The 57,671-nt window shown below is 40.2% G+C and carries 42 protein-coding genes (2 of these 42 cut by a window edge); 20 read left to right on the top strand and 22 right to left on the bottom strand.

The features are described from left to right. The 3 genes from gatA to H6G08_RS05585 all read left to right on the top strand — a co-directional run. Positions 1-1,440 carry the 3' portion of an Asp-tRNA(Asn)/Glu-tRNA(Gln) amidotransferase subunit GatA gene (gatA, locus tag H6G08_RS05595; protein ID WP_190539478.1) on the top strand. 21 nt of this gene lie to the left of the window's left edge, so only the last 1,440 of its 1,461 coding nucleotides appear in the window; the start codon falls outside the window, past its left edge; the stop codon is at positions 1,438-1,440. A gap of 313 nt (positions 1,441-1,753) precedes the next feature. Then, positions 1,754-2,647, top strand: coding sequence for an alpha/beta hydrolase (locus H6G08_RS05590; protein ID WP_190539476.1), 894 nt, complete (start codon positions 1,754-1,756; stop codon positions 2,645-2,647). Positions 2,648-2,991: 344 nt separating this feature from the next. Then, positions 2,992-4,080: a helix-turn-helix domain-containing protein gene (locus H6G08_RS05585; RefSeq protein WP_190539474.1), complete on the top strand. Its 1,089-nt coding sequence runs from the start codon at positions 2,992-2,994 to the stop codon at positions 4,078-4,080. 431 nt (positions 4,081-4,511) lie between these two features. On the opposite strand, the gene H6G08_RS05580 is transcribed toward H6G08_RS05585, so the two are convergent. The 4 genes from H6G08_RS05580 to H6G08_RS05565 form a co-directional block, all read right to left on the bottom strand. Next, the gene (locus tag H6G08_RS05580) at positions 4,512-4,784 is read right to left on the bottom strand and encodes a hypothetical protein (RefSeq protein WP_190539472.1); all 273 of its coding nucleotides are present in this window, start codon (positions 4,782-4,784) and stop codon (positions 4,512-4,514) included. 419 nt (positions 4,785-5,203) lie between these two features. Next, positions 5,204-5,830 carry a PAP/fibrillin family protein gene (locus tag H6G08_RS05575; RefSeq protein ID WP_190539470.1) on the bottom strand — a complete coding sequence of 209 codons (627 nt, stop codon included), beginning with the start codon at positions 5,828-5,830 and terminating at the stop codon, positions 5,204-5,206. A 437-nt stretch (positions 5,831-6,267) separates the two neighbouring features. Beyond that, a complete protein-coding gene (locus tag H6G08_RS05570; RefSeq protein WP_190539468.1) occupies positions 6,268-10,698 on the bottom strand; it encodes a PAS domain S-box protein in 4,431 nt (1,476 codons plus the stop codon). Between the two features lie 114 nt (positions 10,699-10,812). Continuing rightward, positions 10,813-11,055 (bottom strand): helix-turn-helix domain-containing protein, encoded by a 243-nt coding sequence (locus H6G08_RS05565; RefSeq protein WP_190539466.1) that lies wholly within the window; start codon positions 11,053-11,055, stop codon positions 10,813-10,815. Between the two features lie 458 nt (positions 11,056-11,513). Between H6G08_RS05565 and H6G08_RS05560 the strand changes: the two genes are divergently transcribed. Then, on the top strand, positions 11,514-11,864 hold the full coding sequence (locus H6G08_RS05560) for a hypothetical protein (protein WP_190539464.1): 351 nt from the start codon (positions 11,514-11,516) through the stop codon (positions 11,862-11,864). 410 nt (positions 11,865-12,274) lie between these two features. Here the strand turns inward: H6G08_RS05560 and ilvA are convergent, their stop codons facing one another. Beyond that, positions 12,275-13,786, bottom strand: coding sequence for a threonine ammonia-lyase, biosynthetic (gene ilvA / locus H6G08_RS05555; RefSeq protein ID WP_190634784.1), 1,512 nt, complete (start codon positions 13,784-13,786; stop codon positions 12,275-12,277). Between the two features lie 953 nt (positions 13,787-14,739). Between ilvA and H6G08_RS37360 the strand changes: the two genes are divergently transcribed. From H6G08_RS37360 to H6G08_RS05545, 3 genes are all read left to right on the top strand, one after another. Further along, positions 14,740-15,291 (top strand): tetratricopeptide repeat protein, encoded by a 552-nt coding sequence (locus H6G08_RS37360; protein ID WP_242046078.1) that lies wholly within the window; start codon positions 14,740-14,742, stop codon positions 15,289-15,291. Between the two features lie 110 nt (positions 15,292-15,401). After that, entirely contained in the window at positions 15,402-16,310 is a 909-nt protein-coding gene (locus tag H6G08_RS37355; protein ID WP_313941293.1) for a CHAT domain-containing protein, read from the top strand. A gap of 269 nt (positions 16,311-16,579) precedes the next feature. Further along, positions 16,580-17,053, top strand: a complete 474-nt coding sequence (locus H6G08_RS05545; RefSeq protein ID WP_190539462.1) for a DUF4385 domain-containing protein — start codon at positions 16,580-16,582, stop codon at positions 17,051-17,053. A gap of 355 nt (positions 17,054-17,408) precedes the next feature. On the opposite strand, the gene H6G08_RS05540 is transcribed toward H6G08_RS05545, so the two are convergent. Further along, complete coding sequence (locus H6G08_RS05540) at positions 17,409-18,497, bottom strand: aromatic ring-hydroxylating dioxygenase subunit alpha (RefSeq protein ID WP_190539461.1); 1,089 nt, start codon at positions 18,495-18,497, stop codon at positions 17,409-17,411. A 559-nt stretch (positions 18,498-19,056) separates the two neighbouring features. Between H6G08_RS05540 and H6G08_RS05535 the strand changes: the two genes are divergently transcribed. Beyond that, positions 19,057-19,950, top strand: coding sequence for a phosphodiester glycosidase family protein (locus H6G08_RS05535; RefSeq protein WP_190539459.1), 894 nt, complete (start codon positions 19,057-19,059; stop codon positions 19,948-19,950). A 157-nt stretch (positions 19,951-20,107) separates the two neighbouring features. Continuing rightward, the gene (locus H6G08_RS05530; RefSeq protein WP_190539457.1) at positions 20,108-20,410 is read left to right on the top strand and encodes a hypothetical protein; all 303 of its coding nucleotides are present in this window, start codon (positions 20,108-20,110) and stop codon (positions 20,408-20,410) included. Positions 20,411-20,475: 65 nt separating this feature from the next. On the opposite strand, the gene H6G08_RS05525 is transcribed toward H6G08_RS05530, so the two are convergent. From H6G08_RS05525 to galE, 3 genes are all read right to left on the bottom strand, one after another. Then, the gene (locus tag H6G08_RS05525) at positions 20,476-22,023 is read right to left on the bottom strand and encodes a polysaccharide biosynthesis protein (RefSeq protein WP_190539455.1); all 1,548 of its coding nucleotides are present in this window, start codon (positions 22,021-22,023) and stop codon (positions 20,476-20,478) included. A gap of 110 nt (positions 22,024-22,133) precedes the next feature. Then, positions 22,134-26,405, bottom strand: coding sequence for a polysaccharide deacetylase (locus H6G08_RS05520; RefSeq protein WP_190539453.1), 4,272 nt, complete (start codon positions 26,403-26,405; stop codon positions 22,134-22,136). A gap of 292 nt (positions 26,406-26,697) precedes the next feature. Next, a complete protein-coding gene (gene galE / locus H6G08_RS05515) occupies positions 26,698-27,909 on the bottom strand; it encodes a UDP-glucose 4-epimerase GalE (RefSeq protein ID WP_190539452.1) in 1,212 nt (403 codons plus the stop codon). Between the two features lie 931 nt (positions 27,910-28,840). Here galE and H6G08_RS05510 point away from each other — a divergent pair. Then, positions 28,841-30,652 carry a hypothetical protein gene (locus H6G08_RS05510; RefSeq protein WP_190539450.1) on the top strand — a complete coding sequence of 604 codons (1,812 nt, stop codon included), beginning with the start codon at positions 28,841-28,843 and terminating at the stop codon, positions 30,650-30,652. A gap of 68 nt (positions 30,653-30,720) precedes the next feature. Here the strand turns inward: H6G08_RS05510 and H6G08_RS05505 are convergent, their stop codons facing one another. The 4 genes from H6G08_RS05505 to H6G08_RS05490 all read right to left on the bottom strand — a co-directional run bounded on the left by H6G08_RS05505 (position 30,721) and on the right by H6G08_RS05490 (position 37,693). Continuing rightward, entirely contained in the window at positions 30,721-31,512 is a 792-nt protein-coding gene (locus tag H6G08_RS05505; protein ID WP_190539448.1) for a spherulation-specific family 4 protein, read from the bottom strand. A 68-nt stretch (positions 31,513-31,580) separates the two neighbouring features. Then, on the bottom strand, positions 31,581-33,101 hold the full coding sequence (gene pelF / locus H6G08_RS05500; RefSeq protein ID WP_190539446.1) for a GT4 family glycosyltransferase PelF: 1,521 nt from the start codon (positions 33,099-33,101) through the stop codon (positions 31,581-31,583). A 5-nt stretch (positions 33,102-33,106) separates the two neighbouring features. Further along, the gene (locus H6G08_RS05495) at positions 33,107-34,927 is read right to left on the bottom strand and encodes a response regulator (RefSeq protein ID WP_190539444.1); all 1,821 of its coding nucleotides are present in this window, start codon (positions 34,925-34,927) and stop codon (positions 33,107-33,109) included. Positions 34,928-35,746: 819 nt separating this feature from the next. Then, on the bottom strand, positions 35,747-37,693 hold the full coding sequence (locus tag H6G08_RS05490) for a S9 family peptidase (RefSeq protein ID WP_190539443.1): 1,947 nt from the start codon (positions 37,691-37,693) through the stop codon (positions 35,747-35,749). A 248-nt stretch (positions 37,694-37,941) separates the two neighbouring features. On the opposite strand from H6G08_RS05490, the gene H6G08_RS05485 reads away from it, so the two are divergent. Both H6G08_RS05485 and H6G08_RS05480 read left to right on the top strand, forming a co-directional pair. Beyond that, positions 37,942-38,244, top strand: coding sequence for a hypothetical protein (locus H6G08_RS05485; RefSeq protein ID WP_190539441.1), 303 nt, complete (start codon positions 37,942-37,944; stop codon positions 38,242-38,244). A gap of 149 nt (positions 38,245-38,393) precedes the next feature. Then, positions 38,394-38,699 (top strand): hypothetical protein, encoded by a 306-nt coding sequence (locus H6G08_RS05480; RefSeq protein ID WP_242046077.1) that lies wholly within the window; start codon positions 38,394-38,396, stop codon positions 38,697-38,699. 14 nt (positions 38,700-38,713) lie between these two features. Here H6G08_RS05480 and H6G08_RS05475 read toward each other — a convergent pair whose 3' ends face one another. Further along, positions 38,714-39,982, bottom strand: coding sequence for a tetratricopeptide repeat protein (locus tag H6G08_RS05475; RefSeq protein WP_190539439.1), 1,269 nt, complete (start codon positions 39,980-39,982; stop codon positions 38,714-38,716). A gap of 176 nt (positions 39,983-40,158) precedes the next feature. Here H6G08_RS05475 and H6G08_RS05470 point away from each other — a divergent pair, with 176 nt between their 5' ends. Both H6G08_RS05470 and H6G08_RS05465 read left to right on the top strand, forming a co-directional pair. Further along, the gene (locus tag H6G08_RS05470; protein WP_190539437.1) at positions 40,159-41,307 is read left to right on the top strand and encodes a DUF711 family protein; all 1,149 of its coding nucleotides are present in this window, start codon (positions 40,159-40,161) and stop codon (positions 41,305-41,307) included. A gap of 45 nt (positions 41,308-41,352) precedes the next feature. After that, on the top strand, positions 41,353-41,553 hold the full coding sequence (locus tag H6G08_RS05465) for a hypothetical protein (RefSeq protein WP_190539435.1): 201 nt from the start codon (positions 41,353-41,355) through the stop codon (positions 41,551-41,553). Between the two features lie 355 nt (positions 41,554-41,908). On the opposite strand, the gene H6G08_RS05460 is transcribed toward H6G08_RS05465, so the two are convergent. Then, positions 41,909-42,577, bottom strand: a complete 669-nt coding sequence (locus H6G08_RS05460) for a 2OG-Fe dioxygenase family protein (RefSeq protein WP_190539432.1) — start codon at positions 42,575-42,577, stop codon at positions 41,909-41,911. A gap of 476 nt (positions 42,578-43,053) precedes the next feature. Beyond that, the gene (locus tag H6G08_RS05455; RefSeq protein ID WP_190539429.1) at positions 43,054-43,722 is read right to left on the bottom strand and encodes a 2OG-Fe dioxygenase family protein; all 669 of its coding nucleotides are present in this window, start codon (positions 43,720-43,722) and stop codon (positions 43,054-43,056) included. 225 nt (positions 43,723-43,947) lie between these two features. Between H6G08_RS05455 and sfsA the strand changes: the two genes are divergently transcribed. Further along, positions 43,948-44,673, top strand: a complete 726-nt coding sequence (gene sfsA, locus H6G08_RS05450) for a DNA/RNA nuclease SfsA (RefSeq protein WP_190539567.1) — start codon at positions 43,948-43,950, stop codon at positions 44,671-44,673. Positions 44,674-44,999: 326 nt separating this feature from the next. Here the strand turns inward: sfsA and H6G08_RS05445 are convergent, their stop codons facing one another. The 4 genes from H6G08_RS05445 to H6G08_RS05430 all read right to left on the bottom strand — a co-directional run bounded on the left by H6G08_RS05445 (position 45,000) and on the right by H6G08_RS05430 (position 50,846). Next, positions 45,000-46,544 carry a slipin family protein gene (locus H6G08_RS05445; protein WP_190539428.1) on the bottom strand — a complete coding sequence of 515 codons (1,545 nt, stop codon included), beginning with the start codon at positions 46,542-46,544 and terminating at the stop codon, positions 45,000-45,002. A 358-nt stretch (positions 46,545-46,902) separates the two neighbouring features. Next, positions 46,903-48,549 carry a DUF1565 domain-containing protein gene (locus tag H6G08_RS05440; protein WP_190539426.1) on the bottom strand — a complete coding sequence of 549 codons (1,647 nt, stop codon included), beginning with the start codon at positions 48,547-48,549 and terminating at the stop codon, positions 46,903-46,905. 458 nt (positions 48,550-49,007) lie between these two features. Next, a complete protein-coding gene (locus tag H6G08_RS05435) occupies positions 49,008-50,006 on the bottom strand; it encodes a glycosyltransferase (RefSeq protein WP_190539424.1) in 999 nt (332 codons plus the stop codon). Between the two features lie 132 nt (positions 50,007-50,138). Beyond that, on the bottom strand, positions 50,139-50,846 hold the full coding sequence (locus tag H6G08_RS05430) for a DUF6391 domain-containing protein (RefSeq protein ID WP_190539422.1): 708 nt from the start codon (positions 50,844-50,846) through the stop codon (positions 50,139-50,141). A gap of 139 nt (positions 50,847-50,985) precedes the next feature. Here H6G08_RS05430 and H6G08_RS05425 point away from each other — a divergent pair, with 139 nt between their 5' ends. Next, entirely contained in the window at positions 50,986-51,207 is a 222-nt protein-coding gene (locus tag H6G08_RS05425; RefSeq protein WP_190539420.1) for a hypothetical protein, read from the top strand. A 19-nt stretch (positions 51,208-51,226) separates the two neighbouring features. Here the strand turns inward: H6G08_RS05425 and pedR are convergent, their stop codons facing one another. Further along, positions 51,227-51,490 carry a photosynthetic electron transport-dependent transcriptional regulator PedR gene (gene pedR, locus H6G08_RS05420; protein ID WP_190539417.1) on the bottom strand — a complete coding sequence of 88 codons (264 nt, stop codon included), beginning with the start codon at positions 51,488-51,490 and terminating at the stop codon, positions 51,227-51,229. Between the two features lie 353 nt (positions 51,491-51,843). Here pedR and H6G08_RS05415 point away from each other — a divergent pair, with 353 nt between their 5' ends. From H6G08_RS05415 to H6G08_RS05405, 3 genes are all read left to right on the top strand, one after another. After that, positions 51,844-52,821 (top strand): carbohydrate kinase family protein, encoded by a 978-nt coding sequence (locus H6G08_RS05415; RefSeq protein ID WP_190539415.1) that lies wholly within the window; start codon positions 51,844-51,846, stop codon positions 52,819-52,821. A 111-nt stretch (positions 52,822-52,932) separates the two neighbouring features. After that, entirely contained in the window at positions 52,933-53,076 is a 144-nt protein-coding gene (locus H6G08_RS05410) for a hypothetical protein (protein ID WP_190539414.1), read from the top strand. 52 nt (positions 53,077-53,128) lie between these two features. Continuing rightward, positions 53,129-54,295 (top strand): glycosyl hydrolase family 18 protein, encoded by a 1,167-nt coding sequence (locus H6G08_RS05405; RefSeq protein WP_190539410.1) that lies wholly within the window; start codon positions 53,129-53,131, stop codon positions 54,293-54,295. Between the two features lie 30 nt (positions 54,296-54,325). Here H6G08_RS05405 and H6G08_RS05400 read toward each other — a convergent pair whose 3' ends face one another. Beyond that, a complete protein-coding gene (locus tag H6G08_RS05400; protein ID WP_190539409.1) occupies positions 54,326-54,466 on the bottom strand; it encodes a hypothetical protein in 141 nt (46 codons plus the stop codon). Between the two features lie 44 nt (positions 54,467-54,510). On the opposite strand from H6G08_RS05400, the gene H6G08_RS05395 reads away from it, so the two are divergent. Further along, positions 54,511-57,671: the 5' portion of a PAS domain S-box protein gene (locus tag H6G08_RS05395; protein ID WP_313941327.1), read on the top strand. Its footprint extends 754 nt past the window's final position; 3,161 of the gene's 3,915 nt are visible here — the first part of the coding sequence; its start codon is at positions 54,511-54,513; the stop codon falls past the right edge of the window.

Here is a 57,671-nt window from a genome sequence, read left to right as displayed (position 1 = left end):
CACGAACAATTAATTAAAAAAGAACGTTCTGCTGTTGAAATTACCCAAGAAGCTTTAGACCGCATCCAAGCTTTAGAACCGAAATTGCACAGTTTCTTGTGTGTAACTGCACAACAGGCGTTAGACCAGGCTCGTGCGGTGGATGCAAAAATCGCAGCTGGTGAAGAAATTGGACTGTTAGCAGGGATTCCTATCGGGATTAAAGACAATCTTTGTACTAAAGGTATTACCACTACCTGCGCTTCCCGGATTTTAGAAAATTTTGTACCGCCTTATGAATCAACAGTAACGCAAAAGCTGGCTGATGCTGGGGCGGTGATGGTGGGTAAAACCAACTTGGATGAGTTTGCTATGGGTAGTTCCACAGAAAACTCAGCTTACCAAGTGACAGCGAATCCTTGGGATTTATCGCGGGTTCCTGGCGGTTCTTCTGGCGGTTCGGCTGCGGCTGTGGCGGCTGATGAATGCGTTGTCGCCTTGGGTTCGGATACTGGTGGATCAATTCGCCAACCGGCTTCGTTTTGCGGTGTAGTTGGCTTAAAACCTACTTATGGCTTGGTTTCGCGTTATGGTTTGGTGGCTTACGCTTCTTCTTTGGATCAAATCGGGCCGTTTGGGCGGACAGTAGAAGATGCGGCGATATTATTAAGTGCGATCGCAGGTTACGATCCTAAAGACTCCACTAGCTTAAAAGTGGAAATTCCCGATTATGCTGCTACCTTAAAGCCAGACCTGAAAGCCAGAAAAAAAATCCGCATCGGAATTATCAAAGAAACCTTTGGTGAAGGCTTAGACTCGGTAGTAGAACAAGCAGTTACTAAAGCCATCGAACAATTACAACATTTGGGTGCAGAAATTCATGTAGTTTCCTGCGCTAACTTCCGCTACGGCTTACCTAGCTATTACATCATCGCCCCATCAGAAGCATCAGCTAACCTCGCTCGTTATGATGGTGTGAAGTATGGCTTACGGGTTCCTGAAGCTGATAATTTGCTGTCAATGTACACTCGTACCCGCGCTACAGGTTTTGGTTCCGAAGTCAAGCGGCGGATTATGATTGGCACTTATGCCTTGTCTGCTGGTTATTATGACGCTTACTATCTCAAGGCGCAAAAAGTCCGGACTTTAATTAAGCAAGACTTTGAAAAAGCTTTTGAACAAGTTGATGTCTTAGTTTGTCCTACCGCACCCACGACAGCATTTAAAGCCGGGGAAAAAACAACCGACCCCTTGAGCATGTATTTAACCGACTTAATGACAATTCCGGTTAACCTTGCCGGTTTACCAGGCTTAAGTGTACCCTGTGGATTTGACGAGCAAGGGCTACCTATTGGCTTACAGCTAATTGGTAAAGTATTGCGAGAAGACCAATTATTCCAAGTCGCTTATGCTTATGAGCAATCAACTAATTGGCACATTCGTCAACCAGAGATAGGATAATGATGGGCATTGGGCATTGGGCATTGGGCATTGGGCATTGGGCATTGGGCATTGGGCATTGGGCATTGGGCAGAGACGCGATGAATCGCGTCTGTACAATTCTTATCTGTTCCCCCTTGTCCTCCTTGTCCCCCTTGTCCTCCTTACAACACGGTTTACTTAAATAGGGAAGTGTTGTAAATTATTGTATATAATAGTACTAATAATTCAAGCTCATAAAGTTTTTCTGTTTGGGTTTATCCTAGCTGGGCAATTACCAGTTAGGATATTTTTTTATGTTTACAGATAGTAGTAATTTTACTTATTTAGGTGCATGAACATAGACAAGCTGCAACTACCATTAGATTTGTTATTCAAGGTGCTACTGTGTTTTGGGGTGATTGTTGCGATCGCATATTTTGCTCTATGTTTATTTCTGTTTATTCAACAAACTCGGTTTATCTTCTTTCCTTCTCCTACCCTAGAAAATACACCAGAGCTATTTAATATTACATATCAAGAAGTTTGGTTACCAGTGCCAGTGCGCTCAGGTAATGTAGAACATATCCACGGCTGGTGGATTGGAGATAAACACCCCCAAGGGAAAGTACTGTTGTATCTGCACGGTAACGGTATCAACATTGGTGCAAATCTTAACCATGCTTACCGATTTTATCAACTAGGATTTTCTGTACTTTTAATTGATTATCGGGGTTATGGGTTGAGTGGAGGCGGTTTTCCTAACGAAAACAGAGTCTATCAAGATGCGACTATAGCTTGGAATTACTTGGTACAGCAACTCAAGATAGCACCAAGAGACATTCTGATTTATGGACATTCCTTGGGGGGTGCTATAGCTATTGATTTAGCTGTCAAACAGCCACAAGCAGCAGGGTTAATAGTGGAAAGTTCTTTTACTTCCATTCGCGAAGTCATAGCCCATCGGAACATGTTCAGAATGTTCCCCGTCAATTTAATTCTGACACAGCGATTTGAATCAATTAAAAAAGTACCAAAGTTAAAAATACCAGTGTTATTTATACATGGTACAGAAGATTCAGTTGTACCGTCTTTCATGAGCCAAAAATTATATGCAGTTGCGCCCGAACCCAAAAACTTAATTTTGTTTCCTAGTGGCGGACATAACAATGTTGCAGATTTAGCTCGCGAGCAATATCTGCAATGGATAAATGATTTTATGCAACAAATTTACACACACCATAAATAAATTGAAAATGGGCATTGGGCATTGGGCATTGGGCATTGGATTAGGGACTAGAGGCTAGTGAATCGGATCTGAGAAGAAACATAATTAATAATGACTATTGACTGTTGACTGTTGACTATTGACTGTTGACTGTTGACTGTTGACTATTGACTGTTGACTATTGACTATTGACTGTTGACTATTGACTATTGACTGTTGACTATTGACTATTGACTATTGACTCTTAAGATAGATTTTCTCGTGAATAACTGACTAATAAAAATAATCCGGAACAGTTAGCAAATAAAAGAAGAAATTATACAGGTAGAACTACTATTTGCTCCAGTACTGGAAAGATTTAAATTATGACTATGGCACCTGTATATTTAGTCACTATTCCCGGCAATGCTCCTCTGGAAATTTCTCAAGAAGAATTGCGATCGCTCCTTGGTGAAATTGAAGCAAAACTGCATCGCAGTAAGGTTTATCGTCATGCTTTAGTCACCTTACAGCAGATGCTAGGTTCATCCGCAGAGCAAGCAAAAATTTTATTTAAAGCTGTCAGTAGAGAGGCTATTGGTTTAGCATTTCAACAATTTGCAACACATCATCAACAAGTTAAAAATATCAATCCCCAGATAGATGCTAATAGTGATTACCCTGGTAATCAAATAGCAGAATCTAGTAACTCATCAACAAATTTAACAAGTATAAATTCTCACGCTCAAGAACCTGTTAATCATACTAGTGAGAATAATTTACCATTACCAGCAGATACATCTATAGATTCAACCACAAAACCAACATCTAAATTGACAAAAACTACTTGGAAGCGGTGGTTAAATCATAATCAAAAAGCATCTAAAGTTGAAACAAACAAGCTAAGTGTAAATGAAGAGTATGAATTAAAATTGCGTCAAATTGGTCAACAATTTCAGCAAGCTAGAGAATTAAAAGGATGGTCTTTAATTGAACTTAAAGAACATACTCATGTACCCCTTCATCACATGGATGCATTAGAAAAAGGAAATATAGATTTATTACCAGCAGATGTTTTTGTCCGTGGTTTTATTAAAGTAATTGGTAATGTTTTAGGGCTAAATGGTACGGATTTAGCAGCGTCTTTACCCCAACCGGAAACAGTAAAATCACAAACAGCTTTACCGACTTGGTGTCAAGCACAAAAAGCTAGTGGTGGCTTTGGGATGGAACTTCGCCCCATGCATTTATATTTAGGTTATACGGCTTTTGTTGCTGGAGCCGTGGGAGGATTGTCTTTAGTATATCAACCAATAAACTCTGAGAAAACGCTGAATGTTGATGCAGATAATAAACCAGCTTCAACTTTACCCCAATCAACCCAGAATAAGAAAAGCACTGCTAAACCAGGAATTAAATCGACAAACACTAGCGTGATTGTAGGGCCAAATATTTCCCCACCAGAAGCGCTGTAGTAGCATGGCAAGGCTGAAATATTGCAATATAGCTGTAGGTTGGGCTTACCGTGTGTAAACCCAACATTTCCAGGGCTTTGTTGGGTTACCCTACGGGAAGCCCTTCGGGTGACGCTCCTTCTCCCAAGGGGAGACGCTACGCGAACGTCGCTACCGCTTCGCTAACGGCAGTTGCTACCCTTCGGGAACGCTTTCAGCGAACAAGTCGGGGAACCCGCCCAACGCACTGCCTCACCGCTCCGCGTCTACGTTCCTCAACCCAACCTACGCAGTTTATGATCTTTAGCGCTAACTAAACTGTATTGAATTATGAGCCTGTATTTTTTACTATTTTTTAATGTTTTTTGGTAATAAAATATGTAAACGATCGCACTTTTACAAATTGACAATAAAGGCGATCGCACTTTGATAGTCATACCTCTAATGGTAGACTATGACGCTTTTGGTTGATACCAAAGAATCAGTTGTAATTTTTCACAGTAAGCACCCCAATCACTGATTTCTTGCTCGTTTTCAGCTATCCAATCATAAATTTGTGCTGCTTTTGCTAAAGCTATTTTTTCGGAACGATAAAGTTTAGGGCTAGGACAAAAGGCTTTACCATTGATGTGTATAGCTGCAATGTGCCAATAGTCGCTACCTTCACCATCTGGGATAACTTCGATAAATCCATCACTGTAAGGTTCAATTATACCGATGTTCATCTGCCAATTAATTGCACTCCAAAAATATTTATCCTACAGTTGCAATTGCCTAGCTGCTATCCTACTCTTTAGTTAATTTAGTCAGCAGTCAAACAGGTAGCAAATTAGATAAAGTCTTTGGTAGCTGCACAGAATTGTCAGTAATTCTTTAGGTATAATTCTCAATGGCTAATTTTGTTCACTATGGACAAAAACTTATTAGCAAAAATAGTCTTTGTTGCAGATACAATCGCTAAAAAATGGTTTTATGATAATGAGCATCAATAATTAGCTATGACTAGAGTAATAATAGGAGCTTGATATGTTTAGCGCTCTAATCTTCTTTGTGGGTTACGCCGCTATTTCTACTTTCTTTATTTCTGCGGTTGAGTAACTAGATACAAACTTCCATATTTAATTGTGTATGAGATGAAGCGATTTTAGTTAAACATCGCTTCTTGGCGGCGAAATACAAATAAATTACCTGTTGCGCCTCTGCCAACTCTGATTTGTGAATCTAAGTAGGAAGTTGTCCACAGCGCTTCTTTTCGCATAGATTGCAGCACCGGAATTTTTAATGCTGGTAAACTCCAGTTGGAGATTCCTAAAAGCTTTGTGGCTTGTACGGAAAACGCCCCAAAACTTACCTTAGCATCCCTTTCTTCTCGATCCCATCTCCAGACGCCGTCAGCTTGCAAGCGCCATTCTCCCAGCAATGGGAGATCGAACTCAGCACAGTTGGCGGCGAAAATTTGATTGGTTTGGCTTGCAACTAATGTTTGCCAGACGCGCTTAATTTTAACTCTTGCGCCAATTCCTCTGAGGGATACTAGCCTGCGCGTGACTACTGTACCGCGAGAAGCATAAATTAATTCCCAGTCACCAGCTAGGGTGGAAAGACGATCTATGCTCAGTGGGCGATCGCATGGATTGATATTCTCTAATTGTTGCACGAGGCGATCGCATGTTTCATCTGTTGAGGGAAATATGCTTTGCTGTAAGCCTAACTCGCCAATGCGTTGCAGGAGTTCATTTTTTAAGCTCAATCTCGTTGCTTCTGCGTTCATATTTCTGATAAGTGCCTCTTATGAATGCTATTAGTCTTTAACTGTCAAGGCTAGTTGACACATCGTTACAATTTTGTTAATTTTGTTTACATAAGTTAATAAATAAAACAATACAGCAAAAAGTTATTGCTTTAGCTATTAGCGGAAATTTTTCATTTTGATTTCGGTATCGGTATCTCCCATCGTTATTTGGTTTTCTCCCCCTTTCCTCAGCAGTTAAGCTGAGGTTTTTTTTGGCTTTTAGGTTTTAGGGAACTCTAAAAAATAAATTATTCTGTTTAAGTTGTTGACGGTTGACTGTTGACTGTTGACGGTTGACGGTTGACGGTTGACTGTTGACTGTTGACTGTTGACTGTTGACTTTTGACTGTTGACTGTTGACTGTTGACTGTGAACACAGTTTTCTCCCCTGCCCCCTGCCCCCTTGCCAAAAATCTCTAGGTTGGCAATTTGGGAATTAACTGTGCGATCGCTTTAAGTAACAGCTGTGGCTCGATGGGTTTGGGGATATGTCGCTGAAAACCTGCGGCAATCGCTTGTTTTTGGTCGATTTCGCCAGCATAGGCAGTTAAGGCGATCGCGGGAATATTCCCTCCCTGTTCTGGTGGTAAGGCGCGAATTTGTTGCGCGAGCATATAACCATCGATTTGTGGCATTCCAATGTCACTAATTAAGATATCAGGTAGCGATCGCCTTAAAGCTGTCAAGGCTTCCACAGCAGAGGCAGCTGTATATACAGTGGCTCCAGCTTGTTGTAAGAGTGTAGCTACAAAGTCTCTGCTATCGGTATCATCATCTACTACTAAGACTTGAATGCCGCTCAAATCAATTGCTGTTTCCGATAAACGAGGATGTATATTTACAGTTGATTGGCTAGACATCAGGGGTAACCTGACTGTAAATGTCGCCCCCAAGTTTTCACCAGCACTGTCAGCTTCCACTGTACCGCCATGCAATTCTATTAAGTGACGGACGATGGCTAACCCTAAGCCTAATCCGCCAAATTTGCGGGTGGTTGCGCCATCTTCTTGACGAAAATAGTCAAATACATAAGGTAGAAATTCCGGACTGATGCCTTTACCGTTATCTTTGACTTGGATTTGGGCAAAATTATCTACCTGTTGCAAACATACTTCTACTTTCCCCTTTGGGGGGCTAAACTTAACGGCATTTGTGAGTAAATTCCAGATAATTTGTTGAATTCTGGCGGAATCGCCAGATACGGTACCAACATAATTATCTAGCTGGGTGTAAATTTGGATATCTTTGGCGGTGGCTGCTAAACGTACCGTTTCAATCGCGGCTTCAATAGTTGAGCCTAGATGAACGGGATGAATATTTAATACTAACTTGCCCCGTAAAATCCGCGATACATCCAACAGATCCTCAATTAGTTGGGCTTGTAATTTGGCATTGCGTTCGATTGTCGCTAAACCTTGGGCTGTTTTCTCTGGGGTGAATTTTTGAGTTTGCAGGAGTTTTGCCCAACCGAGAATCGGGTTGAGGGGCGATCGCAATTCGTGGGATAACACAGCTAAAAACTCGTCTTTTATGCGGTTAGCGGCTTGAGCTTCTTCCCGTGACGCATCGGCGGCGGCTCTGGCTCGCTGTTCGGCTGCATATAAGCGGGCGTTTTCCACAGCGATCGCGGCCATTTGCGCTAATTGCACTAAAATCGCTTCATCGTTATATGTAAACTCACCCTCACATTTATCTGATAGCTGAATTAAGCCGATATTTTGCCCATCGCGCCCTATCAAGGGAACCGCCAACCAACCCCGCAACGGCGGATGATTGTTTGCTTGATTACCGAATGCTTTCCATTGTGGGTGCGCTTCTAGTTCGGCTTGAGTTAAGCGCATCGGGCGATTAGTGCGGCACACATAGGCATAAATCCCCGATCCATTGGGTTGTTCATCATAATCTCGCCAAGCTGCATACTTATCTGAAAGGTAGATTGCATTGATTGACTGTTCCCAGTTTTGACCAACTATCATGCTGGTAACAGACTGGTGCGCACCAATAATTGCTGCTGCTTGGTTGTTAATTATTTGTAATAATTCTTCTACAGACAGGGCAGAATTGATTGCTAATGCGGCTTGATTCAATCCCTGTAATTGGTTGATATAGTGGCGTTCGCGAGCAATTAGGCGTTCTCGTTCTTGTTCAGCTTCGATGCGAGCAGTGATATCAATACTTAAACCATACCAAGCTTGAATTTGTCCATGAGCGTCGCGGCGTGGTAAAGCGCGAAAAGCGTGCCAGCGATATTTCCCATCATAACGACGATAGCGGACTTCACCTTCGTAGGTTTCGCCAGTTTTTTGACAGCGTTCCCAATAAGATAAAATTCGCACTGCATCCTCTGGGTGCATTGCGGTTGTCCAACCGTAGCCTACGGCTTGTGTCTGGGTTTGTCCAGTGAATTCATACCAGCGATCGTTAAAAAACAGATTTTCGCCATTGGGCGAACAAACCCAGACTAAAGCAGGTGCGGCGTTAGCAATGGTACGAAATTCTTCTTCACTCCGCCGCAGATTTTCTTCGGTGTGAGCGCGTTCGATTCTGTGCCAAATGCGCCCAGTCAGTTCTTGGATTAGCTCAATTTCGTCTGTGCGCCAGGATGAGCTTGGGTGACGCTGACAAATTAGGAGAAATGTTAGCTTTTTATCCCTAATATAAGGAGCAATTAGCTTTGAGCGTACTTGGTTGGTAACAACTTCCCCGGATTGGAGATTTTCTATCTGGCTGTTGCTCAAATCATCAGCTAACCTGTATTCTTTGGCTGCATCTTCCCCATAAATTACTCGCCCGCGATCGCCTGTTTCGTTTATTTCTAAGCATGTTAGCTGAGATAAATCGAAGTAAACAGCTATTTTATCGGTAATATTCGCTAATATATTATCTATATTTCCAGATCTAGCTAAATAGCGGCTGATTTCCGTCAAAAATTCCGCATTGCGTTCTCGCCGTTTGCGATCGCTAATTTCTAACAGCACGCCAATTGAGCGCACTGCATTGCCGTTTTGGTCGTAAGTAAAACTTCCCAAAGCCGTCATCCAGGCAATTTGCTGATTATCTGCCCGAATTAATCGGTATTCTGTACGGTAGAGCCTTTTTTCTTGTCGAGACTCCTGCCATTCTTGCAGCACTCGCTCTAAATCATCAGGATGAATGCGACTATACCACATAGCTTCAGTCGCTTCCCCGGTGGCTGTTGGTTCATAACCCAACATCTGAAAAAGTAATTCTGACCAAATAGCTTTTTCTGTCAGCAGATTAACATCCCATGTGCCAATTTGCGCCGATTCTATAGCCAATCTTAGCCTTTCTTCACTCTTGCGCAAGTCAATTTCGGCTTGCTTGAGTTCAGAAATATCAACTGCTGCACAGGTAATTCCCGGAAGCCTGTTTTCTGACTGGGGTAAAGGCTCTACTGTTAAATCGTAATAATAATTTTTCCCATCCTTGGTAATTTGAATTTCTTCCCGCGCACCGATACCAGTTTCTAAAACTCGCTGTTTAATTGCTGTTAACGCTTCTGCTTCTTTTGGCGCTAAGAAATCGCGATCGCATTTACCCAGCATTTCCTCTAGCTCGTACAGCACCGGGTTATAAATCCAAGTATATTTTAATTCTCTATCTTGGTTAAATATCGTAATTGGCGTATTTTGCAATGCTACGCGCAACCTTTCTTCAGCGTCCCGCAATGCTTGTTCTGTTTGTTTACGTTCGGTGATGTCATTAAAAAAAATTGCTACCCCATCTTCTAACTTCACCGTCATATTACGGAACCAACCGCAAATACCATCAGCATCATAGAATAATTCCAAATCCTGCGGTTCTCCAGTTTCTACCACGCCCACATAGTGGTTAAACAATTCGCTATTTAGGCGATTACCGGGAAGCACTTCTAGTAAACGGTTACCCAGGAGATATTCCACCGAATGTTGGAGAATCTCCGCCGCTTTGGGGTTAACATAAGTCCAAACAAAATCGACAATCGCTCCAGTTTCATCCCGCACTGCATCGAGAATCGTAAATGCATCTAAAGACAGTTCTTGGCTGATTCGCAGTCGTTCTTCGCTACGACGCAGTGCTGCTTCGATTTGCTTGCGCTCGGTGATATCATGAATCACAGCCACAGTACGCAGCCCTCGCCCTTGGGTATCGCGGATGACATTAGCAGTCGCCAACACCCAAACGATAGTACCATCTTTACGTATATAGCGTTTTTCTGAATGATAGTCGGGAGCTGCGCCAGATAAAAAGTCCATGGATCGTTGGCGATCGCGATCGCGATCTTCAGGATGATTGATATCATCAACAGTCATCCTCAGCAATTCTGACTCCGAGTAGCCTGTAATTTGAGAAAAAGCTGCATTTAACCGCAAAAATCGCCCGCTAACTATATCTACCTGCGCTATACCCACATGGGTGAGGTTAAAAATAGCGCTTAAATCTTCCTCATGTTCATCCTTAACTCGTGCTGCTCGTTGGCGATCGCGGCGTTCTTTACCTAATTGTAATGCCCTCTGCACAGCAGGCACTAACCGTTCTAAGCGTTGCTTGAGTACATAATCGGTTGCACCTTGTTGCAGCGCTGCGATCGCCAATTCTTCCCCCAAACTGCCAGAAATAAAGATAAATGGCACATCAGGACGTAAATTACAGGCAATTTCTAGGGCTGGCGATAATGCATAATCTGCCAAAATCAAGTCAAATTCATCAGCAGAAAGCGCTGTCTCAAAATCACTGTAACTTCCCACCCGCAGCAGTTGATAATCTAGATCGCTATGCACCAGCATTTCTTGAATGATAGTTGCATCCTGTAAATTGTCTGCGAGTAAAAGAAATCGCAGTGTCATGATTTTTCCTCCTGTGGGAATCGAGGTAACCAAAAGTAGAACTGTCTCAACCCATTAATAGGATTGATTTCAATATTTTCAGCAACCTTACTCTTCACCTCAGGGAGCACAATCTCAACTCCTCCCAGAGGAAAAATATTTAGCTAGTAAATCTTCACCGCGATCGCCCAAGGAATATAATACTGCTTCAATCTGTTTTAACGCTAATGGTAACGGCTTAGTTCTGCCATTTTCCCAACGATTCACACTATGAAACGAAACACCCAGTTTTGCTGCAAACTGGATTTGTGAAAGTTTCGTAAGCGCTCTAGTCTCGCGGATTAACTCGGCAATTTCGGTTTTGTCAATTGCACCCATAAATTTGGATACCTTTGATGACTATTTAATGGCTATAGCTGGTTGGACTATAGCATCTGCGATATTAATCTTTGAAATATATCATGTTCACTAGGTTTAATTACCTCTACCGAAAGATGCAGAAATCAGACTTGGCGACAATTTGCACCTGCATCGGCAGTTGACTTTGACATCTTAGGCTTGACTTATCTGGATAATTCCCCAGGAATCTTAAATAATTATTAAAGATAGGTGACAGTCATAATTTAATGTTTAAAACTCTTTATTAAGTCCACAATATAACGGCTAAAAAATTAGCACTCAAAGCCAGAGAGTGCTAATTTATGACTAAATTTTGACTTTGAGAATATCAGCAAAAATTATCATTTTTAGGGATGCCGAAATAGAAAAATTAAGACATAATTATTGCTATTAAAACCAAGTTTTCATATAATCGATTAATAATCGGGAGGACTGGAATGAAATATACTTTTGACATTGTAGGAGTATCTCCAGTTTTACATTTTTTTAATCAACAACAACAGAGCCAGAGACAATCTCAGCATCAAGGTATAGAATATTTAGGAAGCCATATTTGTACCTTAGATGCTTTTTTAGAATCTCTAGAAACAATCCCTGCAAAGTGGGGTTGGGAGCTAGACCGAGTCGTAGATACAGTAATTCAATTTTGGGTACATAACTCAGACAGCATTAACTATTGGAAAAGGCGCTTAACCGATGCCGGCAGAGATAACTTATTAGTAGCCAGAGTGGCAGATTTCACCGCCTTACAAGCCGAATTTGAATCCTTACTCAACAAGAATGAGTAATTTACCAAAGGCGGCGGGAAGCCTGCCCCTTCAAGGGGTAGCGAGGTTGCTCCCCCCGCCGCGTCATTGGTCAGTGGTCATTAGTCAGTGGTAAAGAAAAGAACTGACTACTGACGCGAAATCCTGCCCCTAGAAGGGGCAGGATGAGCTTAAAGCAAATTGCAAGTTGGTGAGGTACAGATAATTGTTAATTGTAGGGGCATTGGCACTGCTATGCCCCCAAAGCGCGTACCTCATTTATCTGATACCAATTTGAAAAATGATTGCGACAGATGTACAGCCCCAAACCCTTATTGTGTTTGGTTTCTTAATTTTGAATTTTGAATTTTGAATTTTGAATTGGTATGAAATATGCTGTACATTCCTCATCGCGACTTTAGTCCAGAATTTTCCCGGACAATTTGTGGTTTCTACCCCAAAAATAGCTTGTAGGCGGGATTCTGATTTTCATCCCAATACTGATAACCCAAGGTATCCAAAAATGCCTGCCACTCCGTCATCTCTTGCGGTGGAACCTGAATACCAACAACAATTTTTCCGTAATCTGCCCCATTATTGCGGTAGTGGAACATACTAATATTCCAGTTGGGACTCATGGAACCGACGAATTTCATTAATGCACCTGGGCGTTCGGGGAACTCAAAGCGGTAAAGTAATTCATGTTCTGCTAAAGGTGAATGTCCGCCTACCATGTGACGCAGATGTAATTTTGTCAGTTCGTCGTCGGTTAAGTCAAGAGTTTGAAAACCGCAGCCTTTAAAGGTTTCTCCCATCTTGACTGCATCAGCGCGGTTTTGAATTTGCAAACCAACAAAAATATGCGCTTCTTGGGCGCTAGCAATGCGATAGTTAAACTCAGTTAAATTGCGATCGCCAATACATTCACAAAACTTCCGCAGACTTCCTCTTTCTTCCGGGATGGTAACTGCAAATATCGCTTCCCGGCGTTCCCCAAGTTCGGCGCGTTCAGCCACAAACCGCAACCGGTCGAAGTTCATATTTGCACCGCAAGCCACAGCTACTAAAGTTTGTCCCTCAATTTGCTCCCGTTCTGCATAGGCTTTAGCAGCTGCGATCGCCAAAGCCCCCGCAGGTTCTAAAATAGATCGCGTATCTTCAAATACATCTTTAATCGCCGCGCAGGTATCATCAGTATCTACCAAAATGATTTCATCTACATATTGCTGACACAGGTGAAAGGTTTCCTCCCCCACTTCCCGCACCGCTACCCCATCCGCAAATAAACCCACCTGGGATAATCGTACCCGCTTTCCGGCTTTCAGCGATTGACTCATCGCGTCTGCATCCACCGGTTCCACACCAATTATCTTAATTTCTGGACGCAACCGCTTGACATAAGCCGCAATTCCTGCTATCAGTCCCCCACCACCAATGGCGACAAAAATCGCATGAATCGGTTGTTGATATTGGCGTAAAATTTCCATGCCAATTGTACCCTGACCGGCAATCACATCCGGGTCATCAAAGGGGTGAATAAACGTCAGTCCCTTTTCCGCTTCTAGTTGACGGGCATAAGCATAAGCATCATCATAGGTATTGCCATGTAATACCACATGTCCCCCCCGTGCTTTCACAGCATCTACTTTTACCTGGGGTGTAGTCACCGGCATAACAATAATCGCCTGAGTTCCCAAACGACTAGCAGATAAAGCCACACCTTGAGCATGATTTCCCGCCGATGCAGCAATCACACCTTGCTTTAATAAATCTGGTGGCAGATTTACCATCTTGTTATAAGCGCCACGCAGTTTAAAAGAAAATACCGATTGCATATCTTCCCGCTTCAGCAACAGCTTATTGTTCAGCCTGCGAGAAAGATTTGGAGCATATTCTAAAGGTGTTTCCTGGGCAACATCATATACACGGGCAGTGAGAATTTGAACCAGGTAGTCACAATACATGGGCGTTGGGGGGGTAGCAGATGCAGGATGGACAATAATTGTACGCTAAATTTGGGGCATTGGGCATTGGGCATTGGGCATTGGGCATGGGGCATTGGGCATCATACCAATTTGAAACAAAAAGGTGATAGACGGGTAGGGGCGGGGTTTCCCCGCCCTTGTACCGATTTCAATGTGACGTTATTGAATTTGGGTAGTCGTTTATTGATTCGGGGTAGTCGTTTATTGATTCGGGGTAGTCGTTTATTGAATTCGGGTAGTCGTTTATTGAATTCGGGTAGTCGTTCATTGAATTCGGGTAGTCGTTTATTGATTCGGGGTAGTCGTTTATTGATTCGGGGTAGTCGTTTATTGATTCGGGTTAGCTTAGGGGTTGAAACTGTAACCTAGATACTACCCAGATGTAGACAATTTTAGCGATCGCATCCCCTCACATTGGTGTCAACTTAAAGCGAAACCCTTGCCCAAACTCGATGAGCGAATTCCATCGTCTACCATCAAGATCCGCGTTACCCCACCCCAGTTTTGTCTAAAGCTAAAACTTCCCCGTAGCCTTGGCAAAGGGAGGGGTAAAAGCATGTGGCGTAAGAACCACATCTGTCGTAGGGGCACGGCATCAACAATCTTTTGGTACATACAAAATTTTACTGGTGCCGTGCCCCTACAGTGTGGTCTATTTACCAGAAAATAGCTGTAAGTTGACACCAATGATCCCCTCATCCCCCCGTCGCCGCGTCTCTCAAAACTGCATAACCCCTACCCTGCTCAGAACTATATAGCAATAAGCCATTAAATAACGCTGGTGTTGCGGCTAATTTTTCCCAAAATTTAGCCAAATTCACCAATGCTTTAGCTTATTCCTGCATCAAACAGCTTAACCTAATTACTTAACCCCCATACTTCCCCACCCAATCTTAATTTCATAATTCATCCTTCATAATTCATAATTCCCTATGCGTTTTCCTAACCTTGGTCTAAGTTTCCTCTCCCTAATTATCGCCACAGCTTCCACACCAATAACTTTCAGCCTTTGGGCGTCACCGGGAGAGTTACGAGTACTGGCGCAAACACCACAGGCGCGAAAGGCGGAAGCAGATAGATTGTTTAATCAAGGTCTTAAGCAATATCAAACCAGTCAATTGAAAGCAGCATTGCAGTCTTGGGAGCAAGCACTCTCTATCTACCGGGAAATTAAAGACCGTCAAGGTGAGGGTTGGGCACTGGGAAATCTCGGTCTTGCTTACAATTCATTCGGAGACTACCCCAAAGCAATTGATTACCATCAGCAAAGCTTAAAAATTGCACAAGAAATTAAAGACCGTCTAAGTGAGGGTAAATCACTGGGAAACATTGGTCGTGCTTACGATTCCTTGGGAGACCACCCCACAGCAATTGACTACTATCAACAAAGCCTAAAAATTGCACGCTATATTCAATTATTTATGATGAATTCACAGTTCAGGATAAACAAGAATGGAAAGAATCAGAACTCTACATTTGGGTAATAAAACCCACAAGTGAAGTTACTTTCCGTAAAGCAAATCTTAAATTTTTATGGCAAAAAGATAAGACAACCTTAGATGAATTAGTCACCAACAGCCGCGAGTCAATCGGTGTGAGAGGTCGGGGTATTTTTGAGTCCAGCTACAAACCCAATCCTAGCCTAGCAAAACAACGCTTTCAAAAGCTGCACGAAATACTAATTAATCCTATTGCTGACTTGCTACCAAAAAATCCTGATGAACGTGTCACATTTATACCGCAATCATCTTTATTCCTTGTTCCCTTCACCGCGTTACAAGATGAACAAGGTAAATATTTAATTGAAAAACACACTATCCTCACCGCTCCAGCAATTCAGGTATTAGATTTAACTCGCCAACAAAGACAAAGAGTTTCCGGTAATCAAGCGCTAGTTATGGGCAATCCTACCATGCCCAGCGTTGCCCCTAAAATTGGTGAAACACCACAACAATTAACTCCGTTACCAGGTGCGGAAAAAGAAGCTAAAGACATAGCGCAATTGTTAAATACCAAAGCCATCATAGGAAAAGACGCAACCAAAGCCGCATTTATTCAAAAATTACCCCAAGCGAGATTTATTCACCTTGCTACCCACGGCTTACTCGATGATTTTAAAGGTTTAGGTGTCCCCGGTGCTGTGGCTCTCGCCCCAGATGGTAAAGATAACGGCTTACTAACTGCAAATGAAATTTTAGATTTAAAAATTAACGCCGAATTAGTTGTTTTAAGTGCTTGCGATACCGCCCAAGGTAAACTTACAGGCGATGGTGTCATTGGCTTATCTCGCGCTTTAATTTCTGCCGGTGCGCCCAGTGTGATTGTTACATTATGGTCTATTCCCGATAGTCCTTCAGCATTATTAATGGGGGAATTTTACCGTCAGTTACAGAAAAATCCTGATAAAGCACAGGCGTTGCGTCAAGCGATGTTAGTCACGATGAAACAGCATCCAAATCCTAGTGCTTGGGCGGCGTTTACTTTAATTGGCGAAGCTAAGTAATTAAACTTTCCCTACAAAGATAGAAGATTAACTCTGTTTTGAAAGTTTATGATTCATCCTAAAAACAGACCAAATATCAAAAAGATATAAGCCCCTAATTTACAGCAGATTGCCAGTTAGTGAGGTAAAAATTATCTTTGATTGTAGGGGCACTGGCACCGCCATGCCCCGAAGCGCGTACCTTATTTACCTAAAATATGCTGTATTTATGAGGATTATTAATTTTGAATTTTGAATTTTGAATTTTGAATTCCCCGAAGGGGTTGACAATGGCTTTTGATTATTCTTTAGACTTCCCAAACATCAATTTTCGCCAGCATCCTGAACTTTATCGTGTAGGGAAAGGCGAACAAGGTGTACTTTTGGTAGAACCTTACAAATCAGAAATTCTGCCTTTTTGGCGATTCAAAAATCCCGATATTGCGCGAGAATCAAGCGAAAAAATCTATGATATTTTCCTTGCTTATTTAGAGCAAGATGATTTTATCGGTGCAGATATGGCACGTAAGTTTTTGCAAATGGGTTATACTCGCGCCCGCCGTTATGCTAATCATAAAAGCGGCAGAAAGTATAAAAAGACTGAGCCAGATAGCGCAGAGAAAAAAGAAATTCTTCCTTATGAAGTAGATCCCATTAAAGCCGAATCAGCAGCCATATTTAAAGTTAAGTGGATAGAAGCCAAGACAAACGAGAAATATCAAGCGCTTCTGGCTAAACATAAACAGATGTACGAACTAGATTAACAGGCTTTTTATTCTCTGTTAGCTAGCAGCAATGCCTAATCGTACAGTTAGTAAATTGATCATGTTATGTTGTTTGATGTGTAATTCTCTAGCAGAGGTAAGTTGAGCTTGTATTAGTGCGATCGCACTGAATTCTTTAGATACAATTAATCAGTGTCTATTTATACGATTTCCAGTTTTTAGAATAGTTATACTCATCTCTAGGTTCTACCTGGGAATTACGAAGTGGCTCTGCCACTTCTTTTTATTTAAATGTTAACGTAAAAAATTAATAACAACAAAATACGGCAGAGCTAGGGAAACAGGACAATTGTACAGACGCGATTCATCGCGTCTCTGACAAATGGCCAATGACTCAATCATTAAAATTATCCCGCCATTTATCCCTATTATCTCTGGTTTCTGTATCGCGGCTTGTTCTTGCTTGTTGCCAAGTTCCCCAAGATAAAGCTGGCTGTCTTTCTAAATGATTGATAAACTGCATAATAGCCTGATCTGTATTCACAGGCGTTCTAAAATCAAATTTAAGTTTCTCCAAAATCTTAGCGTCAACTTTGAGAAAATCTTGACTTAAAACCTTACCTAGCGACAACACAAGCCGATTATATAATTTACCTACCATTCCCTGACGTTTTTTCATCATCAATAGGGTATATCCTTCAGTCTTTCCTCCTGCAATTAAGCGTAGGGTAAACATGACATGCAGGTGCAGCGAATTAGGTATAAATGTTACCATGCTTGTGCTGCCATACCAATAACAAACACTATAATTCAGGTCATTCTTATAAAAAGGACGCATGAGTTTAGCTAAATAATTACCTTTTCTACCTTGTAGATTATTAGTAAAGGTAATAGCATATTGATTCAGTTCTTGTGGTTCAAAAATATTTTCTGCTGCTACTCTTTTAAGAGTATTAAAATATTGAGTATCTATGGCATTAATTATTACTGCATGGGGATGGCAGTTAGTCACAAACTGAGAAATAATCGTCACATCAAAATCTTGTGCTTCTAACTCTGGAATAAAAGGTAGAGGTTGTAGCGGGACTTCCCCAGTCCAAATCCAAATCATGCCATATTTTTCTGCAGTAGGCCAAGTTTTTAACTTCAGAGGAAGGGGTTCATCGAAACAGGGAATATCAACACAAAATCCTTCCCGATCAAATTTCCATTGATGGAAAGAACAACGCAATCCATTACCTTCAATTTTACCATCTGCTAAATGAGCGCCCATGTGGGGACAGTAGGCATCAAAAGTTACAGCTTTTCTATCTTTACCGCGATAAATTACTAAATCTCTACCTAATAAAGTAATAGCTTTTACTTCACCTACCCGCAGATTATTAGTAGGAATCGCCCAATACCAACCTTCTATAAAACGTTCTGGATTATTGAATGTTTTAGATTTACGATTTGAGCTAAGATTTTGTGAGTTAAAAGTCATTTTTATCTATTCGCGGACAGAGATGGGCTTGATTATATAGTTCCTATTCAGCCGTCCGAAAAATGTAATGAGAGTTACCCTTGATATTTAGTTCAAAAATAAATTATTTAACAATCTTTATTGACTTACTATTTTTTTACATCTCGCTTACGCTAATTATAAATTTGGACATGATGAAATCTTGATGGCAAGACTGTTTGCAAAATACATGAGAAAAATTTCAGAAAAACCTGTGTCGATTCTTTCTCAAAAATTTCGGTAAGGAAATATCAACAATCAACTACTCTACCCATTTGGCGATCAATTCATCAGAATTACGCAAGCATTACCGAAAATTACAGTAGCTACAATTATCCTTAACTATCAAAGTGCGATCGCCTTTATTGTAAATCTGTAAAAGTGCGATCGTTTACATATTTTATTACCAAAAAACATTAAAAAATAGTAAAAAATACAGGCTAATAATTCCCATTGAGAAAAATACTATCTCACCCTATCGGGAATTGGCACATTTGCCCGCGTAATATTTATTTAGTTAATTTTCAACTTAATTTAAGATATGACTACTCAAGTCAAAAAAATCTGGCTGCTGAGTCTTACACTAGTTAGTTTTGGGATGCCACTATTATTTAAGTTGCATTCCTCTATATCAAAAGTGCCAAATGTTGCACCTCCCCCACCAAAAACCATCAGCTACGAACAGCGTACCTTACCGCAAAGCGTAGTGCATATTCTTTCAATTCCGACTGATAGCCGATTTCTCATCACACCTGCAATCTCAGATAAAGTAGCAACTGTAGATGAATTTACCAAGCAGCATCGAGTCAAAGCAATCTTAAATGCAGGCTTTTTTGACCCTGTTAATCAAAAGTCTACATCCCATGTCATGATTTCTGGGCGTGTCGTAGCAAATCCCCAAGATAACCCCAGACTTATAAATAATCCCAACTTAAAACCTTATCTCAGCAAAATTTTCAATCGCACAGAATTCCGTCGCTATCTCTGCGGAGAAACCGTCATCTACGATATCACCCCCCACAATGAATCACCGTTAGCTGGCTGTCAAATAGTCGATGTTGTAGGTGGAGGCCCCAATCTTTTACCAGAACTCACCTCAGAACCAGAAGGGTTTGTTGACAAAGCCAATGGACGAGATGCAATTGATAGCAATCGACCTAGTTCAAGAACTGCGATCGGGATTACTGATGATGGTAATATTCTCCTAGTCATGGTAGCCCAAAAACCCAATGTCCGACTAGCAAAATCGGGAATGTCTTTACCAGAATTAGCAGCTTTTATGCAAACTCTTGGTGCTAAAAAAGCCATGAATTTAGATGGCGGTAGTTCATCTTCTCTTTACTACAACGGTAAAACTTTTTATGGCAAACTAAATCTGGTACGCAAACCCATCAAGCGCCAGGTAAAATCAGTTTTATTGGTACAAGAGAATTAATCATAAGCAACCCTTGGTCAATAATCAAGGAGAATCAAAAATCAGAACAATGGAATTAATGTTATTGGCATAACTTTACATAATATTCAACATTATTACTGATGTGAAAATAAATCCATATCTAGGAAGCTATATAAGGTAGATTTATGGCATATTTATGAAATTCAGAATTTTCTTGAAAGTCGTGTTAATTCCTAGTTTAGCTGTATTAAGCTGCTTAACTACAGCACATACAGCCCTAGCCGATTATTTAACTAGTCAAGGTTCTGGAGGTAATTATCGTTATGAATTATGGTCTAGTGATGATAACGGTAGTTACTACTTAAAAATTTGGTCAATAGAAGCTAGTACCAACAGTAAATCCTACATTACAACTCCAAGTTTTGACTCTAGTAGAGAGGCTCTAATTTATTTTGATTGTAATTATGCTGAGAAAAGTTTACCTGAATGTCCCCGCTAAAGATGATGCTATTCATTTGCTAATTTTAGATTCTAGATGAAAATATTTCTCTATTTGACCCCTACTTAATATCCAGCAAGGTAATATATATAATCCGGTTGCTTCATCACTTGCGAAACTTTATGAGTTGAACGCAACATAAACAAAATAGCAGCCGTGACTAAACCAATCACTGCACAATCGGGATTAATCAAATTTGCTAAAATGTAACCCAAAGTTAAATTAAGTACCAACGCAGGAATAATGCTTTTAACTACCATAGCTGCTTGATTCAGACTAAACAGCAATATTGAATTTAATAGTCCGATGACAAAAAATAAATAACCTAAGCAACCAAATAACGATTGTAAATTTGTTTGTAAACTCCAACTTTCTGGCTTTAGCAAAAGAAACGTAATAGTCACACAAAGACTAAAAAATATCACAGTTAAGCCCACAGTTAACCAGTAGCGATAAGACAATTGACGATAAAATTTAGCCAGCTTTGTTACATTTAAATTTTTGGAATTTTTAAACCAATAACTAATAAACCGATAACTTAAATATTCCACGAATGGAACCAACAAAAGAAAATTTATTAAAGCTAAATCCATAGCCTGTTGATAGTCAGCATGAATCGCAAAAACTAGCCCCGAAGCAGGATTTACAGCCCAACCTGCCACAATGCGATCGCCAAAAATAAAACTAAAATAAGCTATGCCATAAAAGAAGTAAGGAGCTAATAAATATACCAGCGCACTCAAGCGAGGTAAGGGAACTTTTGTTGCAGTAGTTTGACTTGCTTTCTTATCTTTACCAAACCCAAAACCAACTAAGCAGATTACTACTAATAAAGTCGCAAACATACTAATAATTTGGGCAGTTAATGCATCTAGATTAATCCAAACTCTTAACAATACAAATAATCCGCTTAACCCCAACATAATTATTGGCGTACACCAGCGTAATTGAATCCCCACGGCTGCTAATAGCATCCACAGTAAACTCAAAACTAAATAATATACAGCCGCCAAAATTAAATATTCATCAGCAAACTGACCTTGATAAAAACCAAACCACAGCCCCAATAAACCTACAATAATACTAGTAGCTGTACCTAAATAAATAATCGGCAAACAAACTCTTCTAGCTTGTATTGGTTCGCCCAATTTGAGATAAAATTCTCCCCTCCGGCTAATCATCTGGACAAATCCCCCACTAATAGTCAGACTAGCCATAGTTGCCAGAGTAATTAATGAAGCTAGTTCCGGTGGTAATAGGGGCGATTGATTATCTACATCAAGAGATTCTAACAGCAATATCAACAGCAAAGGTAAAGCAAAAACAAAACTTTGTGAGAATTGTTCAATGAAGATTTGCATCTCTTTCAACAAATTCCGCCAAAATTTTTTCTTCGGCTTGATGACTTTCGCTGCTAAAGAAAAGTTATGATTCTCATAAACATACTTACCCAACGATAAAGCATCACTAAAACCAAATTCCTGCTGAATAACTCTATCCGTATAACCTAATGATTCTATAATTGCCGTAACTTGCCAAAAATCAGCAGGTGCGGAGCTAACTTCTTCAATAGCGCTAACTAACTCAGATAATTTATCATCTTCTGCAATCATAATTTTGTATTTAAATCAAATCTAGATAACATCATTAGGGGCACAAAATTTTGTGCCCCTGAGATTATTTGTATCTCACCAATTGCCGCAAATTCAAGGCTAGAAATTTTTTAGCTCACATAAGTGAAACTGCTACTAGTGAGACTCAGACTATTATTTCCTTCAATAATTCCAATGAGTTCATCCTGTCCGCTAGTTCTTAAGTAAAGTGATCGATGGGAACCGAAGGAGAAATTAAATGACACACCAGTAAGTATATAGTTTGCGGCACTACCATAGAGTTGAATTCTATCCCCTTCAAAGGTACTGAAGTCTTCAATTAGCGCATAATCCCCTGTGCCAGAGGTAAAATTATTACCATCATTGTAGTAAGCCTTACTTCTATCACCCAATATAAATAAATCAGCTTGATCGTCACCATAGAAGGTATCAATCTCCCCTACTCCTGCCAAGGTATCGTTGGGGTTGACACCAATCAGAGTATCAATTCCTGAGTCACCATCTAATGTGTCATAACCTCTACCACCTGTGAGAGTATCGTTATTTGAGCCACCAGATAAATTGTCATTACCAGCATCTCCAAAAATCGCATCATCTCCAAAACTTCCCCAAACATAATCTGCACCATCGCCACCATAAACAACATCATTACCATCTTTAGGATCTATGGTGTCATTACCGCCAAATCCGTTAATGATATCTCTATTAAAAGTCCCTATAAGGAAGTTACCGAAAGAGTTGCCGTTAATCACATTGCCTACCGGATTAACAGTGACGCTAAATGTATCATCAACCGTTTTACCGCCAGATGTACCACGCACAGTCACTTGTGCAGTACCAAATTGATTGGGTAAATATTGCAAGGTTAAAGAATTACCTACAATTGAGGCATTCACCAAGGTGTTATTGCTGTTGGAGAGAATCGACTTAGTAATCGCCGCAACGTCGTTATCTATATCAGTAAAGACACTACCTAAATTGATAACTGTGTTAGCAGAACCTTGATTAACAACAACATCGGCAATTGGAGTACCCACAATCGGTGCATCATCTACAGGTGTTACATTGACTGTAAAGGTATCATCAACAGTTTTGCCATTCGATGTACCGGTAATAGTAATTGTCGCAGTCCCAAATTGGTTAGGTAGATAATCCAGAGTCAAATTATTGTTAGCAATGCTGGCATTAACTAAGCCACTATTACTATTAGCTTTAACTGTCTTGGTAATGCCAGTAGCAGCGTTATCAATATCTATGAAGACATTGCTGAGACTAATGACAGTATCTGCTGCATCCTCAAGAACACTGACATCAGCAATGGGGTTAGCAACAGTTGGTGGCGCATCCACAACTAATCTCACCCTACCAGTATGTTGGGCAAGACCGTTAAAAGTCATCTCGACAATCTCACCGTTACGAGTTGTACTGCTTGCACCTTCGGTTACTAGACTCAATGCACCGGGATTTTTGATATCTAAGACAACTTTACCTTCACCAAAGAATGAAAATTCTAAATCTGTACCATTACCAACAACTGAAGTTAATTCGGCACGCATTGGTAGGTCAATAATACGGGTTACATCATCTTGAGTTGTGCCCAAATTGATTGTAAATTTACCGCCATTACGTGGTAAAAATACCGTATCTTTATCGTAGGCATACCAACCATTGACACTTTTAATGGTTTGAGTGGGATCGATATTCAAACCAAAAGCGCCTACATCAGTAACTCCGGCAACAGTGGCAGTAATAGTATTTGCACTGGGATAATCAAGAGTTAATTGTGATTTCTCAAAAGTTCTGATGCGCTGGCTCAACTCCTCAGCCGTAATAAACTCTGTATTATCGTTGTATGCTCTGGCAATGAAATTAGTAAACATTGCCTGAGTGTAAGGCGAGCCTGAGTTATCCGTTGGATCTGTATCCCACACTGTTGGGCCATAATCATGCCATGGAAAATGGATGATGGCTTGGGCTGCGCGATTTGTTAAGCCAGTGTATTCTTTGAGCCATTCTGCTTCCGCTTGTTGTGGTGTTAACTGGCGAAACTGCACCAGCGAAAAATCAAAGGACATGTTCGGAGCAAGATAAACATAATCCTTATTCTCCGGAAACAAAAAGCCAAAAGCATTAGGATAACCTGCACCCACACTTGCATAACCACCAGAAACATAGGATAAGTATTTCTGAAGCTCTTTGGAAACTCCTATACCTTCTGGCGCTCCGGGAATCGCTGCACCTGTAACGGTAATTCCTAATTGTTGCTCAATGACTAATTGTGATTGGTTAAATTCAAACTCCAACTTGGTAGCATATTGTGCATTAGTAAGAGTGGGACTTACAGGAGCCGATGCATTATTTTCTTTATATGTACTCTGATTTGTGTCTTCTGGGTGAGTGTAAGAGTGGGTACCAATTTCGTTTTGTAGAGCCAGCATCCTGTCATAGTAAGGCTTGGAGACAGTCCAATCAGTAAATTGCCCATTGGCTGGATTGTTACCGACGTTAATGTAGTATGACCCTACAAAGTTATAGTCATTTTTCCATTGCTCTAGAATTGGCAGCAGTTTATCGTAAACTCCTGGAGTGTTTCCATTTGGATTCACATCATCAGCTTCTTGAGACTGATCCATGTCATTGCGAGAAATAAAAATACTCGCATCCCGACTCATATTTAAAGCGACTTTGGGTTTCTCATCCAGAACAGCCCATTGCAATGCTTTCCACAATAAATTGTTATCCGCCATGAATCCCGGAGTACTAAAGTGGACATTTCTGCCTCCGGTTTGTGTCGCTAGCACAGCATTGTCTTTCTGCCCATTTACCAGAAAATCTGCGAGAACTATGGGTGTTTTATTATCATTAGGGTCAACATCACCATAAGTGTCATAGGTAATGTTATTGTAATTGCGAATTACCTCATCCGGATTGTACCCTTGCATCACTGGATGAGTAGTAATTTCAGCGTTGAGAACACCATTAACCGGTGTGGTGCTACCACCAGTTCTTTTCAGATTCAACAACTGCTCCATCCGGGTATAGGAATTTCCGGGTAAAGCATTACCGTTTTCATCGTTAGTTAAGAAATTTCCGGCGGTAATTAGACCAATGTTATATTGATAAACTGCCTTTGTGAGTGTCTCTTGAATGGCATCTAGTTTCGCCAGGGGTACATTTGCAAAGTAGGGAAAGATTAGCGAATCATAATTGACAACTTTATTGATATCAGTTAAGTCATCCTCTGTGAGAATATCAAAGGGAATCCCTGCCTGCATCGCTTGGCTTTGCATCGACAAGAACAGTTGGTGATACGCTGTTTCGCTAAAAAATTGTTTCGCTGTAGTTGCTGAAAAAACTATACCTACTTTTTTACTCAGATCTGTTCTTGTTGGTAGATTTTGTCCCCCATATACTGTGTATTTTTGGGTAGCATAATCTCCCGGTATAAATGCCGTGTTATTAATATCCCCTAAAATATCAATTGCTTGTGGTACTGATGTTCCCAGATTCGATCCTGGTACGGCGAATTCAACTATTTTTTGATCGCTACTAAAGCCATAATCTAATGGTCTAATAGAATTTTCTCCGGCTGCTCCTGTGTAAAGATAGGGTAAGCCATCTGCTGCGAAGTTAACGTTATACTCTGCGCCCCCAGATGTACCAAATATTTGATAGCCTGTCGTAGAATTCCTATCTGTATTTAGCCATAATGTTGTGTTTGCACCTATCGCCAGGTTATCTGCCTTTAAGGCAAAAACATAGGCATCACCTGTATACTTCCCATAGATTTCAAATCCTTGTACTCCTGTTCCGGGAAGAAAATCTAATCTATCCTTTGCTGTCCAATCGCTGAGGTTACCATCGAGGGTAATATTACCGTAAGTTGTTGCTAGCTCTAATGTTCTGACTTCTCCATCGATCAAGACACTGGTTGTATCATTCTGACTTTTCAATGCTGCTAGTTGAGTTGGCGTTAACTCTTTACCTTGAACTACTGCTGAAAAAATTTCGCCTTCATCGCCCTGTGCATCTTGGCTATTTATTTGCGAGTCTATATAGTGTCCGAGTTCTTCTATTAATACATCCACACTTTCGGTAGAATCGTTTAACAGTGCTTTTGATAGATAAATTGTATTGTTGAAACTACCAAAAGCTCCTTTTCCTCCGTTTATTGCTGATGCCTCAACTATTTTAATGCTGGGTAAGCTGGAATAATTGATTATGTCTTTAATTACTTTCTGAGCTTTTGCTGGATTCCAATCTTTACCAAATGCTAAATTCATTTTTTGTGAATAATCAGCAGAGGTGAAGAATTCACTAATGTTACCGATTGCTCTTTTGAGCAGTTCTTCTAGCTTGATTAGTTGCAGGTCATTAGACATGTGATTTGCTTCTCCAAGAGGTAGATTTTTGAGAAAAATTTATGCTTGAAATTGATATGTGATTTCGGCAGAAATATGTCTGCATTTCGGCAGTAATTGACCACTTGAACTTAAGGAGTCGTGTAAAAATAAGTTGAACAATTTAATATTTGTAGTGCGGGCAAGATGCCCGCGCGAGCAAGATGCTCGCACTACTTATTTTTACTTAATGCCTAAGTGGAAATATGCAGTTATATCTGCCAAAATTTCCACAACTTTCTAGATTTACCGATTATTAACCAGGCTAGGCTATTTATACTTGCAGCCAAATTCCTTGTCTTCTCCAAGTTTGCTCTAGCAAAAATTTCTCTAGCATTTGTGCAGAAATAATAGATTTTTGTACTAGTATTTCTCCTAATTTTTGCTGAGTCAGGGCTTGCTCTTGTAATGCTTGTTCTAATTGAGTAGGTGAAATATTTTTGCTTTCTAGCAATAGCGCACCTAGCCGAAAATTTTCTTGGGCTAGCTGTTTTTCTAATGTAGCCAGAGCAATTAATTTTTTTTCCCAGTTTAAAGCTGTAGAGACAATGGTTGCTAAACTGTTATATTTGGGTTCCCAACCTAAGATATTGCGAATTTTATCAGAACTAGCAACCACACAAGCTGGATCGCCTGCACGCCGTTGGTGTTCAATTACAGGAAAGTCTACTCCAGAGATTTTCTGCACCATCTTTAAAACTTCTCGCACGCTATAGCCTTGGCCATAGCCACAGTTGAATATTTGACTCTCATTTCCTGCTTCTAGATAGCGCAATGCATCTACATGGGCTGTAGCTAAATCTTCTACATGGATGTAATCTCTAATTCCAGTTCCATCTGGGGTGGGAAAGTCGGTGCCAAAGATACTGACGGAGGGACGACGACCTAAAGCTGCATCACAAGCTACTTTAATTAAGTGTTCGGCTTTTTTTGCAGATTGACCTAATTTTCCGGTGGTATCTGCACCAGCGACGTTAAAGTAACGCAAGATTGCGTATTTTAATTCTGATGCTTGTGCAAAGTCTTGAATGATTTGTTCGCTCATCAGTTTGGAGCGACCGTAGGGGTTCATGGGTTTGGTCGGTGATAACTCTGTGACTAGATTGTCTTCAGGTTGACCATAAACAGCAGCTGTACTGGAAAAAATTATTTTTTTAACATCAAATAATTGACAACAACGTAATAAATTTAGGGTGTTAGAAGTATTATTACTATAGTAGTCAAGAGGTTTGACTATTGATTCTGGTACAGATAGATAGGCGGCAAAATGCAAGACTGCATCAAATTTATGTTGACTAAAAGTTTGAGCTAATAGTTTTTGATCGTCAAGGCTACCAATAACTAATTCTCCATAGATGACTGATGCAGCAGAACCACTAGAGAGATTGTCATAAACCACTACATCATAACCAGCTTCTCCTAGTTGACGGACGGTGTGGGAGCCGATATAACCAGCGCCTCCGGTTACTAATACTTTTTTAGACATTGTTTTCTACCTGAATGAAAGGAAACATAATTTTTTAACCCGCATAAATAACTTTTTCTATTTATGCATCAAAAATTTGGCTAGAAGGCAAATTGTTTACCTTCTATGCCAAAATTTTGTTCTAACAGCAGATTATCAACCAATCACTTATAGTATTCTAGTATTCAGCGTTTTTTTATTGCATCTCTAGAAATTTAGGTTATATTAGCAATTTTTGAGTAATAAATTGGAATTTTACTCCAATTTGAGATTAATTTTAATTTGGTTGATATCATACATCTATTGTCTTATGTAAATACTTATTAGACCATAAACTACAGGTAAATTTTTCAGTGCTTGTTTTTTGATTTTGTGTTGAAAATACAAATTATATGTTATTTCATCAGCAAAAAGTTATCCTGCTCTTCACAATATTTTTGTGGATTTTATGCTATTGCTTTTCAGCATTATTATTCCCTACCTTTAGGAGAACATTGAACTATGTTAAGTATTGTTTAAGTAAGTTGTATTAAAATTAGTCTTGGCAGTTTTCATAATATCAATTGCCGCTATTCAACATATTACAATTCATATAAAGAATCAATAAACTATCTATAAAGTATTCGTTAAGAGCAGTGAAAATACTAACTTTACTTTCTTCAGATTTTCCTCATTTTTTTGTGATTGCTTGCCTTTGAACAGCTAATTAGCATGTTGTAATCAAGCTGATAGCGCCAACAGAGTAAGACTCTGGGCAATTTAAAAAACTATTATGAGAAGACTTTTGCATCGGTTTTCATGATAGCTTTATCAATATTATTGACTAATCAATTTATAATCATTCAGGTGCCAATACTAGCCTAAATTTGGACACTGGGCGCTGTGACAGTCAAATTTGCTGTTAACTGATTTTAGGCTGGTGAAATTTCAATATAGATTAATGTAAATAATTGTGATATTTCTGCAAACTGTTATTTTTGATGTACTCACTACTATATGGGTAGTGATGTTGTTTGTAATTGTCTTTATTTGGCTACCCAGCAAAGTTTTTATTTTTCCAGATAAAATGTCTTGGGCTAGCCGCATAGTTGGTAGCTGGTCGCGAATAGTGCTAGTTACTTTATTTGGGGTTTGGCTGCTGAGTGCGTTGCACTTGTTTAGCTGGTTTACGCTGGTATTTTTATATGGTGGTTGTTTTTTACTGCGCTGGTTACATCACCATAATTGGCGCTTCAGAAAACAGTTACAACTGATCAATCAGAGGGTAGGATGTATTGTTTTAGATGCACTAGATCAAGGCTTTTTACCGAAAATTCGTCAAGGTTGGCAGAGAATTCTGCAGTTTGGGAAAGAAGAATTGGCGATGGTGGAGAAATTAATCGCGATCGCACTTTCACAAAATATCCTAGAGGTGCTACTGCTCGCTGTCATCCTGACCTTTGCTGTATTACTGCGGTTTGAGCATCCCTTACGGGAACTGCGGTTTGGTAATCCTGATAGTTATGGGGTGTTACTAGCTACTAGACAAATTATCGCTGGGGATTGGCCGGGACAGATTCACTCTTTTCCTACATTGTCTACTTTGGCTAGCGTCTTATCTCTGTTGGGTGCGGTTGATGCTATGCAAGTTATCCGCTTTCTTAACCCTTTGTTAGGTTGTCTGTTGGTGTTAAGTGTTGGCTATAGTCTGGGCGTAATTTCTCAAAATAGAACAGCAGGCTTTGGTGCTATGTATAGCTTAGGGGCTTATCTGTTCACTTCTCATCTAGAATTATCTCAGGTTACGCCGCTATGGTTACAGCAATGGCTGACAACGGTGACAGAAAGTTTAAATTCCTCCTTAATTCGTCAATGGGCTGGGGGTAACTTAGAAATAGGCGCGATATTTCTAGTTTTAGGATTAGCACGAGGTTGGGAAGCATCGAGAAGTTTACACCGTCGAGATGCTGTGATTGATACAGTTTGTTGCTTGACGATTGTGGCGATCGCTAAACCCACTTTATTAGTTTTGGCATTAATTGGCGGTATGAGCTTTTTCTTTGCTGGAAGAATAGCGCTGACTGTCATGACTACGAGTTGGATATTGTTAGCTTTAGTCTCTGCTTTACCGGAAAATCCTTTAGGATGGGAAAGCAGTTTTTTAGTGACACTCCCTGTAGGACTAAGCTGGCTTTGGGGATTGATGTTAATCCCTGTTAGCTGGTTGCTGAGTCTGGTACTGGGTTTATGGTCGGAAATTACCTGCTTGATTTTAGTGTTTGCGATCGCAGTTAATTTTTTGTTGCCAAATCCGCCCAAACTTAGTTATCTAGAATATGAGATAGCTGCACGTAAAACCCTAGAACTAAGAGCGAGATTCCCGATCAAGCGCTGGTTAATTGTGGCTCCTGTTGAACAACTTGCAGAAAGTTATGGTGCAGGTTGGTATGAGGATTTGGGTTTATTTGTTGAAAAGTATGCTGCTAAAGTTAGCAATCCTGATTTTCATTTTCGTTATTCCGTCGAAAATATGTTTATCTTGGTGGAAAAAAGACCATTGGTTACGGGAATTAGCGAAAATTACACACTTCCCTATTCGGTTTTATCTGACCCTACCTATCGTAATTATCGTTCGTCAGCTGGGCGTGCGAGTTTAGAATTTACGGCTTTGCAGTTGTGTGAGACTTATCGTCACCTCCATGAGAAAGATGTGGCTATTTATTATGAAGATCGGGATTTGAGAATTTATCAAATTCAGGTTCCTGAAGATCAGCTCCCTAAATAGGGCGATGCAATTAAAAATAGCTGGTTAAGGCTGTCATTAGTCAACAGTCAACAGTCAACAGTCAACAGCTATATTTTTTGATTTAAGGAACGGATATGATTTATTTGTTCTTGCCAGTAAGAGGGTAGGCTATTCCAAGGATCTTTGTCAGGATTATCGGGACTATCATCTGTGATATAGATATATTGGATATTGCGCGCCACTGCTTGATTGATATGTTTTTTCATGGTGGCTGCATCAGGGACAGAGTGAATTAAACAGGAAAAATGCTTGGCTGCGTAATCTTTGATATATGACTGAGGCTGGTATTCATTCCAAGCTTTGGAATAATTTTCAAAAATTACTAAATTATCGCCAGCTGGTCGAGTTAGATAACCTTGATCGGTTTGAGTTCCTTGGTTGAGTACAACCATTTGCAATTTAGGCTGAGTTTTAATATGTTTGTAAATTTCCTGATAATAGTCGAGTTTATCTGCTCCGCTAGCGGCTTCATCTAAGAAAATTCCATCAAGATGAAAGTGTTTAGCGTAGATATCAATATCGGCTTTGACTTGATTAATATTGCGCTTACCGTAATTTGTGGCTACATAACCCAGGATTGTTACTCCCCCTTGTCTGAGGTCTTGAATCCCTCTGGCGTAGTCTCTGTTGGGGGGGCCATTATCGGGGCCGTTATTAGGATTAATAATGGCGGTAATTGGTACTTGTTTGGCTGCTGCTGCGACTTGCGGCCAAGTGTAAGTTGGGGGATTGTACCAGGTAGGATAGGAATATAGGGGAATGAGAATTTTAGTTTGAGCTATAGCAGTTTCTGGCTTGATAGCACTGCAAGCAAGTGTTGCTGTCAATAAGGTACTCATGATTAATTTGTGGGATTTGTTAGAGACACGATTAATCGCGTCTGTACAATTGTTTTTGGTCATGGTGTTTACATAGAAGATGCGATCGCCAATTCTTTTTTGGGCATTGTGTCTTTTATTACTCGCTGTGTGAGATGGTAATAAGTATCTAGGTGGGCATCTAAGAATTTTTGCTGTGTAAATAGATTTATGGCGCGTTCATAGGCTCGCTGACCGAATTTTCGCCTTTCTTCTTCAGGTAATTCGAGTAGCTGTAAAATTGCCGCAGCTAGGGCTTGTGGGCGATGGGCTTGCACCATCAATCCTGTATCACCTAATGCTTCATTGACGCCACCTACATCAGTAGAAACAATGGTAGCTCCTGAAAGCATGGCTTCAATCAGCGCGTAAGGGAAACCTTCGGAAATACTCGACATCGCTACAACATCGGCTTCACTGTACGCGCGCCAAGGTTCGCTGGTAAAGCCAGCAAAGTTGATATTGTCTTCTAATTTATGGGTACGTACTAGTTCTTGACATTGGGCAAAATACTTTTCATCGGAAGGACGCCCATAAAAGCGAAATTCTACATTAGGGATTCTCTCGCGAACAATAGCGGCGGCGGCGATTAAATCCAGTTGTCCTTTGAGGGGGAAAATTAAGCCCATGTTCATGACTTGAGGGCGTTCTTTTGTCACTGGCGGGGTAGGATGATAAATATTCGGATCGGCTCCGTTATAAATCACCTTGATTTTATGGTCGGGGATACCCCACCAACGCTCCCAACGGGCATTGTATTCGCACACGGGAGAAACTTGATCGGCGTAGTGGTAGTTAACCTTAACTACGGCTCCCATTAAACGATATAAAAATTGTCGGACAAAGAGGGAGGGAATACTGCGATTTAAGTTGAGATACTGCTCTCGGATATTGATACCATGTTCTGTGAGTAGATAGGGCGTGCCTCGTTCTAATTTGGCAATGACACAAGGTAAGCTACAAAAACCAGCAGATGAGGCATGGGTGAGATCGGTTTGAGGAACAGGGATATGAATGGGGATCAGAAACCGATAAAGTAGGCGCATGGCTTCCGTCTGTTCTAGAAGGGTGACGGTAGCCGGATTAACTAACGGATGCCAATGAGTAGAGGTTAATTTTTGAAAAGTTGACCATACCTGTTTTGACTCCATTGTTTTGTGGTAGTCATAACGCTGAAAATATTTATAAATGGCTAGGATGAGGTAGCCTAATTTTTCAATATCTGCTTGGCCAAAGAGGATGGCTGTTAAAAAACTCTCAAATAAAGGGATAAATTGGCTGGAAATTACTCTGTTGGTAGTGGCGATTTTGCTTTTAAAGGCTTGAGAAAAGGGAAAGCGCCAAGAGTATTCTACAGGGTCTTCTGTTCCCCACAAGGGTACTTTAACTAGTTGCTTGATATTATCTGGTAATTTATAGCGTAACTCTAGGTAGGGGTTAGCTGCGATCGCCAATACATGAAAATCTATCTCTGGTAGTTGGCTGATTAAAACATCGCACCAGGTACTCACACCACCTTTATGATACGGATACGTCCCTTCCGTAGTTAATAATACAGAGAGTTTCTTCATCAATATTACTCTTTTAAAAACTGGATAGATGCCATTTGCCCCACTAGTAAAGCATCTTCAGGATTTTCAAATTGGATCTCAACACTGTGATTCATGTTCTCTGCGGGTATAGGATTAATCGTGATGATTTTTCCTGTAAATTTCTGCGCAGTTTTACCGACACCGACTTTCACAGTGGCTTTTTGACCTGGACGTAGAGCATTAATGATGCGCGCATTCACCAATACTTCCACGTTGAGGTACTTAAGTTGAGCCAATTCTAAGAGGGGATTGCCAGTAAAGATTTGATCGCCTATCTTGACTGGTAGTTGTACCACTACGCCTGATGTTGTTGCCTTGACTATGGTATTTGTCGATGGCATTTGTCGTTGGAATAGCTGAGTTGCTTGTTGCCGAATTAATTTTAATCGTTCGGTGGCTTGTTGCGCTTCTAAACGCAGATTTTTTAATTGTTGCTCTAGTTCTTGGCGCTTGAGTTTTTGTTGTTCTAGGGAAACTTGACGCTGTAACTGAGATTTCTGCTTTTTGGCGCGTTCTAAATCGTTGGCGGCAGTTGCAGCATCTATAGCTACTTGATAATCTGCTTTAGCGACTCTCATATCTGCTTCGGCTTGTTCTAGCTGATCTTTAGCGATCGCACCTTGTTGATAAAGTTGTCCGAACCGTCGCACTCGTGATTGCGCTCTTTCGTATATAGCTTTGGTTCTTTCTATCGAATCTTGTCTTTGGGGTAAAGGCAGTTTATCAGCTTCGCTCTGCGATAAGGATAGCTCTAAATCTGCATCGGCTATCTTTTCAGCTAGAGGGGATTCGTTTTGCTTGATATCGCTAATTTTCTGTTCCCAGATAAATACTTTTTGTTGCGCTGCTTGCTGTTGTTGGAGTGCTGCTTGTTCCTGTTGTAGCAGGCTTTGGCGTTGCTGCAAAATTTGTTCAATTTCCCTGTCTCCCTCTGGATTTTTTACCACCATCAGGGGTTGATCGAGTTGCACGCGATCGCCAATATTCACATTAATCTTTTCTACTACTGAAGGGCTAGAAGCGGCGATTTTGACTATCTTTGCGGGCTTCACTTTACCGCTAAATTCTGTACCCATCAAGGCTGATTGCTGTTGTAAGTAGCTCAAAGATGGTAACGGCGTTCTCAAGGCTTGGCGGATCAGATATATACCAGTTGTCCCACCCACCGCAATCATGAGTAGGATTAATAATTGCTGCCAACCTATTTGTTTAGGTGATGGGGGATTGGCTTCAGTGGGAATCTCTTTTTGCTTGCTTGGTAGTAGGGTTAAGTTTCCGGCTGACTTCAAGTGAGATGAATGAGTCGCAGGTAAACTGAGTCTTCTCTCTGCCGCAGGAAGTTTGACAGCAGATTCTTCATAAGCTGAGTTTGCAGAGACTGAACTAGCTACGGGAACTTTTACCAGGGATTCTTCGGGAAAATGAGCTTCTAACTCACTATAACTTTCACAAAAAAAGCGCATGGAATCGCGAAATTCCTCAGTTGATGCATCTTTGAGCAAATAGCCCATTGCTCCAGCATCTAAGGCTTCATGGATATATTCGTCGCGATCGTCACTACTTAACAACAGAACTTTGACTAGTGGAAATCGCTGACAGATAGTCTGAGTTACTCGCACTCCATCTAAGCGGAGTGTATCTATATCTATGAGGACTATATCAGGCTGTAGAGTAGCTACTTGTTCAATCGGATTTTTCCCTTTTGGAGTCTTAGCGATTACTTGTAAATCCAAAACTGGATCTAGTAGAGCTTCCAAGTATCTTCTAATACAATTTTGGTCATCAACCAGCAATACACTAACCATGTAGATATATAGGTGCTTTCACTAAAAGTGTGTAAATAATTCATTGTTTTTTGGGGTGCAAAATTAAGATATTATGTTATTAATTAACAACACTTCCCTATCTAGATTTTGGTTAAATTTGTATATCACCCCATTAACATTACGTACAATTTAATCTCTGATAATAATAATTTTTGGCAGAGAATATAGACAATTATATATACTTAAGTAGCTCGATGTAAGAAGAATTAGTAAAGATTGCTGATGTATAATTGTCAATTCTGTGTTGACGTTCAATTAGAGTGTTACTTGCTTTCTGCAGCTATTGCTATTCATCTTTAAAGCTGCTGAAAGTGTAAGTATATCAAGCATTCAGGTGAGTTGGACTACTACACCGAACACCCTAATTTTCACTCAAGCTGATGATGCTCAATATCTCTGAAATTTTGCATATCTAGTTGCCCCTGATATAGATTTTGTTGCACTGAGTGACTTTATGGATTATTTAATCGTCAAAAATTAAGTAACAAAAGAAAAAGTCAGTATCGTTTGGATTTTAACATGAAGTCACTTTATTAAATTAGTAATAACTTTAAAAAAGTTAGTAGATATGTAAGTAATTAGTCAATTGCTTTAATTAAGTGTGTGAAAAATCAAGGATTCATTTCAGGTTAAAAATTGCGATCGCTTTTCCACTTATCAGATCATCTTGTCATAATTAAATGACAAAATAATATATAAAAAAATGACCAACGACTAATGATCGTTGGTCATCAACTTAGCAAGAGTGCTGACTACATTCTTAACAAATACTAAATGTCAAGAATTATTTCAAAAAATTTACAGAAATTCTTTGATAAACATCACAGTTGCATAGAATTGAAAGTCAATATTCTTCTTCTTGCTAAATCCGTGTCCTTCATCCTTAGCCATTAAATACCATACGGGAACTTGATTCTTTTTGACTGTGGCAACAATTTGTTCGGCTTCATTGAGAGGGACGCGGGGGTCATTTTGACCGTGAATCACGAATAAAGGCTTCTGAATGCGACTAGCATTATTCACTGGGGAGATTTTCAGCAAGAATTCGCGCATTTTGGGATCGCGTTCATCACCGTATTCTACCCGCCGCAAATCGCGCCGATAACCTTCGGTTTTTTCCAGAAAGGTGACGAAGTTAGAAATGCCGACTATATCAATAGAAGCACGGATGCGATCGCTATATTTAGTAGCAACAGCTAAGGACATATAACCGCCATAGCTTCCGCCTGTGACTAAAATTCGGTCTTTATCTAAATCTGGTTGGGTTGCAATCCAGTCTAACAATGCACCGATATCTTTCACCGAGTCTTCTCGTTTATAGCCATTATCCAACTGCAAGAAGGTTTTACCGTAACCACTGGAACCCCTGACGTTAGGATACAGTATGGCTACGCCTAATTCGTTGAGGTAATAGTTACTCTGCCCTAAAAATGATGGACGAGACTGGGCTTCCGGGCCGCCATGAATGTTAATAATGACTGGGCGTTTACCTGTAAACTTAGCGGGAGGACGATACAAAAAGCCGGAGATGGTTCTGTTATCGAAACTTTGCCAGCGTATTAGCTGGGCTTCGGGGAAATTTTCGGTATTTAAGCCACCTGTCTCGCTTTCTGTCCAGCGTTCGATTTTGTTGGTGACAATATTTAAGGAGTAAACATCGGCGGGTGTGCGCGAAGAAACTAAGGTAAAGCCTAAATCTTGGTTGTTGCGATGCCAACTGACACCATATATATTACCTACTGGTAACTTTGGTAGTGGCTTTTCTTTACCTGTGGCTGTGTCCAACAAATGTAATACACTCGCCCCATCTTCATTGGTAACAAAGGCAATGTGTTTACCATCATCAGACAAATCGAAGTCTTCAACGTTCCAAGGGATATGACTGGTGAGATATGTATGCTGGATTGTGGCTAAATCAATGTATGCTAACCGCGAAAATTCAAAGTCGCGATCGCTGATGACATACAAACCTTTACCATCTTTACTAAATACACCGCCATAATAGGCGACTTTTTCCTTACCGCCTTTGGGTGTGATGAGTTTTTTCTCGCCTGATTGGGTATCGATGAGCCACAGATAGCTTTCATTGGCAGAAATATATTCCTGTGCTAAAAATTGGCGATCGCTTGGTGACCAGTCTATACCACCCCAGCCACCGCCTTCAACCTGTGTTAATAGGCGATCGCTTTGCGGATTTTGCGGATTGATGATGTAAAAATCATTATCTTTACCCGTCCGTCTAGTAGAAGTGTAGATTGTGCGATCGCCTTTATTTGACCACACACCCCGGCTATTTTTCGACTTCCCATCAGTCAACAGGGTAATTTCCCCCGTTGCTAAGTCATAACGGTAATTTTGGTTAAATTCATTACCACTAGTATCTTTACTAAAGATAAAGTAATTACCCTCAGTCGGTTGAAAACTACCACCACCGACTCGTTCCGGGAAGAATGTCAACTGCTTGCGACTCCCCAGGGGAAATTTAACTAAATGGATTTGCGGTACATCAGCAAAGCGTGTAGAAATCAACATTTCCCGGCGCTGGGGATGCCAACTAGCAAGACTAGCTGCGCGAAACTGGGTATAGCGATTTACCGATTCTGCTAGGGATGCAGGTATTTGGGGGATACCTTCAGTAACTAGGTTTTCGCCTGGATTAACCGGAGGATTTTGTGCAGAAACCATGAGAATAGGTAGTAGTAATACTGCAATGAAAGTAATGAAAAACTTGGAAAAAAATCGCATTCGCCCATTATGCCAGATTGTTACTGCAAGATAAATTAAGTTCGATATACTACTTTATTGCAGATGTTGTAGCTCTTTGAGCTACAACTAAAAAAATATATAATGCATATCTTGAAAAGATTTAATAATTTATTAAGTAACTTATTAATCAAATTATTTTTATGTTACATTGTGACTATATACAATACATAAGAATAAATTTCGCTGTCCTGAAAATAAAAATGAGGTAAAAATCTACTGTGTTTCTCATGGAGAAAAATATTAATACAATATCTAACTTTTCTGTTAGCAAAGAACCAGAAAATTTTTCTGTATTGAATCGAGACGAAAGATTATTAAGGTTAAAAAGCATTTTATCTTATTTTTCTTATTTAAATAAGAATGGAGAAATTAGCGATAAAGCATTTGAGGCTTTAGTTCATTATACCTGCTCAATTTTTATCGAATATGAAGTAGAAGCAAGAGTTAAAGGTGCTTTTGAGCAGAAAATAATTGATTTTTGTGAATCAAAATTATCTATAGCAATAGATAAATATCTAAGCCGGAAGTAATTTTATTAATTTGAATTGAAATGTCTAATCAAGAAAATGAATCAAATAAAGATTCTGATGCTACCGAAAGTGGATATATAGAAAAACTGCCAGAGGAATTAGATAGTCTTCCACCAGAAATTAAGAAATAAATTAAAACATTTCTTTCTATGAGTCGCTTTTCTGCAACTTCTAGTTCGCCCATCCTCGATAAAATTAATCAACAACATATCACCACAATCCTTGAAAGCGTAGAGAAAGATAGCGAAAGAGCATTTATAGACGCGCAACAAGCTAGAAAATACAATTTAATTTTAATTTTAATTTTTGTTACTGTTTTTGTATTTCTAACTATTTTTTTAGTCAACAAGGATGTCACAGTTTATCAGGATATTTTAAAGATCCTGATAATATTTGGTGGCGGATTTGGCAGTGGATTGGGATTCAAAATTTACCTAGATCGCAAAAATAAATAATCACACAAACTTGCTTATACTCCGCGATCGCGTTCTAATTCGGTAATGACTTTTTGTAAATACCACTCTTCTGGCATTTGCGGATAGTTATCTTTTTTCTGCTGAATTAATCTTTGGGCTATTTCCCATTGTCCGCCAACTAGACGTAACAATCGCTGACGGAGAAGATTATATTTTTGCTGTTTGGTTTCGGGGAGAGATTTTTGAATTTTATTTAGGCTATCTAAAACTAATTTATAGTTATCCCAGTCTTCTTTTTCGAGAAAAATACTAGCAGCTTTTTGATAATTTTCTATAGCCTGTTGCATATCCTCTAAATGTGTATGGGCAATACCGCGATTATAATAAGCTTGGGCATCTTCAGGATTAATTTGGATTGCTTGAGAATAGTCTTTAATTGCACCGAGATAATTGCTCATAGCGCGGTAAGCATTACCTCTAGCAACATAAACTAAAGCATCTTGCGGTTCAGTTTGCAACGCTTGGTTAAAGTCTGCGATCGCGCCTTGATAATCGCCTAACAAACAACGGGCTTTACCTCGGTTACGATAAACAATAGCATCAACAAAATTTAATTTAAGCGCTTGATTAAAATCCGCGATCGCTTCTTGATATTTACCCATTTTGCAATTTACTACCCCTCGACAGCAATAAGCTTGTGCATCTTGGGGATCGGCTTTTAATACCCAGTTTAAATCTGCGATCGCTTCTTTGGTATCTCCTTTTTCTGCCTTATCTAATAGTTGCCTAAAATATTCCTTTGGGGATGTTATTTTTATAGCCGGAGAATTAGCTGGGGTAACTGCTGGTTTTGCTGGTGGTTGTAGTTGTTTAATTCTTTCCAAACACAGACGACAATTTTCTGCATCCTTTTGTTGGAGATATAATTCCGCAGCTTGTTTAAAATTTGCGATCGCATCATGAATATAACCCTGTTTGCGCCGCACCATCCCCCGTAAGCTGTAAGCTGCGGCATAATGGGAATTAAAGCGAATTGCACGTTCAACATCTTCTAACGCGCCAGGTAAATTTTTTAACGCTACCCTAGCCAAGGCGCGAGAGTAGTATGCTTCCACACTTTCCGGGTTTAACTTGATGACTTCGGTGTAATCGGACACAGCTTGGAGAATTGCCCCTGAGTCATAATATGCCAATCCCCGTTGAAAATAAGCTTCTGGAAAATCAGGTGTCTGCTGTAAAGCCAGATTAAATTCCGCAATTGCGCCAGCGTAGTCTTTTTGTTTAGCTTTTTCCAAACCTTGATTATAGAATTCGTTACTCATGGCTTTTATTTAGTTATGACTATATTAGGTATTCACGGTGAATGTATCTCATTTCCTATGTTAGTACTGCTCCACTCACCACAAGTGTAATTTTCATATTCTCTATCAATCTCTCTGACTTAGCGTTTTCTCTGGGAGAAGCTACCCGCAAGCGGTTATTTTGATTATAAAAACCTATGAAAATCAGAACTATTACTACAGGAATTTCGCTGCAATCTCCTCAAGATGCAGAAAAAATTAAACAAGCTGCTGAATTTAACCAACAAGCAAAGGATATCTTTACTCAACAAGGCTATGAAGTGCAAACAACAAGAATAGCCACGAATTCTTGGGAGGAATATCTCCAAGGTTTATCTCAAAAGGAAATTTTGAGTCAAATTCAACGCTTAGAAGAAATCTGTCAAAATCTCAATTTAAGTTTTTTCAATATCGGTTATGCGAATCAACCGGAAAATATCGCTTTAATTCCCGAAATTAACAAACAAACCTCAGTAATTTATTGTTCGAGTAAAATTGGCGATCGCGCAACGGAAATTAACTTAGAAAATGCCTTAGAATCAGCTAGGGTAATTAAGCGTATTTCCCAAGATAGCGAAAATGGTTATGGAAATTTTCGCTTTTGTGCTTGGGCTAACTGCAAACCGGGAATCCCATTTTTCCCCACATCATACCATCAAGGTGATACAGCATTTGCAATTGGCTTAGAGTGTTGTGATTTGGTAACTCAAGCATTTTCTCAAGCTGATGATATCCCAACAGCAGAAGCCAAACTAAAAATATTATTAGAAATGGAGTTAAAGCAAGTTACAAATATTGCCGAGATTATATCTGATAAATTTGCAATTAACTTTCTAGGAATTGATACTTCCCTTGCGCCATCATTAGATAAAAATAACAGTATTGCTTTTGCCTATGAAAAGCTTATGCAAGGTAAATTTGGACAACCAGGGACTCTAGCAATTTCGGGAATGTTAACTCGTGTTTTAAAAAATGTATCAGTAAAAATCTGTGGTTATTCTGGTTTGATGCTTCCTGTTTGTGAAGATGTGGGATTAGCGACAAGAGCTAATGAAAAGACTTATGATATTACCAATTTGTTACTTTATTCAGCTGTTTGTGGTTGTGGATTAGATACAGTTCCTATTCCTGGCGATATTTCTATTGAAAAAATTGCTGCAATCTTAATTGATATGGCTACTCTCGCAATTAAGCTAGATAAACCTCTATCAGCTAGGTTATTTCCTATCCCAGGTAAAAAAGCTGGAGAAATGACGGCTTTTAATTCTCCATATTTAGTAGATTGTCAAATATTTGCAGTAGATTGAAGAGGGTATATAAATTTTCGTGGAGATGCAATTATTTTTGATGAAATGAACCGCCCTTCGGGTTCGCCAGTCCCCCATCGTGACGGAAGCCGCCAAGACGGGGGCTGGTCTCACCAAGAACGCCAAGTGCGCCAAGAAAGAGAAAGAGTAATACCATTTCACTTTAAAAGTGATACACATAGGCAAGCAGAGGGAGCAGAGGAAGCAGAGGAGCAGAGGAAGCGATTTGTATCAGTAATTTGGTGAATTGGTATAAGAGAAAAGTAGTTAAATAAGTTTACATGTAGGGTGTGTTGTCGCGTAGCGCAACGCACCAATATATCTAAAAATCGGCGTTGCTGATTGATGGGATGATTTTTATCTCACGCATACCGCCAAAGGCGGAACCCGCAGGGTAGGCGCAAAGGCGCAAAGAATCGACTTTCAGCTTTGTCTAGAAGTCTAAATTCATCCCGCAAATATGCAACGCATAAAAATCAAAATCAATCTTTCAATGCCCTATGCCCCATGCCCCATGCCCAATTACTATAAATTAAGGGTGCGTTAACCTATGGCATAACACACCCTTAATGAAAATGTTTGGTTTTACTTGTAAATAGTATTAATTAATCAGCAAACTAGGAGAAGTTAATACAAATACATCCCTTGTTCCTAAAGCATCAGTCTCTGGTTTAATGGGAGTAGTAAAGTGGAAAAATTCATGGTCGTTGACTAATAAAAGCTCGCCGGGATGTAAAACTTTACTAAAAATGGGCTTTTCTTTCTTACCAGTATATAAATGTGTTTCTCCGCCTTGAATATTGTTTCTATCTACAGAGAAGATACCGATAAAATCTGTACCATCACTATGGATACCTTCAGGTGCAGGATTACCCATATTATCCGGTGAACAGCTAGTTCTAATTTGATGCACTCCTATCTCTGCTTCGGGATGAATTTTGCAAGAATCAGTAAATGCGAAAATCATCTCTTTAAAGATGTCGAGTTCAATCATCGCATCATCTAATTCGGCAAACTCTCTTTTAATATCTCCTACTAATGGGTTGTATTCTTTGCTTTGAAATAAATAACCATGAGGTAGTTTAATTAACTCATCCCCAGCAACGACAAACCGCGATAATCTGCGAGAACGATAATTACCTTTAATATAAGGATCGACAGGCATATCGTTAAAAAATGGTTTAAAACCTTCTAATCTGATGGAATTTACCTTTCTTAAGGTAAAGAGAAAGGCATATTCTAGTTCCGTTATTCCCCGCACTGTTTGCATAGGATTTACCTACTTGCAGATTGCAATCCTCCTAACTTTTTTGATTTTAGGAGGCTGATAAGATCTATTGTATGCTGAGTTTTATTAAACTGTCGTAAAAATAACTACAAAAAATGCCAACTTATGGTAAAGAGATTTTGTACTATTCAAGCATAGGTAGTGTCTCAAGCAACAGTGCGATCGCACATTGGCTGTTACATTTATCTACATATTATTACTGAGGTATTTTATTGATGTAGCAACTAAATAAATTAAATTAGATAAATCACTATTAGCCATATTATTTCCTGTTAAACATTAAAAAAGCTGGGTAAATGACTACATTAAATTACCCAGCTTTTATAGATTGCCAAATATTTTAGCTAGATTAATTATTCCGCCTATTTCAAGTCATTAAAATTTATAAAAAATATGAATCTGTAGGGCTGCGGCTTCCCTTTTCTCATGAGAATCTATGCTGCTATTATTTAATCCTATTAATTAGAAAGTAAACTAGGGGAAGTTAGTACAAAAACATCCCATGTTCCTTGCTCTGGAATTTCTGGTTTAATGGGAGCAGCATAATGGAAAAATTCATGGTCATTGACTAATAAAAGTTCTCCAGGATTGAGAATTTTACTAAAAATTGGTTTTTCCTTCTTGGCAGTATATAGACGTGTTTCGCCACCGAGAATATTATGTCGATTAACGGAGAAGATACCGATGAAATCTGTACCATCACTATGGATACCTTCAGGCGCAGGATTACCCATATTCTCAGGTGAACAGCTAATTCTAATCTGATGCACTCCTATTTCTGCTTCTGGATGAAGTTTACATGAATCAGTAAATGCGAAAACCAAGCTTTTAAATATATCTAGTTCTATCAGCGCATCATCCAATTCTGCAAACTCTCTTTTAATATCTCCCATTAATGGATTGTAATCTTTGCTTTGATAGAAATAACCGTGAGGTAGTTTCACTAATTTATCGCCGACAACTGTAAATCTGGATAATCTTCGCGAGCGATAATTCCCTTTAATATAAGGGTCTACAGGCAAATTGTTAAAAAATGGTTTAAACCCTTCTAGTTTGATGGAATTTACCTTTCTTAGGGTAAACAGAAAGGCATATTCTAATTCCGTCATTCCCTGGACTGTTTGCATAGGATTTACCTACTTGCAGATTGCAACCCTCCTAACTTTTTTGATTTTAGGAGGCTGATAATAGCTATTGTATGCTGAGTTTTATTAAACTGGCGTAAAAATAAATACAAAAAAAGCCAAACTATGGTAAAGAGAATTTCTTCCTAAAGTTGTACTCAAAAAGTAAAAATAGTCATCCTTTAGAGGTAAACTTATCTCTTTGCTGTTACGCGAGAGATTGTCAAAATTATGGATTGGCTTTATCGCTACCCAACTTTATATCCGGGAATTTTACTAAAGCGCTACAAGCGCTTTTTTGCTGATGTGCAGCTATTAAATGGTGAAATAGTAACAGCACATTGTCCCAATACAGGGCCGATGACTGGAGTATCTACTGTTGGTAGTGCGGTGCAACTTTCTCAAAGTGCTAATCCGAAACGCAAATTAGCTTACACTTTAGAATTAATTCAGGTGGATGATAATTATCCTACTTGGGTAGGGGTGAATACTGCTTTACCAAATCAGATAGTTAAGTTAGCTTTAGCGAGATATTTATTCCCTGAATTGGGTGAATATAGTCACATCAAAGGTGAAGTAGTTTATGGACAAGATAAGAAAAGTCGCGTGGATTTTTTCTTAACAGGAAGTGATGGGGAACGTCCAATTTATTTAGAAGTAAAAAATACAACTTGGTGTCAAGGTAGTTTAGCAATCTTCCCCGATACAGAAACAACTAGGGGACAAAAGCACTTACGAGAACTGATGGCGTTGTTACCTCAAAGTCGTGCGGTAATGCTGTACTTTATTAATCGCGGCGATTGTACGGAGTTTGCCCCTGGTGATACTACAGACCCTATATATGGTAAGTTGTTACGGGATGCGATCGCTCTTGGTTTAGAAGTATTACCCTGTCGTTTTGATATCTCTCCAGAGGGGATACGCTATTTAGGTTTAGCAAAACTCAAAATTTGATTCCAACCTAAACAAAAGATGCACGCAGATAACCAGTAGCGTCTATCAACGTGCATCTATATATCTACAGCATATTTTAGGTAAATGAAGTCCGCAGGTAGGGGCATGGCACTGCCCATTGGTGTCAACTTAAGCTCAGAACCCTTCTCTATCTCGTTTCCAGCCTCCGGCTGGAAATGCGTATTTGTGGGCTGCCGCCTCGTCTTCTAATAAATTGAGGCAGAGCCTCATAAATCTCAGCTCCCACGCAGAGCATGGGAGCTAGATGGAATGGGGGTTTTACTTTAAGTTGACACGTATGGGCAGCGCCATGTCCCTACAATTATCTAAGTTGGTTGGCGATTTATCTGAATTAAATCGGTTAAAATGCTATCCAAGCTACCATTAACTTGAATTTTCTCGATTTTCTCAGCAATTCGCTCTAATACTTCCAACTCCTTCAACCGCAATGCAACGGGGTTATCTTCCATTACCTTAGCCGTGTTTAACATACTGCGAGTCGCAGCAGTCTCTTCCCGACGACGAACTACGTTTGCTTGGGCGGCTTTTTCCGCTTCTACTACTTTGCTCAAAATAGTTTTGATTTCGCCAGGGAGAATAATATCTTTCACCCCAACTGAATCTATTTCGATTCCGTAGTCGGCGATTTTTTGGCGAATGTAGTCAGAAACACTTTTATCAATCGCCCCTTTATCCTCTAGTAATGCATCTAAGCTTCTTTCGCCTACTGCACCACGCAAAGCAAATTGTAATTCCTTGTACAAGTAGCTAATTATATCTGATAAGCCATTTTTTGCTCTGAGAGGATCGAGGATACGGAAGCCAGCAGTTAAGTTTAAGCGTAAAGGTACTTTATCTTTAGAAAGGATATCTTGACCAGATACTTCTAGGGTTGAGTAGCGTAAATCAAAGACTTCCGTTTGTAAAGAACGTCCAAATAACCACCAGGCGTGCTTTCCTGGCTGAAGTTGGGTTTGAAATTCTTGATTAATATAGAGCAAGCCAACATGTTGTGTAGGAACTTCGCAAATATGCAGGCTGTTGCGGCTAAGACTTAAAGCTTCTGGTAAGCCGGAAACTAACTCTGCAACTAAGCGAGATGGTAATTTTGCATCATTGCTGATATCAATTACCTCTACTTCCACACCTTGCCAAAATAGCTTACGACTACATGGGGCGAGGATGGAAATTACTTTCCCTTGATAGCGGACAATTGCTACTTGCTGATTCTGTAATTGTACTGTTTCACAATAAGCAGATACAAAGTCTGGATGTCTCTCAATTAAGACATCTTCCAAGGGAAAGCTGGGATTAGGTAGAATGCGGCTAAAATTACGAACAGAAACAACTCTATCAAAGCACCAGAAAGCATAGTCACCTGGTTCTAGAGGTTGGATAAAGTTGTTTTGCACGTATAGCAAGCCAATTTCATATTCAGAAATTTGGATTTTCTGAATACCAGCTAAGGAAATTCCGCGTAATTTTTGAACAAATTCAGCAGGTATTTCTAAGGTTTCTTCTAAGTTAAATAGATGAGTTTCTACCTCAATAAAACCACGCCAAAAAGCGCGTAATTGGTTGGGTGAAATACTCAGCCAATTTTGTCCTAAACGGACTAAAGCCGCTTGGTTAAAGGCTGTCCGAACAACTGTTAAGTATTGTTGTAACTCGGAACTGTGATTTTGGAGCAACAGTTCTAAGTTCTCAATTTTAGCTTCTGGTTGGTTCAAATCAAAGGTTGTGACTTGCCAATGCCAACCAAAATAAGTATAAGTACCAGGCTGTAAGATTTTTTTGAAATCACTGCGGTGATATAAAATGCCAATTTCGTTAGGTTTAATATAGAAGGTTTTCCAGAAAGAAATTTTCATAGATATTTTAGGTAGTCTGAGCCGTCGTAGAAGGTTTAATAAAAACATTTACAACCTGGGATTTTTACTCTGTGCTGCGGAATTTATAGTTTCAATAGTTGTATTTGCAGTTCAGCATGTAGTACATATACTACATTATATTTCTTGATGATGCAAATGTAAATGCGATCGCAAAACAACCCGAAAATCATCCCAACTTAAATAGGGTTGGCGATACATCAATATATTCTAGAGGGCATGGCATTGCCATGCCCCTACTGACTACTGATACTTAAAGCGCAATAAAATCGAAAAAAAATATACCAACAAAATCTTCAAGAATAGACTTTGTTGGTATATAGATAGCTAAGTAGAGGAATTAACCAACTACGATATAAGGCGAGTTAATCGCCGCTACACGACCGGCATCAACTAAAGCTTGATAAACTAGTGCCGCTACCTCAGCGCGTGTAGCATCGCGGGTAGGATTGAGTGCTTTAGGATTGGGGTAATTAACGATAATTTGCTTGTCTATCGCTTTGGCGACTTCATCCTTGGCGTAGTCGGGAATCTTGGCTTGATCGTCAAATTTGAAAGCAGTTGTAGTATCAGCAGATAATCCCAAGCCATTTACTAGAGAAACTATCACTTGTACGCGCTGGATATTTTGGTTGGGTTGGAAGTTACCATTAGGAAAACCAGCGAGAAATAAACCTTGATAAGCTTGCTGAATGACTTTAGCCGCCCAAAAATCTGCTGGTACATCCTTGAATTTAGTAGCCGCACGATTTGGGGAGGGGTTGAAAGCTTTTACTAGTAAGGCTGCATATTGTGCCCTAGTCATTGTCGCATCAGGTTTAAAAGTGCGATCGGGGAAGCCGCTAACTATACCCTGTTTGACTAATTCTCGAATAAATGGAGCCGCCCAATGATTAGCAATATCTGTTAAGTCTGTGGTAGGGGTGGGTGTGGGTGTGGGTGTGGGTGTAGGCGTTGGTGTTGGAGTTGGAGTAGGGGTGGGTGTTGGTACTGGTACTGGTACTGGCGTCGGGGTGGGAGTAGGTGTGGGTGTGGGTGTGGGTGTAGGTGTAGGTGTAGGCGTTGGTGTGGGTGTAGGGGTAGGTGTGGGTGTGGGTGTGGGTGTAGGCGTTGGTGTGGGAGTAGCAGCAAACTCTATGCTCCCAGAGATTTTAGATGGATCGATTTGATTTCCTACAGATACCAGCTTGTTACTACCAGCATTCTGCAAATCAAACTTACCGTTATTGCGTAAAACATTACCCCCAGGATTACTTATACTGCCTAAATCCGGGAAAGCACTAGCAATAACAGTCAGGCCATCATCGGTATTTTTCTCGCTGATATTGTTACGCAAAATAGGCCGCGCAGTCCCAGAAACAACAATTCCAGAACGGTTTTCAGAAATTTTGTTATCTATAATTGTCGGGGCTGCGGCATCACTAATGGCGATACCATAACCAGTTTTGGAAAAGGTATTACTTTTAACTTCGCCTTTAGAATTTTTTGCGATGGAAACACCATTAGCCGCATTCGTTGAGAAGACATTACCAACGATGACTGGATTTGCATCGCCAGTAGCAAACACGCCTTCGCGCTTGGAATTAATGAAGGTGCTATTGGCAATAGTTGGCGTACTTGATTCTACCCAAACAGCAGAACCGCGAGTAGCTGGATTTGTCACAGTAACGCCCCGTAGCTGTGAATCATTCAGCATGACAAAGGTGACATTTTGTCCAGCAAATGTCCGGCTGAGGTAGTTACCGCTACCTTCAATTACAACAGTGCTTCCTTTGTTAGCTTCGTTACCTACGACTATTACACCTGATGGTACGGTTAAAGGAAATACTTCTCCAGTAGTGGCATTGTAAGTACCATCTGCTAGTTGGACTTTGCTACCTGGAGTAGCAGCCTTGAGAGCACGAGTGATGGTTTTAAAGGGGGCTTGTTGGCTACCAACGTTGCTGTCATTGCCAGACCCTGAATTTACGTAAAAATCTTGTGCCATATTTATACTGCGAAAAAAGACATAGATATACTAACGCTAACCATTAAATTTGGTAGCATTTGCTAAGAATTAAATAGCAACATTGACTTCCAGAGTCTAATGATACATTCCGCAAAAATCAAGAAAAATTTTGGCAGGGTTTTAAATATACCAGTTGGGGAAGTTGGTGCAGTCCTAACTACACTTGGCGAATGATAGGTCTGACCCCCCGGTAGGACAGTTTTTGTCTGACCTATAGGCGGAGATTAATATTAAGATTTTTATCGGGCAGGCACTTCTTAAATTTTGCTAAAATTCTGAGGTTTTCGTGTTGGGAAGTGCGCACCCGACATTTATTGAAAAAGGTATGTATTTGACTTATGCCAATTTAAATAATGTTGGCAACACATCAATATATTCTAGAGGGCATGGCAATGCCATGCCCCTACAATCTGTGGCATTCTTTTTTCAGATTGGTATTATTTTGAAAAATATTTTTTACGTATTTTACTGTATATGTTGTTTGCTGTTAATTTAATTAGACGTAGGTTATTCAAATCGGGAATATTTTGGGGATGTTGAATTTTATGGTCGAAAAATTCATTTAACTCAGTCAAAATTACTTGCAATCGCTTAATAATATTTTCGTACCGATACTCAGCAAAAAAATCTTCAGATAAGGTTGTATTTACAGGGGATTCTAATACTTTTAAAATTCTATGCATATCAAATTCTCGTGAATATGCTGCAATTTTATAGCAATTAAAGCCAGGATCTAAGTAATCAGATAATCCGCCATTGATGCTAGAAAATACCTGACAACCACAAGCAAGGGCTTCCATTGGTTGTAAGCCAAATCCCTCGGTTACACGCTGTTGTGCCCAATATTCAGCCGAGTCATAAAGATAAATCTTGGCGCGATTAAATAATCCTGGTAAATCTTCAATAAAGGAATTAGCAACGAATACTTGACATTTTTTCTCTAATTCAGGAATCAAAGATTTCATTAAATATGCTGATGATTTCCTCGCCTGAACTAAAACATCAATATCTCGCTCTAGATGTAAATTTTGAAATTCGTTACTAATTTGATTAGGTAAGTAATAAATTAAAGAGTTGGGAGATTTTTGTCCCCAATATCCCATTGTATTGCGGCTCACAGTAATAATGGGTATATTCCCAGGTAAACTGAATTTGTAACCTGCACTGTGAGCATGATAAACAACGTTATATTGTTGCAGTTTCGCTGCGAGTTTAGCGATATCAAAACCCCAGCTAATGACAAAAATGACATCGGTTAAATTTTTTTGTTGCAGTACATCGTCCAGAAAAAGTTTACCTGGTTCGCGTTGACGGTAAGTGACAACTTCAGCACTACAAATTTGTTGAGCTAAATTAAGCGTTTTTAACTCTGCCCAAAGCCCACCACAAGCAAATTTATTATCTGTCCCTGGAAGTAAGAAATACAGTTTTCTCATGACTTAACCTCTAAAATGAGCGATCGCACAATGGTAAGTCACTATATTAATGGAAATACTGCTGGGCAGAGCAGAATAGATACTGGGCGGATATTCGCTACCAGCAATTAGCAAAGATACTATACTTGCTAATTAATATTGCCAATTTACTTTGACAAAATGCGCTTCCCGTCCCCACATATCTTTTGTACGAATAATCTGTGCGATTTTGAGATTAAAGGGAATGGCGGTGGTGAGATAGCGCTGTGCCATAAAACCTAAATCTGGTGCAAGTTCTGCTGCTGTTGTTGCGGCTAACCCCAAACCTATCAATTGTTCGATTGGTCGAAATGGTAACAAAAAATGCACGCCTACAGCTAGTCCGGCTGTTAACAACATGGCTACAGATAAATTAGTCCCGCAACGGGGGTGAATTGCTAAATCCGCTTCTCCATGAGTCAGGCGATGTAGCGCCAAAGTAACTGCACGCCGTAAATCGCTGATATTTACTTCACCATAAAGATAAAATCCCTGCTCTGTAGACAACCCGCTTAACAATTCGTTATCAATTTGAAAATTTTTGGCTGCTGTGTGGGAACTAGAGGCGCTGTTAGATTCCCCCAAAAGCCAAACAGTAGCATGTTCTAAGGCGTGAACTTGTCGCAGCAGCAAGATTTCTTTTAATCCAGGAATAAATGATAGCTGTTTGAGTAAATCAGCATCTGGTGTAGATTGGGCAAAATCTCCAGAAGCAACTTTATCTGCTGCGTTGGTAAAGTTTCCTGATAGCGGAACCGTCAAATCAAAGTTAAAAAAGTCAAAGGGCGATGAACCACTTTGAAAAGAAGCAGAAGTATTCATAGAAACACTGCTCCTCAAGCTGATGGAGCAACATAGATTTCTTACAAATGTAGCGCTTGCAGCAAGATATTATTGCTAATTTTTATTGTTCCTTGGGTAAATATCCTATGTACCTAAGGGAAATTTCCTATCGGTAAAGTTGATAAAACCCTTTACCGATAGTGAAAAGACTCCCTTTGACGATTATTTAGTCGTCAATCTCGATGATTTTTGGTTGACTTGGACGCTCAAAAAGTTGGTGGTAGAAGTTCACACTGATGAAATAAGGCGTGAAGAGCAGAAAACTTATTTAAGCGTTAGATTTGCCCAGGCTGTAAACCAAAAGAACTTGAATGCGATCGCGCAATCAATGATGTGCTAATTCAAAGCCATCGATCGCGTTAATCGTTATGGTTAGGCAGAGGACAGCAATTGACATCATTCAAACAGACTTTGCCCCACTGTAAAGCCCAGCGCACAAGAGCTACTCGGTTTTCCGTCTGGGTTTTCGTGAGAATATTGCTGATATGGTTATCAACTGTGCGTTTGCTAATTTCCAGTTTTCCTGCAATCTCTTGGTTAGTTAAGCCAGCGGCCACTAAGTCGATAATTTGCAGTTCTCTGTCTGACAGACTAACAGGGGTCACAGACTCGCCAGCAGCCATGACTTATTCTATCCTCCCTTGGTATATGTACTTAATCACTCTCTCTAATTCTAGAAGATTCTTCTCTAGGCAGGCATTTTCCGCGCTGTTAGCATGATAATTGCCATTATTTTTTGTTTATTTTTGCCTCATAGTCATGAAATTGAAAAAATGCCAGTAATAAATACTACCATTCAATATATAAAGTCAGCCTTTTTACCGATGCAATAAAATGTGGGAGCAAAACATTTACACCCTAAGATTAGTAGCAAAAATTGCTATTTCATTCTATGAAGGACTGGCGACATAAAGCAAAGATTATTGTAGATTTTATACTGGAAAATCTTCCTCCCAAATCGAAACTCTAAAATGAAATGAGCAATCCCCGCGTTTTATGTCTCGGTGAAATTTTGTTTGATTGTTTAGCCGATCAATTGGGGCTAAAGCTAGAAGAGGTTCAGTCTTGGACTCCTTACCCAGGAGGAGCGCCAGCAAACGTGGCTTGTGCTTTAGTGAAGCTGGGGACACCAGCGGGTTTTATCGGAGCTGTTGGTGAAGATGAACCAGGTAATAAATTGGTAGACCTGTTACAAGAACTAGGTGTAGATACAATAGGGGTACAGCGCCATCCAACTGCCCCAACCAGACAAGTTTATGTAACTAGGGATTTGGCAGGCGATCGCACTTTTGCCGGATTTGGCAAGTATGATACCACCGAATTTGCTGATACGCACCTAATAGCAGAAAAATTGCCGAAATCTTTATTTCAAGAAGCAGATTTTTTGGTTTTAGGTACTTTGGAATTAGCTTATCCAGATAGTGAAAAAGCCATTCATCGCGCTCTGGAATTAGCAGAATATTACGATTTAAAGATTTTGCTGGATGTGAATTGGCGTCCTGTATTTTGGCACGATCATCAAATTGCGCGGCAAAAAATTGAAGAAATACTCAAACGAGTCGATTTTGTCAAATTATCTAAGGAAGAAGCTGAATGGCTCTTTGATACTAGCGATCCTGGTGCAATTACATACCGAGTCGATTCTCTGGAAGGAGTGCTAGTGACAGATGGGGAAAACGGTTGCGCCTATTGCTTGGTGGAAAATGAAGGTAAACTCCCCTCATTTTCTATACCTGTGGTGGATACAACAGGCGCAGGAGATAGCTTTTTAGCCGGGTTTATCCATCAACTATTACAGTATGGGATCAAAAACTTAGCTAATGGGGAAACAGCAAAAACTATTGTGACTTATGCGAGCGCTGTAGGTGCCCTAACTACAATTAAACCAGGTGCGATCGCTTCTCAACCCACGGCTGCGGAAGTCGAAGCTTTTCTGGCTTCTCATCAAATTTAGCGGCTCATAGTTCATCGCCTTAATTTTGCTAAATTCCTAGATCCCCGACTTCTTCAAGAAATCGGGGATCTAATCACGCGAGTCGATCGCTATAAAATCTCACTACCAAACATGAAAATTTATCTTAAGAGTCAACCGTCAACCGTCAACCGTCAACCGTCAACCGTCAACCGTCAACGCTATTTTCAAGTTAAACTTCTGTATTTCCTTCCACCTAACCTAACCGGAATTATACAAACACCCTTTGTAGAGTAGTTTGTGCTGATACTTCATCGCGATCGCTAAATTGTTAGGTTACAGAGGCTATATGAGAACACTTGATAGTTTCCCAGTCAATAATCAATGCATTTTGGGATGGACTAGCGCTTATTATCCCGGTTGGCGACAAGATTATTTACGCCCGGAAGAAATTGATTACAGTGCTGTAACTACAATCGTTCATTTTGCTGTTAAACCTGGTGCTAAACAACAAAATGCAATTTTCGCTCCCGCCGATTTGGATTTTGAGACTAATCAAATTACTCCAGAAAACTCAGCAGCTTTGTTGAAAGCAGCCCATGCATCTGGTACAAAAGTTCTGTTTGCGATCGCTTCCCATGAAAAAGCAGCAATAAATGGGGCGACAAATATCAACAATAGATTTAGAGCCGCTACCAACCCAGAAAATCTTGACGCCTTTACAACTAATTTGGTCAAATTTTTAACCAACGATGGTAGAGGCTATGATGGCGAACAATACGATGGCATTGATATTCATTGGGAATATCTCACAGAAGAGGATGAAGCCCAATATACTGCTTTCATTCATCTTTTGACTGAGAAATTAAGCGCCATTACTCCCCAGCCAATATTAACTGCGGCTGTCAAAAATCGCCCAGAGCTATTTGCTAAATTGCAACATCTATTCGCGCAAATCAATATCACAACATATCAATTAGCAGAAAATTCTCTAGGTTGGATTACTTGGCACAATGCACCACTGTATGATGGCGGGCACACACTTCCTATAACTGGTCAACTTTTGCCTTCTGCTGATGGGTTCGTCAAAGCTTTTATCAATGCAGGTGTAGCCGCCAGTAAGTTAGGAATTGGAATTGATTTTGAGGGTAAAAAATGGGGTGGCGTATTTGAGCCATTACAGAAATGGGACAAAACCCAAATACCTACATTAGCTTCAATTCCATATTTTGATATTATTCATCGCTATTACAAAAAGCAGGTTTATCATTGGGATGAAACCGCCCAATCTGCCTATTTAAAAATTGATACATTGGGTTCTGCTACTGATAGTTTTATTTCTTATGAAGATGAGAAATCGGTACAGGTAAAGATTAATTATGTCCAGAAAAATAGTTTAGGCGGTATCATTATTTGGGATTTAGCAGCCGGCTGGCTACCTGAAGCAGAAACTCCCGATCCTTTACTTCAGGCTGTCAAAAATTGCGCCTACCCTGCATATTATTATGCATTTTAGGTTTTTAAGTCAGTAGTCAATAGTCAATAGTCAATAGTCATTTGTTAAAGACGCGATCGCCCTTGTCTGTACAATTGTCTCCCTTGTCCCCTGCTCTCTGCCTTGTAATAAGATAATTTTTAACGCCGATTTACTGAAACTTGTAGAATCAGAAAAGCTCAGATCAACCATTGGGCATTTAGTGCTAGGCTAGATTATTTTCGGTTGGTGACAGTATTGCCGGGGTAAAGGAGGCTCATCTGAACAGCGATCGCCCAGAAATATTCAATTCTCCAGAACAGTTTTCCAACGATCTACCTGCTGCAGAACGCTTCCAAGCAATTGTTGACAACATGGCTGAGGCGTTAATTGAAATCAACAGCTCGTGGCTTGTCACCTCGGTTAATAATCAAGTTGCAGCGCTTTTGGGCATCCAGCGAGAGCTTCTATTAGGCAAAATATTATGGGATGTATTTGCTGTTGATGCTACGAGTGATTTGTTTCAATACTCTCAGCAAGCAATTAACCAACAATTACCTGTTGAGTTTGATGAGTTTTATCCCCCATTAAATCGATGGTTAACGGTGCGGTTGGTACCGATTCCTCATGGTTTATTAGCTTATTTTTTAGATATTACAGACAGGAAACAATTAGAAACAAAGCTACGCAAAGAGCAAGATTTTCTTAATGTCTTGTTAGATAATATTCAAGCCGGAATTGTGGCTTGCGATGCCAATGGGCAATTAAAGTTATTTAATCAAGCAGCGCGATTATTTCACGGATTACCTGTACAACCCATACTACCGGAGCAATGGGCAGAATATTACGATTTGTATTTGCCTGATGGTAAAACACCGATGAATACGGCGGATATTCCCCTATTTCGCGCCTTACAGGGCGAACGGGTGGAAAATGTGGAAATGACGATCGCACCTCAGCAGGGATTAGTGCGAATTTTATCAGCAAATGGGCAAGCGATCGCTAATTTGCAAGGTGAAAAACAAGGTGCAGTGGTAGTAATGCACGATATCACCGAGCGCAAACAGATAGAAAATGCTCTGCGCGAGAGTGAAGCTAGGTTATCGAGTATTTTTCAGACAATTCCTGATGGTATTGTTATTATCAATCTTGCCGGACAAATTATCGCTGCTAATCGAGCCGCCGAGCAAATCTTAAAATTAACTAATAGTGGGATTACAGAACGAGTATATAACGATCCATCTTGGTCAATTACCACTGTCGAAGGGCAACCTTTTCCCGAAGCTGAACTACCTTTTGTACAGGTGATGCAGACTGGGGAAGCTGTGTATGGAGTGGAACACGCGATCGCCCATGCCGATGGTACAGTTTCTATTTTATCAATTAATGCTTCACCTTTATTTAATGCTGCTGGCGAAATTATCAGCGTTATTACTGCTATTACCGATATTACCGAACGTCAGCAGGTAGAAGCAGCCCTGCAAGAATCCCAAGAGCGTTATCGTTCGGTGATTGAAGCGGCGGCTGAAGGCATTGTCTTACAGTACGCTGATGGAGAAATTTTTACCTGTAATCCCAGTGCAGAGAAAATTTTAGGCTTAACAGCCGATCAAATAATGGGGCGTACATCTCTCGATCCGCGCTGGCGGGCTGTTTATGAAGATGGTTCCCCTTTCCCTGGCGAATTGCATCCATCAATGGTAACTTTGCGTACTGGAGAGCCACAAACCAATGTCATCATGGGTATTCACAAACCAGACGCCAGTTTAACCTGGATTTCCATCAATACCCGCCCCCTATTCCCTATAAATAGCAATCAGCCTTACGCCGTTGTCGCCTCATTTTTTGATATTACCGAGCAGCAAGCAGCGTTACGCGATCGCCAACAAGCTGAAGAAAAACGAGTACAACTAGTAAGGGAACAAGTAGCCCGCGCCGCCGCCGAAGCCGCCCAACAACAGTCAGCTTTTTTAGCCGAAGTAAGTGCAGTGTTGGCTTCTTCCTTAGATTACCAACAAACCCTGCAAAGCGTTGCCGATTTAGCTGTACCCTACTTTGCCGATTGGTGTAGTGTCGATTTACTCAATGAAGATAACAGCATCAACCTTGTCGCCGTTGCCCATATCGATCCGCAAAAGCAGCACTTGGGCTGGGAATTAGCTCAACGCTATCCGCGAAAATTGGATGATTGCTATGGTATTTCTCAGGTAATGCAAACTGGAAACAGTGAAATTGTTACCCAAATTACCGATGAACAGTTAACTGCGGCTATTGCCGATCCTGAATATTTAGAACTCTTACGCGGATTAGGCTTAAAATCCTGCATTATTGCACCTTTAAAAGCGCAAGAAAAAGTTTTTGGCAGTATTTCCTTTGTATTTACCGAATCTCAGCGTCATTACAGCCGAAAAGATTTGAATTTAGCCGAAGATTTAGCGCGACGAGCTGCGATCGCTATTGATAATGCCCGTCTTTATCAACAAGCTCAACAAGCCAGACAAGCAGCCGAAACCGCCGCAGATCGCACTGCCTGCTTGCAAACAGTGACAGCCGCCCTGTCTCAATCCCTGACTCCTTTGCAAGTGGTGGAGGTAATTGTAGAACAAAGCATGGCTGTATTAAAAGCTACCTCGGCAATGGTGGTACTAGTCAGCGATGATGGCACCGAGCTAGAACTTGTCAAAGCTGTCAGTCATGAAAGTGACTTGTCAGAATCTTGGCGGCGATTTTCCATTAATACTCCTGTTCCCTTAGCCGAAGCTATCCGAACTAGAGAGCCAGTGTGGATGGAAACCGTAGCCGAAAGAGTTAGCCGCTATCCTCATTTAGCAGAAAATTACAGCAAATATGATAATAGTGCCTGGATGTCCCTACCCCTAGTGGCTGAAGGTAGATCGGTGGGTGGAATGTCGCTGAATTTCCCAGAGTATAAACAACTCACCGCAGACGATCGCGAATTTATTTTGGCAATTAGTCGTCAATGCGCTCAAGCCATTTCCCGCGCTCAGTTATATGAAGCCGAACGTCAAGCAAGAGCTGAGGCGGAACAAGCCAACCGAGTAAAAGATGAGTTTCTCGCAGTACTATCTCACGAATTGCGATCGCCCCTCAATCCAATTTTAGGCTGGACAAAGTTACTGCAAACGCAAAAATTAACCCCCACAAAAGCCCAGCAAGCCTTAGAAACAATCGAGCGCAACGCCAAACTCCAAGCCCAACTGATTGAAGATTTGCTCGATATTTCCCGGATGTTACGGGGTAAACTCAGTCTTCAGACTGCGCCAGTCAACCTCATCGAAGTGATTGCCGGCGCGATAGAAACAGTACAGTTAGCCGCCAATAGCAAATCTATTCAAATTCAAACAATTTTCCAACCAGGCAAGCAAACCGTATTTGGCGACGCCAATCGCTTGCAACA

This window comes from Calothrix anomala FACHB-343 (genome assembly GCF_014696435.1).
Classification (GTDB): domain Bacteria; phylum Cyanobacteriota; class Cyanobacteriia; order Cyanobacteriales; family Nostocaceae; genus Aulosira; species Aulosira anomala_A.
This window is presented reverse-complemented; position numbering and strand designations above follow the sequence as displayed.

What these genes read in the sequence shown, in the direction of transcription:
- H6G08_RS05485 (WP_190539441.1), top strand. Translation starts at nt 37,942, where the DNA reads ATGGAGAAAAATATTAATACAATATCTAACTTTTCTGTTAGCAAAGAA.
- H6G08_RS05445 (WP_190539428.1), bottom strand. Translation starts at nt 46,544, where the DNA reads ATGAAAATTTCTTTCTGGAAAACCTTCTATATTAAACCTAACGAAATT.
- H6G08_RS05490 (WP_190539443.1), bottom strand. Translation starts at nt 37,693, where the DNA reads ATGCGATTTTTTTCCAAGTTTTTCATTACTTTCATTGCAGTATTACTA.
- H6G08_RS05410 (WP_190539414.1), top strand. Translation starts at nt 52,933, where the DNA reads ATGAAAATTTATCTTAAGAGTCAACCGTCAACCGTCAACCGTCAACCG.
- H6G08_RS05495 (WP_190539444.1), bottom strand. Translation starts at nt 34,927, where the DNA reads ATGGTTAGTGTATTGCTGGTTGATGACCAAAATTGTATTAGAAGATAC.
- H6G08_RS05505 (WP_190539448.1), bottom strand. Translation starts at nt 31,512, where the DNA reads ATGAGTACCTTATTGACAGCAACACTTGCTTGCAGTGCTATCAAGCCA.
- H6G08_RS05430 (WP_190539422.1), bottom strand. Translation starts at nt 50,846, where the DNA reads ATGAATACTTCTGCTTCTTTTCAAAGTGGTTCATCGCCCTTTGACTTT.
- galE (WP_190539452.1), bottom strand. Translation starts at nt 27,909, where the DNA reads ATGTCTAAAAAAGTATTAGTAACCGGAGGCGCTGGTTATATCGGCTCC.
- H6G08_RS05520 (WP_190539453.1), bottom strand. Translation starts at nt 26,405, where the DNA reads ATGTCTAATGACCTGCAACTAATCAAGCTAGAAGAACTGCTCAAAAGA.
- H6G08_RS05590 (WP_190539476.1), top strand. Translation starts at nt 1,754, where the DNA reads ATGAACATAGACAAGCTGCAACTACCATTAGATTTGTTATTCAAGGTG.
- H6G08_RS05470 (WP_190539437.1), top strand. Translation starts at nt 40,159, where the DNA reads ATGAAAATCAGAACTATTACTACAGGAATTTCGCTGCAATCTCCTCAA.
- H6G08_RS05525 (WP_190539455.1), bottom strand. Translation starts at nt 22,023, where the DNA reads ATGATTGCAGAAGATGATAAATTATCTGAGTTAGTTAGCGCTATTGAA.
- H6G08_RS05580 (WP_190539472.1), bottom strand. Translation starts at nt 4,784, where the DNA reads ATGAACATCGGTATAATTGAACCTTACAGTGATGGATTTATCGAAGTT.
- H6G08_RS05475 (WP_190539439.1), bottom strand. Translation starts at nt 39,982, where the DNA reads ATGAGTAACGAATTCTATAATCAAGGTTTGGAAAAAGCTAAACAAAAA.
- H6G08_RS05560 (WP_190539464.1), top strand. Translation starts at nt 11,514, where the DNA reads ATGAAATATACTTTTGACATTGTAGGAGTATCTCCAGTTTTACATTTT.
- pedR (WP_190539417.1), bottom strand. Translation starts at nt 51,490, where the DNA reads ATGGCTGCTGGCGAGTCTGTGACCCCTGTTAGTCTGTCAGACAGAGAA.
- ilvA (WP_190634784.1), bottom strand. Translation starts at nt 13,786, where the DNA reads ATGTATTGTGACTACCTGGTTCAAATTCTCACTGCCCGTGTATATGAT.
- H6G08_RS05460 (WP_190539432.1), bottom strand. Translation starts at nt 42,577, where the DNA reads ATGCAAACAGTGCGGGGAATAACGGAACTAGAATATGCCTTTCTCTTT.
- H6G08_RS05455 (WP_190539429.1), bottom strand. Translation starts at nt 43,722, where the DNA reads ATGCAAACAGTCCAGGGAATGACGGAATTAGAATATGCCTTTCTGTTT.
- H6G08_RS05565 (WP_190539466.1), bottom strand. Translation starts at nt 11,055, where the DNA reads ATGGGTGCAATTGACAAAACCGAAATTGCCGAGTTAATCCGCGAGACT.
- H6G08_RS05570 (WP_190539468.1), bottom strand. Translation starts at nt 10,698, where the DNA reads ATGACACTGCGATTTCTTTTACTCGCAGACAATTTACAGGATGCAACT.
- H6G08_RS05440 (WP_190539426.1), bottom strand. Translation starts at nt 48,549, where the DNA reads ATGGCACAAGATTTTTACGTAAATTCAGGGTCTGGCAATGACAGCAAC.
- H6G08_RS05540 (WP_190539461.1), bottom strand. Translation starts at nt 18,497, where the DNA reads ATGACTTTTAACTCACAAAATCTTAGCTCAAATCGTAAATCTAAAACA.
- H6G08_RS05530 (WP_190539457.1), top strand. Translation starts at nt 20,108, where the DNA reads ATGAAATTCAGAATTTTCTTGAAAGTCGTGTTAATTCCTAGTTTAGCT.
- H6G08_RS37360 (WP_242046078.1), top strand. Translation starts at nt 14,740, where the DNA reads ATGCGTTTTCCTAACCTTGGTCTAAGTTTCCTCTCCCTAATTATCGCC.
- H6G08_RS05480 (WP_242046077.1), top strand. Translation starts at nt 38,394, where the DNA reads ATGAGTCGCTTTTCTGCAACTTCTAGTTCGCCCATCCTCGATAAAATT.
- H6G08_RS05415 (WP_190539415.1), top strand. Translation starts at nt 51,844, where the DNA reads ATGAGCAATCCCCGCGTTTTATGTCTCGGTGAAATTTTGTTTGATTGT.
- H6G08_RS05435 (WP_190539424.1), bottom strand. Translation starts at nt 50,006, where the DNA reads ATGAGAAAACTGTATTTCTTACTTCCAGGGACAGATAATAAATTTGCT.
- pelF (WP_190539446.1), bottom strand. Translation starts at nt 33,101, where the DNA reads ATGAAGAAACTCTCTGTATTATTAACTACGGAAGGGACGTATCCGTAT.
- H6G08_RS05405 (WP_190539410.1), top strand. Translation starts at nt 53,129, where the DNA reads ATGAGAACACTTGATAGTTTCCCAGTCAATAATCAATGCATTTTGGGA.
- H6G08_RS05575 (WP_190539470.1), bottom strand. Translation starts at nt 5,830, where the DNA reads ATGAACGCAGAAGCAACGAGATTGAGCTTAAAAAATGAACTCCTGCAA.
- H6G08_RS05585 (WP_190539474.1), top strand. Translation starts at nt 2,992, where the DNA reads ATGACTATGGCACCTGTATATTTAGTCACTATTCCCGGCAATGCTCCT.
- H6G08_RS05535 (WP_190539459.1), top strand. Translation starts at nt 19,057, where the DNA reads ATGACTACTCAAGTCAAAAAAATCTGGCTGCTGAGTCTTACACTAGTT.
- H6G08_RS05400 (WP_190539409.1), bottom strand. Translation starts at nt 54,466, where the DNA reads ATGGTTGATCTGAGCTTTTCTGATTCTACAAGTTTCAGTAAATCGGCG.
- H6G08_RS05545 (WP_190539462.1), top strand. Translation starts at nt 16,580, where the DNA reads ATGGCTTTTGATTATTCTTTAGACTTCCCAAACATCAATTTTCGCCAG.
- H6G08_RS05465 (WP_190539435.1), top strand. Translation starts at nt 41,353, where the DNA reads ATGAACCGCCCTTCGGGTTCGCCAGTCCCCCATCGTGACGGAAGCCGC.